The following is a 57671-nucleotide window of genomic DNA, read 5'->3' as shown; positions in this document are numbered from 1 at the left end:
GGCAATCAATAAGAAAAATGCGTGCCTGGTCATCGATCAGCAGATTGCGCCATTTCAGATCGTTATGGGTGAAACGGTGATCATGCATCGTACGGGTGTAACCGGCCAATTGCCGACTGACACCATCGACCCACGCATGGTCCTTGAGCTTGGGATCCTTGCGTTCGGCGAGCGCCGAGAGGTCTTCGGTTTTCGGCAGTTCGCGGGTGATCATCGCGCCACGGTCGTATGCCGCGCCACGCCGCTCCAGCCCCCAGGCCACGACTTCAGCAGTGGGAATGCCCCACTTGGCGAAGCGCTTGAGGTTCTGCCATTCCATCTTCACGCGCGGCTTGCCGAGGTAACGGCGCAAGCCTTTACCGGCGCCGACATAGCGTTTGACGTAATAGTTGACGCCGTTGCGCTGCACGCGAATAACCTCGGACAGCGGATCGCGGGTCAGGCGTTCGCCTTGCAGCGCGAATACTGCTTCGAGGCTGCCGAAATCTTCGGCGAGCTCGCTGTATTGCGGCTCCAGAGTCCAACCCGCCATCAGAGCGCATCCCCGTAGCGCTGTTTCCGCGCATAGAGTTTGTTGGCCTTGCCTTCCAGCCAACTCAGCAGCGGCGCTTCTTCAGCCAGAATCTGGCGCAGCGGTTGCTGGAAATAGCCTTTGAGAAAACGCAGCTTGTCGCGGCGAGTCAGGCCGATGTCCAGCGCAGAGAAATACAGCGCGGCCAGATCCTTGTTGCGCCAGCGCTGCGTGATTTTCGCGCGGGTCTGCGCACGGTGCAGGTCGATCACCGAGAGTTTGAAGTCTTTGGGTGTCACCGGTTTGTCGGTGTGCAGCAGGAAGTGACAGATGTAGCAGTCGCGGTGATTGACCCCGGCGCGGTGCATCATGCCGGTCATGCGTGCGACTTCGGCGATCAGCGCACGCTTGAGCGTTGGCTCCGGCGGCTGCTTGACCCAATCGATGCTGAAGTCTTCGAGGCTGACGGTCGGCGCCAGTTCTTCGGTGACGATAAACGAGTGCTGATCCGCCGGGTTACTGCCCTTCTCGCCGTAAGCCACGGCGGTCATGGTCGGCACGCCGACTTCCTGCAAACGCTGGATAGCCTTCCACTCCTGACCCGCGCCGAGCACCGGCAGCTTGGCGGTCAGCAGATTTTTGAAGATTTCGCCCCAGCCGATGCCACGGTGGATCTTGACGAAAAAGCCGTTGCCGTCGACTTCCGTGCGCAGTGTCCGGCGGGCTTCCAGCTCGCGGTATACCTCGCCCTGCAAGCCTTCGACTTCGGCGAACGGGTCGCGCCCGGCCCAAAGGCTCTTGAACGGTTCAGCCAGCATCAACTTCATTAAGCGTGCTCCGCCAGAATCACATCGGCCGCGTGCTGCGGCATGCTGTAGAGGTCGGCCGTCTCGGCGAAGGCCAGACCATTGCGGCTCCAGGCCGCCCGTGCAGCGTCGTCATGCAACATTTCAGTCAGGTATTGCGTCAACTGCGCCTGATCGAACGGCTCGTCCAGCACGCGCCCGGCGTCGGCCTCGGCAATGTAATGGGCGTAACCGCAGACTGCGCTGACCAGCACCGGCAAACCGGCGACCAGCGCTTCGAGCAACACAGTACCGGTGTTTTCGTTGTAGGCCGGGTGGATCAACAGATCGGCGCCGAGCAGGAAACGCGGGATATCACTGCGGCCCTTGAGGAACGTTACGTTATCGCCCAGACCCAAAGTGGCACTCTGCATCTGGAATAATTTGGGGTCATCCTGGCCGATTACAAACAGCCGGGTGCGTTTCTTCAGCTCGGCGGGCAATGAGGCCAGCGCTTTCAGGCTGCGATCGACGCCTTTGGTCTTGAAGCCGGAGCCGATCTGCACCAGCAGCAGTTCGTCGTCCTTGAGATTGAATTCAGCACGGAAACCGGCACGAATCTCATCGGCATCTGCCGGACGGCGGCGATCCTGCGCAATACCCGGTGGCAGCAGATGGAAACGCTCCAGCGGCGTGTCGTAATGCTTGATGAACAGCGGCTGCTGCACTTCGGAAATCATCAGCACTTCGGTCTTCGCGTCTTTGGCGAACACCGCGCGCTCGTACTCGGCGAAGTGGCGATAACGGCCCCAACGGCGGTACAGCGAATGGCGCAGGTTCTGCGCCTTGTCTTCGAAGCAGCCGTCGGCGGCGTAATAGACGTCCAGCCCGGGCATCTTGTTGAAGCCGATCAGGCGATCAACCGGGCGCTTGGCCAGGTCCGCCTCCATCCACGCGCTGAGCTTTTCGTTGCGACGGTGATTGAAGAACGCCTTGACCGGCGCCACCAGCACTTCGAAACCGGGCGGCACGTCGCCTTCCCAGATCAGCGTGTAGACGCGGATCTGATGCCCGCGTTTCTGGCATTCGAGGGCAATGCGCATGAAGTCGCGCTGCAAGCCACCGAACGGGAAATATTTGTACAGGACAAATGCCAATTGCATCAGCGCAGCTCCTCAGCCATTAACAACGTGCTCAGTCGGCTGGCGACACGCTCTGGGTTCAAACGCGTGAAGCACAGCGGCTGTTCACGCTTGAGGTCAAACTGACGGGCATCCTGCGCGGTCGGTTGATAAGTACATTTCTTTTGCAGGCACGGCGCGCACGGGAAGTCGCTGGCCAGGTGAATCTGCAATTTGCCGTAAGCGCCGGTCAGGCCCGGATTGGTCGGGCCGAACAGCGAGATGGTCGGCACGTCCAGCGCCGCGGCCAAGTGACCGAGACCGGTGTCCACCGCCACACAGGCTTGCGCCCCGGCGAGGACTTTGCCGACACCGGCCAGATTCAGCTTTGGCAACACTTCGGCGTGTTTGAAACCGGCGGCGATGCGTTCGGCACGGGCCTTTTCCTGCGGGTTGCCCCACGGCAATTTGACGCCGACGCCGAGGTAGCCGACGCGTTCGGTCAGTTCACGCCAGTAACTTTCCGGCCAGTGCTTGGTGTCCCACGTGGTGCCATGCAGGAACACTACGAATGCGTTTTTGCGCGGCAACTCGACCAGACGTTCGACGTTCAGGCCGTAGTCGCCGAGACCTTTTGGCAGGTCATAACCGAGGGCGATGGCGAACAGTTGGCGCACGCGTTCGACGGCGTGTTGGCCACGGGCCACAGCCAGTTTGCGATCATAGAAACGCGCAGCCATCGGCTCACGGGCCGAACCTTTGTCGAGCCCGGCCACCGGCGCTTTGACGTAACGGGTCAGCCAGGCGCTTTTCAGCAGGCCTTGGGCGTCGATGACCAAATCGTATTTATTCGCGCGCACGCTTTGCTTGAAGCGTTTCCACTCGCCGCTGGTGATGGTTTTCCAGAGGTTTTTGCGCCAGCGGCGGATCGCCACCGGAATCACTTTGCCCACGGCCGGGTGCCAGGTCGGAATCTCGGCAAAGCCTTCTTCCACCACCCAGTCGAATTTGATCCCGGGAATGGCCCGGGCGGCGTCGGTCAGCGCCGGCAACGCGTGAATCACGTCGCCCAGCGATGAAGTCTTGATCAACAGTACCCGCAACTTAATGAACCTCGACCACAGAGCCCTGCAATTTCTGCAAGGCATCGTTGACCGCGTCCGGCATCAGCTGGCGCAGGCAGTTGTAATGGCCGAAGCGGCAGGTACGGTCGAAGCACGGGCTGCAATCGAGGCCCAGACGGACCACTTCGACGTGTTCGGCCAACGGCGGGGTGAAACCGGGCGAAGTAGAACCGTAGACTGCCACCAATGGGCGGTTCAGCGCGGCGGCGACGTGCATCAGGCCGGAATCGTTGGAGACCACCGAGTCGGCGCAAGACATCAGGTCGATGGCTTCCGCCAGCGAGGTGCCGCCGCTGAGGTTGACCGATTCTTCACGCAGGCCCGGGATCAACCGCGCGCGGATGTCTTCGCCGACCGCGTGATCGTTTTTCGAGCCGAACAGCCACACCTGCCAGCCTTCGCGGATACGCGCTTCGGCGACCTTGGCGTAATGCTCGGACGGCCAGCGCTTGGATTCGCCGAACTCGGCGCCGGGGCACAGGGCCAACACCGGGCGATCGAGGCTCAGGCCGAACTTGGCCAGCGCGGCTTCGCGGGTGACCGGGTCGATTTGCAGGCTTGGGCGCGGATACGGTTTCGGCAGCTCGGCGTTCGCTTCATAGGCCAAAGCCATGAAACGCTCGATCATCAGCGGATAGCGTTCTTTGTCGAGTGTGCGCACGTCGTTGAGCAGGCCGTAGCGGAATTCGCCGCGCCAGCCGGTGCGCTTCGGGATGCCGGCGAAGAACGGCACCAGCGCTGATTTCAGCGAGTTGGGCAGCAGGATCGCCTGGTCGTACTGACCGCGCAGGGATTTGCCGATGCGCCGACGCGTCGCCAATTCCAGCGCGCCGTGGCCGAGCGGAAAGCTCAAGGCCTTGCGCACTTCGGGCATGCGCTCAAGGATCGGCCGGCTCCACTCGGGGGCCAGCACGTCGATTTCGCATTGCGGGTGGCGCTGCTTGAGACACTGAAACAGTGTCTGCGCCATCACCATGTCACCGACCCAACTGGGCCCAACGATCAGAATATTCATGTGGTTTCCAAAAACGAACCGGGGAGGCATTTACGCCTCCCCGCCTCGAGAATCACTGAGGGAGCGGCACGGCTGGCGATGGGTCATTACCTTCAACATGACTGTCGACTGTTACTCCGCTATCGCGAGCAGGCTCGCTCCCACATTGTTTTTTCGTCCTGCTTCAGATCTACAGACACTGTAGATCCACTGTGGGAGCGAGCTTGCTCGCGAAGGGGCCGTCACATCCGACATCGGTGTCGTCTGACACTCCGTCTTCGCGAGCAAGCTCGCTCCCACAGGGTATAGGGGTGCTGCACAAACCGCTTTCAGCTTAGCCCCAACTCTTTCCATATCCGCAAAACCTGCCGGCGTTCGTCGGCAAACTGATCGCCCGTTATCACCCCGGCGTCCTTCTGCAAGGCCTGCCGGTGGGCGGCGGAGCGGTAGGCTTTGTAGGCCTCGCGCAACAGGCTGGCGTCTTCGGCAGGCATCAGCCCTTCGCGTTCCAGCTCTTCCGTGATGCGGATGTTATCGGTCCAGCGCAGCAATGGCGGGTGGCTGTGCGACCACGCCAGGGCCGCGTATTGCACCATAAATTCAATATCGACGATACCTCCGGCGTCCTGCTTGAGGTCGAACGGCGCCGTGGCGTCGAAGGCATTCGGCGCGGTACCGGCCGCGGTGCTCTTGCTGCCAAGGTTGTCGCGCATCTTCGCGCGCATCTCGCTGACTTCTTGTTGCAGTTTGGCAAGATCCCGGGTTTTACCCAACACCTGCGCGCGCACCTTTTCGAACGCCTGACCGACATCCTGACTGCCGACCAAGACCCGCGCACGCACCAACGCCTGATGTTCCCACGTCCAGGCTTCATTTTCTTGATAGCGGGCAAATGCGCCCAGCGAGCTGACCAACAGCCCCGAGGCACCGGATGGCCGCAGGCGCATATCCACTTCATACAACTGGCCAGAGTTGGTCTGTGCCGTCAGCAAGTGAATGATCCGCTGCCCCAGCCGGGTAAAGAACTGCGCGCCATCAATCGGCTTCGCGCCGTCGGTTTCCGCCTGCGGATCACCGTCGTGGATGAACACCAGATCCAGATCGGAACCATGCCCCAGCTCCAGACCGCCGACTTTGCCATAACCGACAATGATGAAGCCGGGATCGCACAGACTGCCATCGGTGCGCAAAGGCGTGCCGTATTTGGCCACGGTCTGGCGCCAGGCCAGCGCCAGCACTTGCTCGAGAATCGCCTCGGCCAGCCACGTCAGATAATCGCTGACCTTCATCAATGGCAGGCTGCCGGCGATTTCCGAAGCGGCGACGCGCAAGCGGTGCGCCAGTTTGAAGTGGCGCAGGGCTTCCATCTGTTGTTCGAGATCGTCTTCGGGGATCCGCGTCAGCCGCTCGCGCAATTCGGCGGCCAGTTCCGGTGCCAGTGGCGGCTTGAACAGTCGCCCTTCGTTGAGCAACTCGTCGAGCAGCAGCGGGAAGCGCGTGATCTGCTCGGCAATCCACGGGCTCGCCGCGCAAAGCGTCAGCAGGCGGCGCAGCGCGCCTGGGTTTTCCGTCAGCAGCACTAAATATGCCGAACGCCGGGCGACCGCTTCAACCAGCGGCAACACGCGCTCAAGCACCAGATCCGGATTGTCGTGCTCCACCGCCTGGGCGAGCAGACGCGGGATAAACGCATCGAGGCGCTCGCGGCCCAAACGCTGCATCGCGCGCAATTGCGGGCTGCCGCGCAAACCGGCCAGCGCTTTCAGGGCCTTGCTCGCATCACGGAAGCCGCCCTCTTCCAACTGTCGGCACGCGGCCTCTTCGTCCTGGGCTTCTTCCCACAACGGCAGCCATTCACCGCCGACCACGACTTCACAATCGGCGCCTTCTTCTTCGTCGGGATCGGCGATCACCTGAGCGAAGTGCCAAGCGACGCGGCCGCGCCAAAACATCAGTTTTTCGTGGAAGGTGTCCCAGTCAGCGAAACCGAGCATGAAGGCGATGCGTGCCTGATCCTGGGCGCCGTCTGGCAGCATCTGGGTCTGGCGGTCGGCAATCGCCTGGATCGCGTGTTCGGTGTAACGCAGAAATTCGTAGCCCTCACGCAGCTCGCCGATCACCGCCGGCGGCAGATAGCCCTGCCCTTCCAGCGTGCTCAACACCTTTAATAGAGGGCGCTGCTGCAAGCTCAAGTCGCGACCGCCGTGGATCAACTGGAAGGCCTGAGCAATGAACTCGACCTCACGAATCCCGCCGGAGCCCAGCTTGATGTTGTCGGCCATGCCCTTGCGCCGTACTTCCTGCTGGATCAGCTGCTTCATGGTGCGCAGCGCTTCGATCGCCGAAAAGTCGAGGTAACGCCGGTAAACGAACGGCCGCAGCATGTCGAGCAACTGCGCGCCGGCGAGCTGATCGCCGGCCACCACGCGCGCCTTGATCATCGCGTAGCGTTCCCAGTCGCGGCCCTGATCCTGGTAATACTGCTCCAGCGCATTGAAGCTCAGCACCAGCGCGCCGGAAGAACCGTACGGACGCAGGCGCATGTCGACGCGGAACACGAAGCCGTCCACGGTCATTGGGTCCAGCGCCTTGATCAAGCGCTGGCCGAGACGGATGAAGAATTCCTGATTATCCAGCGCCCGTTTCACGCCGACGGTTTCGCCACCCTCGGGGTAGGCGAAAATCAGGTCGATGTCCGAAGACAGGTTCAACTCGACGGCGCCGAGCTTGCCCATGCCGAGAATGACCATTTGCTGCGGCTCACCACTGCGGCGACCGGTCGGCGTACCGAATTGTGTGCAATGGCGGCTGTACAGCCATTGATAAGCCTGATCGATGCTGGCGTCGGCCATGTCCGAGAGGTCACGGCAGGTCTGCACCAGGTCGGCCTGACGGGTCAGGTCGCGCCAGATGATGCGCACTTGATGGCGGGCGCGCTGGCGGCGCAGGGCGCGCCCGAGTTCGTCTTCGGTTTGCGCTGCATTTACAGCAGCGGCAATCTGCGCGCAGAGTTCGCCCGGCGCAAAGGCCCGGTCGAGTTCGCCAGACTGCACCAGCGCGAGCAACATCAAAGGGTCACGAACGCTCTGTTCAATGACGAACTCGCTGGCAGCGGTGACGCGAGCGAACTGCGCCCAGCGCTCTGCCGTCCACCCAGAGAAGCCGTGATCGTCTTCCAGCGCGGCGACGGCCGCACGGAACGACTGCTCGGATCGAGTGACCAATGGCAAGAGAATGGCAGGCAGTTCGGCAAGCACGGGCAGGGTCATGGTCTATCCTTGATCGGCGTGTAAATGGCCGCTTGTAGTGAATGGTGAAAACCCGCTACGCGAAGGACTGTCGAACAAAAGTTAGAAATAGCTGAAATTTCTTCTTCTTTAGCATCCAGCATCAAAGTTTCACCTTTTACGGATGGCAATCGACCAACCTTAACGATTATTCTCACAACGCAGTCGGAGGCCACAAGCCTTTCATCTGTAGTTTTACTACTCGTCTATACATCCGAAAGGCTGAAATGCTCAAAGATTTGTAGTAAAACTACACGCCGCCGGAACAACCTGTCGGCAATCCAAGAATTTTAAATCGTCTGCCCACAAGGCCAGTCGCAAACTCAGGCAACCGATTCTGGAAGCCTTTCCGCCCTGGAGCAAGCCATGCAAGACCTCGATCCCGTCGAAACCCAGGAATGGCTGGACGCCCTGGAATCGGTTCTCGACAAAGAAGGCGAAGACCGTGCTCACTATCTGATGACCCGTATGGGTGAACTGGCAACCCGCAGCGGTTCGCAGCTCCCTTACGCCATCACCACGCCTTACCGCAACACCATCCCGGTAACCCACGAAGCACGCATGCCTGGCGACCTGTTCATGGAACGCCGCATTCGCTCGCTGGTACGCTGGAACGCGATGGCCATGGTAATGCGTACGAACCTGAAAGATTCTGACCTGGGTGGTCACATCTCCAGCTTCGCTTCCAGTGCGACCCTGTATGACATCGGCTTCAACTACTTCTTCCAGGCCCCGACCGACGAACACGGCGGCGACCTGATCTACTTCCAGGGCCACACCTCGCCAGGCGTTTACGCCCGTGCGTTCATGGAAGGTCGCATCACCGAAGACCAGATGAACAACTTCCGCCAGGAAGTCGACGGTCAGGGCCTGTCGTCCTACCCGCACCCTTGGCTGATGCCTGACTTCTGGCAGTTCCCGACCGTATCGATGGGTCTGGGTCCGATCCAGGCGATCTACCAGGCACGCTTCATGAAGTACCTGGAACACCGCGGTTTCATCCAGCCGGGCAAACAGAAAGTCTGGTGCTTCCTGGGCGACGGCGAGTGCGACGAGCCGGAATCCCTGGGCGCAATCTCCCTGGCCGGCCGCGAGAAGCTGGACAACCTGATCTTCGTCATCAACTGCAACCTGCAGCGCCTCGACGGCCCGGTTCGCGGCAACGGCAAGATCATCCAGGAACTCGAAGGCGTGTTCCGCGGTGCTCAGTGGAACGTGACCAAAGTCATCTGGGGCCGTTTCTGGGACCCACTGCTGGCCAAAGACGTCGACGGCATCCTGCAACGTCGCATGGACGAAGTCATCGACGGCGAGTACCAGAACTACAAAGCCAAAGACGGCGCGTTTGTCCGTGAGCACTTCTTCAACACGCCAGAACTCAAGGCGATGGTTGCTGATCTGTCCGACGACGAGATCTGGAAACTCAACCGTGGCGGCCACGACCCGTACAAGGTCTATGCGGCGTACCACGAAGCGGTCAACCACAAAGAACAACCTACCGTCATCCTCGCCAAGACCATCAAAGGTTATGGCACCGGTGCCGGCGAAGCGAAAAACACTGCGCACAACACCAAGAAAGTCGATGTCGACAGCCTGAAGTTGTTCCGCGATCGTTTCGACATCCCGGTCAAGGACGAAGAGCTGGAGAACCTGCCGTTCTTCAAGCCAGAGCCAAACAGCGCCGAAGCCCGCTACCTCAGCGAGCGTCGCACTGCACTGGGCGGTTTCGTACCTCAGCGCCGCGCACAAAGCTTCAGCGTGCCGACTCCGGACCTGGACACCCTCAAGGCCATCCTTGACGGCTCCGGCGACCGTGAAATTTCCACCACCATGGCGTTCGTGCGGATCCTCGCGCAACTGGTCAAGGACAAGGAAATCGGCCCGCGCATCGTTCCGATCATCCCGGACGAAGCCCGTACCTTCGGTATGGAAGGCATGTTCCGTCAGCTCGGCATCTACTCGTCCGTCGGCCAGCTCTACGAGCCAGTCGATAAAGACCAGGTGATGTTCTACAAGGAAGACCAGAAAGGTCAGATCCTCGAAGAAGGCATCAACGAAGCAGGCGCCATGAGCTCGTTCATCGCTGCCGGTACTTCGTACTCCAGCCACAACCAGCCGATGCTGCCGTTCTATATCTTCTACTCGATGTTCGGCTTCCAGCGTATTGGCGACCTGGCCTGGGCTGCCGGCGACAGCCGTACCCGTGGCTTCCTGATCGGCGGCACCGCCGGCCGGACCACCCTGAACGGTGAAGGTCTGCAACACGAAGACGGTCACAGCCACCTGCTGGCCGCGACCATCCCGAACTGCCGCACCTACGATCCAACCTACGGCTACGAGCTGGCGGTGATCATTCAGGACGGCATGAAGAAGATGACCGAAGAGCAACAGGACATCTTCTACTACATCACCGTGATGAACGAGTCGTACCAGCAGCCAGCCATGCCGGCCGGTGCCGAAGAAGGCATCAAGAAAGGCATGTACCTGCTCGAAGAAGACACCCGCGATGCGGCGCACCACGTACAGCTGATGGGCTCCGGCACCATCCTGCGTGAAGTCCGTGAAGCGGCGAAGATTCTGCGTGAAGAGTTCAACGTCGGCGCTGACGTGTGGAGCGTTACCAGCTTCAACGAACTGCGTCGCGACGGCCTCGCTGTCGAGCGCAGCAACCGTCTCAAGCCGGGCCAGAAGCCTAAGCTGAGCTACGTCGAAGAGTGCCTGAACGGCCGTAAAGGTCCGGTCATCGCCTCTACCGACTACATGAAACTGTTCGCCGAGCAGATCCGTCAGTGGGTACCGTCCAAGGAATTCAAAGTCCTCGGCACCGACGGTTTCGGCCGCAGCGACAGCCGCAAGAAACTGCGTCATTTCTTCGAAGTCGACCGTCATTTCGTGGTGTTGGCAGCCCTGGAAGCACTGGCTGACCGTGGTGATATCGAACCTAAAGTCGTGGCTGAGGCCATCGTCAAGTTCGGCATCGACCCGGAAAAACGCAACCCACTGGACTGCTGAGGAGACATTTTGTGAGCGAACTCATTCGCGTACCTGACATCGGCAGCGGTGAAGGTGAAGTAATTGAACTGTTTGTGAAGGTCGGCGACCGTATCGAAGCCGACCAGAGCATCCTGACCCTGGAATCGGACAAGGCCAGCATGGAAGTGCCGGCCCCGAAAGCCGGCGTCATCAAGAGCCTGAAAGTGAAGCTGGGCGACCGCCTGAAAGAAGGCGACGAACTGCTTGAGCTGGAAGTCGAGGGCGCCGCTGAAGCGGCCCCTGCTCCTGCCGCTGCGCCGGCTGCAGAAGCTGAAGCCAAACCGGCTGCCGCTCCTGCTGCTGCCGCGCCAGCCGCTGCTCCTGCTGCCGCTTCGGTGCAGCAAGTGCACGTGCCGGACATCGGTTCTTCGGGCAAGGCGCAGATCATCGAGATCCAGGTCAAAGTCGGCGACACGGTCGAAGCTGATCAATCTTTGATCACCCTCGAATCCGACAAGGCGAGCATGGAAATCCCGTCGCCTGCCGCTGGCGTGGTCAAGGCCATCAGCGTCAAGCTCAACGACGAAGTCGGCACTGGCGACCTGATTCTGGATCTGGAAGTGGCGGGTGCTGCGGCCCCTGCTGCGGCCGCTCCGGCTCAGGCTGCTGCGCCGGCCGCTGCCGCTGCGCCTGCTCAGGCAGCCGCGCCAGCAGCTCCGGTTGCCGACAGCGTTCAGGACATCCACGTTCCGGACATCGGTTCGGCTGGCAAAGCCAAGATCATCGAAGTGTTGGTCAAGGCTGGCGACAGCGTTGAAGCCGACCAGTCGCTGATCACTTTGGAGTCCGACAAGGCAAGCATGGAAATCCCATCGCCTGCCGCTGGCGTGGTGGAAAGCATTTCCATCAAGCTGGATGACGAAGTCGGTACCGGCGACCTGATTCTGAAGCTGAAAGTCAAAGGCGCGGCGCCTGCTGCTGCCCCGGCTCCAGCTGCCGCTGCTGCACCAAGTGCTCCTGCCGCTGCTGCTCCGGCTGCCGCTGCGCCTGCACCTGCCGCCGCTCCAGCCGCCGCACCGGCTGCTACGCCAGCGAAACCGGGCGCCAAAGTTCACGCCGGCCCGGCCGTGCGTCAACTGGCCCGCGAGTTCGGCGTCGAGCTGAACGCTGTCGGCGCCAGCGGCCCGCACGGTCGTATCCTCAAAGAGGACGTGCAGGTTTACGTCAAAGCGATGATGCAGAAGGCCAAGGAAGCACCGGCCGCTGCTGCTGGCGCAACCGGTGGCGCGGGCATCCCGCCGATTCCGGTCGTCGACTTCAGCCGTTTCGGCGAAATCGAAGAAGTGCCGATGACTCGTCTGATGCAGATCGGCGCGTCGAGCCTGCACCGCAGCTGGCTGAACATCCCACACGTGACTCAGTTCGATTCGGCTGATATCACCGAGCTGGAAGCGTTCCGCGTGGCACAGAAAGCCGTTGCAGAGAAGGCTGGCGTCAAGCTGACCATCCTGCCGCTGCTGCTCAAGTCGTGCGCGCACATGCTCAAGGAGCTGCCGGACTTCAACAGTTCGCTGGCGCCAAGCGGCAAAGCGATCATCCGCAAGAAATACGTGAACATCGGCTTCGCCGTCGACACTCCTGATGGCCTGCTGGTACCGGTCATCAAGAACGTCGACCAGAAGAGCCTGTTGCAACTGGCAGCCGAAGCCGCTGCGCTGGCCGCCAAAGCCCGCGACAAGAAGCTCACCGCTGACGACATGCAAGGCGCCTGCTTCACCATTTCCAGCCTCGGCCACATTGGCGGCACCGGCTTCACGCCGATCGTCAACGCGCCGGAAGTGGCGATCCTCGGTGTTTCCAAGGCAACCATCCAGCCAGTCTGGGACGGCAAAGCCTTCCAGCCGAAACTGATGCTGCCGCTGTCGCTGTCCTACGATCACCGTGTGATCAACGGCGCCGCTGCCGCACGCTTCACCCAGCGTCTGGGCAGCCTGCTGGCGGACATCCGCACGATCCTGCTGTAACTCGATCGGCCCACCGGCAACGGCGGGCCGATTGCTGCACCCTTTCGAGCGCCACACGCTCGTACCTCAACCCCGCCAGTTTGGCGGGGCTTTTTTTTGCCTGAAGAAACACCTCTTTGGCCTTTTTTCCCACACGCTGTGTTGATATCGGCCACAACCCTAGTCGACATGGCGACGATCTTTTCCATTCAATAGACAACTAACCTAGGCGCAGCGAATTTAACTAAACAAACTTTGCCAATCCTCATACTTTCTAAAACTCATTCGAATGGATTCGACATGTTAAAACCCACTATCGGCCCGATTATCGGCCACGTCACAACTAACCACGCGCGCATCTTTATTCGCGGCAACCTGCAAACCCCTACATCAGTATTTGCCGGAATACGTTATCGCGTTGCTGATACACAACTATGGACAAACAGTCTCTTCGCGCGCCTTAGTGAGTTGAACGATATGACGCAGGTGTTCGCCCTCAACAACTTGAGTGCCGACACCGAATATGAATATCAGACCGGCTGGTTCAGCCCGATGAATCCGGTGCACACCCCGGACAGCGTCGCCGAACTGCCGCTGCAATGGCCACGGGAGATCTATCGCCTGCGCACCCGTTCAAGCAAAGCCATGCAGCCCCGCGCCTACATCCTCGGTTCCTGCCGCTACCTGCGCCTGACCGCCGGCGTCGCCTCACTGCCACACTTGGGTGACCGCATCTTTGCTTCGATCAATCAAGTGATCGAAGGCATACAACCGCCGATCAGCGCGATAATGATGACCGGCGACCAAATTTACGTCGACGATTTGAATCTGATCGCACCGGATCGCGAATACAACGATATTCTCAGTAAATACCGCGCCGCATTTTCCCAACCAAATATTCAACGGCTGATGTCTGGCACATCGACTTATATGATTCTCGACGATCATGAAATCGAAGATAACTGGCCGGCCAATGCCAGCAAGTCCGATGATGACTTATACCGCAACGCCATGGCGGCTTATGAGTTGTATCAGGCCAGTCACAGCCCGGTACATCCACTGACCACTAACGGCGAAATAGATCGAACCTTACTTGAGCATTACTGGTATCAATTCAGCGACGGCGATATCGAATGGTTTGTCACCGACAGCCGCACCCGGCGCAACTTGTCCGCCGAAGATCGACGCATCCTCGACGAAGCGCAGGAACAGGCCTTGCTCAAATGGCTGGCCCACAGCACGGCGCGGGTCAAGTTCGTGGTCACCAGCGTGATGTTCTATCCGGACCGCAAACTTCACGGCGATGACGCCTGGAAAGCCTTCCCGCAGCAGCGCCTGCGCCTGCTGGAAACCATCCGCACCCGGCAGATCAACAACGTTGTGTTCATCTCAGGGGATGTCCATGGCTCGCTGACCGCGCGCCTGAGCCACAGCGAAGATCCGGACTTCGAAGTCCACACCGTGGTCTCCTCGCCGCTGTGCAACAGCAAACTGCTGCCGTATGCCAAGGCGTCGACTTTCATTCTGGATCAGCCACTGGTGCGCACGGCGGCGGGCGATTATCGACATGAGCTGACCAGTGCGGTGGTGAGTGAAGACAATTTCGCGCACATGGTGGTCGAGGCTGAACGAATTTTGATCAATTACCATGACCGCGACGGCAAACGTCTGCAATCAATCGTCATCCCGTTACGCTGAATCGCTCTTCAACAGTGCGCCGTTACAGGGCAAGGACCGCTCTGGAACGGCGTTCCTTGCATTCAATAGCATTACTTTCAAGCGCTCGCTGGAGAAATGTGCAGCGCAGCCGACATATTCTTATAGCACTTGGCCTTCATCTCTCTTGTCAGTCGGTGCCGCAATGATGCAACCTTGCCGCAGGCAACAGTTAAGAGGGCGAGAGCCCGGCGCGTTCAGCATATTTCCAAGCGAGTTCCCTTCATGAAGAGCCAACCCGATGCCGCCAGCCGTATGGCGGCCGAGGTAGTGACGCAGTTGCCTGTGCCCTCGCGGCTCGGCATGCTGCGTTTCGAGCGCTTGAATGAAGCCAGCTGGGCGATGCTGTTCCTCGATCCGAATTGCGAACGCCAGTTCGGTCAACCTGCCGTTGAACTGTGCGCGCTGGTCGGTTCGCCCTACGCCAGCCTGATGGAACCTGAAGCGCGTTATCAACTGCACGACGCGATTCAGCAACAACTCGGCGCCAGCCCGCATTATCTGGTGCGCTACACCCTGCACACCGCTGCCGGGGCGCTGAGCATCCTCGAACTGGGCGAAGCCTATAAACAACACAATCGTCATCTGCTGCGCGGCTACCTGCTGGCGGTCGATGATGTGTTCGACGAGGCGCCAGCGCTGCCGTCGGTCGATCTCGAAACACAGAATTCGCGCCTGCAAATCGCCCTTGAACTCAATCAACGCGCGCAGCAGGAACAACTGCAGCATCTGGAACGCGTGCGCGCCCAACAGGACTTGATTCTGTTGCTCGCGCGCCAGCGCTACAGCACGCACAACTCGCTGCAGGAAGCCGCTGAACTGATCACTCGTTGCGCCTGCGATATCTATGAAATCGACTGCGCGAGCCTGTGGAACCTCGAAGACCAGCAACTGGTGCCGATCTCGGCGTACCACCGCGCGACGCAGGAATACATCCTGCCGGACGTGATCGACGTCAGCAGTTTCCCCGACTACATGGAGGCGTTGCACAGCAGCCGCGCCATCGATGCACACAACGCGATGCGCGACCCGCGCACTCGCGAGATGGCCGAAGCCCTGCGCCCGCGCGACGTCAACGCCATGCTCGACGCCAGTATCCGTGTCGATGGCCAGGTGGTCGGCGTGTTGTGCCTGGAGCAGACCGGCGTCACCCGCGCCTGGCAATCCGATGAAATCGCCTTTGCCGGCGAGCTCGCCGACCAGTTCGCGCAAGTCATCAATAACCACAACCGCCGCACCGCCACCAGCGCCCTGCATTTGTTCCAGCGTGCAGTCGAGCAAAGCGCCAACGCCTTCTTGCTGGTCAACTGCGACGGCGTGGTCGAGTACGTCAACCCGAGTTTCACCGCGATCACCCAGTACACCACCGAGGAAGTCCACGGCCAGCGCCTGTCCGAGCTGCCGGCGCTGGAAAACCTCAGCGAACTGCTGTTCGATGCGCCCTCGGCGCTGGCCAAAAGCAACAGTTGGCAGGGTGAATTCAAGAGCCGGCGCAAGAACCTCGAACCCTACTGGGGCCAGTTGTCGATCTCCAAGGTTTACGGTGATAACCGCGAGCTGACGCATTACATCGGCATCTACGAAGACATCACCCAAACCAAACTGGCGCAACAGCGCATCGAGCGCCTGGCCTACACCGACAACCTGACCAACCTCGGCAATCGCCCGGCGTTTATCCGCAATCTCGACGAACGTTTCGCCCGCGATAGCGACACCCCGATCAGCCTGTTGCTGGTCGACATCGACAACTTCAAGCGGATCAACGACAGCCTCGGCCATCAGACCGGCGACAAACTGCTGATCAGTCTGGCCCGACGCCTGCGCAACAGCCTGAGCCCGAGCGGCAGCCTCGCGCGTTTCGCCAGTAACGAATTTGCCGTGCTGCTCGACGACACCGATCTTGCGACCGGTCAGCAGATCGCCAACCAATTGTTGGCGACGCTGGATAAACCGATGTTCGTCGATAACCAGTTGATCAGCGTCACCGGCTCGGTCGGCCTGGCTTGCGCGCCGCTGCACGGCCGCGACCCGCAAACCCTGATGCGCAACGCCGGTCTGGCGCTGCACAAGGCCAAGGCCAACGGCAAACATCAGGTGCAAGTCTTTACCGAGGCGCTGAACGCCGAGGCCAGCTACAAACTGTTCGTCGAGAACAATCTGCGCCGCGCTCTGACCCAGAACGAACTGGACGTGTTCTATCAGCCCAAGCTGTGCCTGCGCAGCGGTCGCCTGCTGGGCATGGAAGCGCTGCTGCGCTGGAATCACCCGGAACGCGGGATGATCCGCCCGGATCAGTTCATCAGCGTCGCCGAAGAAACCGGCCTGATCATTCCGATCGGCAAATGGATCGCCCGTCAGGCCTGCCGCATGAGCAAAGCCCTGACCGCCGCCGGCATGGGCAATCTGCAAGTGGCGATCAACCTGTCGCCGAAACAGTTCTCCGACCCGGACCTGGTCGCCTCCATCGCCAACATCCTCAAGGAAGAAGCGCTGCCGGCCAATCTGCTCGAACTGGAACTGACCGAAGGCCTGCTGCTGGAAGCCACCGAAGACACACACTTGCAGCTCGACCAGCTCAAGCGCCTCGGGCTGACGCTGGCCATGGACGACTTCGGTACCGGTTATTCGTCGCTGAGCTATTTGAAGAAATTCCCGATCGACATCATCAAGATCGATCGCAGCTTCATCCATGAAATCCCCGACAATCAGGACGACATGGAAATCACCTCGGCGGTGATCGCCATGGCGCATAACCTGAAGCTCAAGGTCGTGGCCGAAGGCATCGAGACCGCCGAGCAACTAGCGTTCCTGCGTCGCCATCGCTGCGACGTCGGCCAGGGTTACCTGTTCGACCGGCCGATCCCGGGCGGCGAGCTGATCCAGGCGCTGAAACGCTACCCGCGCGGCCCACTCTGCCTGTAAATCCCATCTGTCGAAGATCCCCTGTGGGAGCGAGCCTGCTCGCGAAGGCGATAAAACCGTCGACATCATCGTCGCCTGACACACCGCTTTCGCGAGCAGGCTCGCTCGCACATCTGGATAGTGCGAAGTCGGGCATCATTGGGCACACTGGCGGTCTGACTTTTACATCCCATCCTGACTGAGAGGAACGATCATGGTTCTGCGCTCGGAAATTCTGGTGAACAAAAACGTGCTCCCGACAAAAGAACAAGCTCTGCCCGGCCGCGAAACCGCGATGACCCTGCCTGAAAAGCACTTCGTCTTCGAAGAAACCCCGCTGCTTGGCCCGTTTTTCCAGGACGTCGACTTTGCGATTTTCGGTCTGGGTTGCTTTTGGGGCGCCGAGCGCCGCTTCTGGCAGCGTGAAGGCGTGGTCAGCACGGTGGTCGGTTATGCCGGCGGCTTCACGCCGAACCCGACCTACGAAGAAGTCTGCTCGGGCCTGACTGGCCACGCCGAAGTGGTATTGGTGGTGTATGACAAGGATAAAGTCAGCTACGAAGAGTTGCTGGCCATGTTCTGGGAACTGCACAACCCGACGCAGGGCATGCGTCAGGGCAACGACATCGGCACGCAGTACCGCTCGGTGATCTACGCCACCTCGCCTGAGCATCTGGACGCGGCGCTGAAGAGCAAGGCGACCTATCAGGCCGAGCTGTCGAAGGCCGGTCTTGGCGAAATCAGCACCGAGATCGAACAGGCGCCGACCGTGTACTTCGCCGAGGCGTATCACCAGCAGTATCTGGCGAAGAATCCTGAGGGTTACTGCGGGATTGGCGGCACTGGCGTGTGCATGCCAGCGAGTTTGGCGGATAACTAACCCCGCCGCCGATCGTTCCCACTGCGTGGGAACGATCAGTCAGTGATCAGCTCTCGGCAATCAACCAATCCATCTGCCAGCCACCCTGAGTCTGCCCAAGCTTTTTGGACAACCATGGCAGCAGCTCACGCAATTCTTCCTCCAGCCCCCACGGCGGATTGGCAATCGCCATGCCCGAACCGTTCAGGCTGTTCGGCGTATCCAGCGGATGCACCAGCAGCTCCACGCGCAACAACTTCGGCGCACCGGTGCCGGCCAGATCCTGATAGAAACGCCGCAACGCACGCTGGTCCTTGACCGGGTACCAGATTGCCGCCACGGTTTGGCGCATCCGTCCAATCGCCTCTTTCAACGACGCCGCGCAACGTTGCATCTCATCGAGCTGTTCGAACGGCGGGTCAATCAACATCACCGCACGTTTTTCCTGCACCGGCAACATGGCCCGGGCGACGTGCCAGCCTTCGCCCAGATGCACCTTGACCCGACGATCACCGGCCATGTTGTCCTTGAGCAGCACGCCGTCTTCCGGATGCTTCTCGTTGAGCATCACCCGATCCTGCGGCCGCGTCAGGCGTCGCGCCAGCTCCGGCGAACCCGGGTAATAGCGCAACTGGCCATCCGGGTTCATCTCGTGCAGCACCTTCATGTAGTCGGCGGTCAGCGCCGGCAGATCCGGCTGCTCCCACAAGCGCGCGATGCCTTCCAGGTACTCGCCGGTACGGTTGGCCTGATCGCCCTGCAAGTCATACAGACCGATGCCGGCGTGCGTGTCGAGATAGGCAAACGGCTGCTCCTTGCGCGACATCAGGGCGATGAGGCGGGTCAAGGTCAGGTGTTTGAACACATCGGCGTGATTGCCGGCATGGAAGGCGTGACGATAATTCATGGCTGCTCCTGCGAAGGGCGCAAAGTTTACCTTTTACCGGGCGGCAAGTCAGGGGTCGGTGACGGTGGACATGCCAAGTCTTTGCCGAATTTGGAGCCCCGGTTTCAGACAAGCGGTAACCAAACCTGTCAACTCTGACAGTAGCCAACCCAACCGAGCAGGTGCCTGATGGGCCTACTTGCACAACCCCTTCTCGGCTTGTGGATTTTATTGTCATCCAACAAAGGACACGAAAATGAGTAAGCCCATCACCACGACAACAAGCGTAGGGACGATTATTTCATCCGACGTAATCGATAACATGTTTGGTAAGTCTACCTACACCAAGGTTAGAACGGATGACGGCTCCGAGCTGTTTAGCACCTCACAAACAGAGAATAAGTTCAGTGTGGGGGACAGAGTCAGTTTCACCATTACAGATGGACCGCTAGGCAAAATACCAAGCGGATTTAAAAAAACTCCATAAAAAAACACACCAACTGGTCATTGCAATAATGCAGTCCGATATCAAGTCCGATAAAGGACTTGCTATTGGTGCTTACTCCGCGATCGGCAAAGGGCAACATGTAATATTGCAGAATGAAGACACCCTGCAAGTCACCCATGACCCGTACGCGGAAACCGAGAAATACATGGCCGACGCCTACCTGAAGACCTCGTCACTCAGCAAACAGTCGGGCAAGAAAATCGTATTTTATTCATGCCTCGAAATTTACAACTCTCCTGCCTTCGACGCCTTTATCCAGTCACAAGACCAGTATCTGGAGAACTAGGTTTTCGTCTGCCGACTGGTAATCCTTCCTTTGAGCGAGCAAGGAAGGATCTGATATAGCGCCAGCGTTAAGACATGGCGCGCAAGCGCTTGCCGATGACATCCAGCACATCACAACCGTCACGCAATGGAATGACGCAGAGCTGGGCGAAGTCGCTGAGGATGATCGAGTCGCACTCGATCGAACCGCGCATGCACAGGTTTTCCAGCACCTGGACGACGGTGCGGATTCGGTAGTTGGCGGCGTCCATCAGGACGTCGGAAGGAGCGTGGGTGTCGACGAACAGCGTAGGCATGTCGTTGCAGTTGCTGGTCAATGCCATGTAGCGGTTGTCGGGATGGGGGATGTGTTTTACGTAGGGTGGATCGGGATGCAAAGTCGTCATTTCATTATCTCCATGATTGATAAACGTGAGCCGCCAACGCACCGTCCTACAGGTTTGGGTGGCAGCTGTGCGCAAGAGTAGGAACCGAGCAATCATGGACCTCGGTCACGCCGAAGCGTGTCCCGCGCACAGCCGCCGCGAACGATTTTACGGACTTGAATCAAGTGCCGCAAAAAGCCAACGAACTGTAACGCCATGAAAGCGAGGGTTCCTACACCCTGTCACCACTCTCGCAGTGACAACGAAAAGACTATCCCTGCAACCCATCGCCCACCAGTTCATGAAAACCGCCGCAACTCGAAGGAATCGTCCGAGACCTTCGCCCCGAAAACTCACTCTGACTCTGCCAGCAAATACGCCAACAACGCCGATAACGACGATTCTTCCGACATGGAAACCTGAAAAAACTGCCTGACCTTGCAGCGCAACACCGGCTCGGGAAACGCTTCGAACAGCGCCGGATGCTCCTCGCTCAGCCACTGCATAACATTGCCGAGCCGCGTCTCTGCACTTCCTTGCGCCAGTGATTCGGGAACGCGCCACCAAGGAAACACCCGCCCCGACACCAGCGCCCTGCCCCCGACCGTAACCGCCTGACCATTGATCAAGCCGCGTCCGATCACTGGAAACAATTGCGCCGTTTCCATCTGCCCGGATTGCAAAATGGGCAGCAAAAACCGCCCATCCCAAAAGCGGAAAAACACCGCTTTGCCGTCGGGCATCAGTACTTGGGTCAAACTGCGCAGGTGCTCGACCAGCACTTCAAGGCCCGCCGAAGACACCGCCAGCCACCCCCAGTCACGAGACTCAGTGGTCGCCACCCAATGCAGAAACTCACTGTCGGCGGCGACTATTCCCACGAAGGGCATCACCGCATCCCACTCGGCGTAGATCGTGTCCGCCCAAATCGGCCTCGGCGCCACCGGCCAGGCGCCGAACGGCTCGACATCACTGACATGACTGAAGATCGCGAACAGTTGCTCCGAAGGTTTCAGCGGCTCGCGTGCCAGCCAATCTGCTGGTTGTAGAAACTCAGGCTGCACAGACACCATCCTTGCAACGCTCACACTCTTCGCAAAATGGCGCATCACCTTTAAAGCTCATGATTTGTGCAGCAGTGAGTATCGCCGCCGACGCTGCCTGGAGTTTCTCCGGTAATCCGGGAACACTCGGCGCAGCGCTCATCGCCGCCATCGGCGCGCCACCGACCTGAATGGGCACGCTGCTGAAAATCCCGCCGGGGCCGATGTTGATCCACTGCCCGCCCGCCTGAATCGTCGCACTGGCGCCACCGTCGATCACCACTTGCTGACCGGCGCTGACGTGGATGTGCTGGCTGGCGCTGGTCGCCTGACTGGTAACCTTGATATGCCGGCTGCCAATCACGGTCAGGTGATCGTCCTGCTTCACTTCCGCCTGGCGTTGACCATGGGTGATGCGCTGTTCGTCCGCCTTCAACTCATGCTTCGCGATACCGTTGACGACAATGCTGCGTTGGTTATCGACCTGCACCTGCTGGTCGTTCAACACGTGCTGCGTCCAGTTGCGCTGGGCGCGCAGGTAGATTTCCTCGGCGCCCTTTTTATCCTCGATGCGCAGCTCGTTATAGCCGCCACCGCCTGGACTGCTCTGGCTGCGGAAAATGCTGCGGGTCTTGTCCGCCGGCAGATCCAGCGGGATCGGCGTCGCGGCGTTGGGCAGACAGCCCACGACCAAGGGTTTGTCGGCGTCGGCATCGATGAAACCGACCAGCACTTCCATACCGACTCGGGGAATCAGCACGCTGCCATAACGATCGTGAGCCCAGCCGCTGGCGACTCGCAGCCAACAACTGGCATGCTCGTTCAGCTCACCGTCGCGATCCCAGGCCAGTTGCACCTTGACCCGGCCGTACTCATCACAATGTATTTCACTGTCTTGCGGCCCGGTGACCACGGCAGGTTGATAGCCCGGCACGCGTGGTTTTTCTGGCCCGAGCGAAGGGCGGAAGAACACGTCCCACGGCGTCGCGAGAAAGGTATTACGGTAACCCTGGAAGTCTTCGCCATCGCTGGTCACCGATTCCTCCAGCACTTGCGGCTGTCGGCCATGGTGCTCGATGGCCGTGACCAGCCACAGGTCATTCCAGTCCCGGCGCGGATGCTCGCTCAGTTGCAGGAAATGTCCGCAAACCAATGCCGATTCGTCGCTGATGCCGTCGGCCTGACGGTAATCGGCGACATGCCGCTCAAGTGCGCGTTGGGCGACATGCTTACCGGTGTCACGATCGCTGAACTGCCCGGGAAAATGGTAATCCTCCAGCACCGGACGCTGCTCGCCGTCGATTCGACTTTGCAGTTGCAAACGCGGCTTTTCAAAGTTGTAGTCGCGGCGGGTGACTACGCTGGTGCGAGTTGCCACGCGAACATTAAAGCGCTGGATCGCCGGCGCTCCGCCCGCCATGCCGCTACCGGGCAGATACAACGTCGACTCGGCCAGGCGCGGAAACACCGTCTGATCATCACCGAACACTAGGACATGGCCTTCAGGACTGTGCTGAAAGTGGTAATGAATGCCGACCTCGGCACACAGCCGCTGAATGAACGCCAGATCGCTCTCGGCGTACTGCACGCAGTACTCACGCAGCGGGTATTCGCTGCCGAGGCGAAAATCGAAGGCATCGCGCAGGATCGCGTGATCCTTGAGGATCTGCGCAACAATTTGCGGCACGCTCAGATGCTGAAAAATCCGCTGGTTGATTCGATGCCCGAGGTACGTCAGACGCGGTACCAGGCTTAAGTTGTAGCGTGTCAGACGTTTCCCGGAATCACCCTGCCCGACCTGATAAATCTGACCGTGAACGCCGGAACCCTTGTCATCAAAACTCAGAAACGCCTGACAGTGCAGCAGACTTTCGAGGTCCAGATCGGGCCGTTCACTGACCAGTTCCAGCTCGAAACGAAAGGGTTGGCTGATGGCTTCCTTGCCCGTGAACTCAAGGACCTTGAGCTCATGCTGGGCGCCTTCGAGGGTCAACGTGAAACGCGGTTGATTGGCAGGCGCGAACATCCGATGTCTCTCTGCGGGAATGAGGGCGGGCGATTCTGCATGAGGGGCAAGGGGTGATGGGTGGGTGACGGGAAAATCAGATTTGCCCTACTTTCATTGACGAAAAACCCTGCAAAAAGCGGCGCCTTCAACTACAGACAAGCCTCCAAAACCACCACCGAACCCTGTGGGAGCGAGCCTGCTCGCGAAAGCGGCATGTCATTCGACACATTCATTGAATGATCAATCGCATTCGCGAGCAGGCTCGCTCTCACAATGGATTTCCACAGGATTCGAGAAATCACAGCCACAAAAAAACGGCCCGTCTCCTGTAGGAAACGGGCCGTTTCTTTGTGAGCAGAAGCTCAGTGCATTACTTGTTCAGGTGGAAATCTTTTTCCGCCGCTTCGAAGCGCTGCACCATGCCAGCAGTCGGATTGCCGAGCATGCTGACGATGTAGATGGCGATGCTGGCGAAGATGAAGCCCGGGATGATTTCGTACAGACCCATCACTTCCCAGTGCTTCCAGGCCACAACAGTAATCGCGCCGACCAGGATACCGGCCAGTGCGCCGTTGCGAGTCATGCCTTTCCAGACCACCGAAATCAGCACAACCGGACCGAACGCAGCACCGAAACCAGCCCAGGCGTAAGACACCAGACCCAGTACGCGGTTTTCCGGGTTGGCGGCCATCGCGATAGCGATCAGCGCAACCAGCAGCACCATGGCGCGGCCGACCCAGACCAGCTCCAGTTGCGAAGCGGATTTACGCAGGAAGGTTTTGTAGAAGTCTTCGGTCAGGGCGCTCGAGCACACCAGCAACTGGCAGCTCAGGGTGCTCATGACAGCGGCGAGAATGGCCGACAGCAACACACCGGCAATCCATGGGTTGAAGAGGATCTTGGCCAGCTCGATGAACACACGCTCGTGGTTCTCGGTCACGGGACCCGCCAATTCCGGGTGCGCCGAGAAGTAAGCGATACCGAAGAAGCCCACGGCCACGGTGCCGCCCAGGCACAGGATCATCCAGGTCATGGAAATGCGGCGCGCCTTGGCGATCGATTTCACCGAATCCGCCGCCATGAAACGCGCGAGGATGTGCGGCTGACCGAAATAGCCCAGACCCCAGCCCATCAGCGAGATGATGCCGATGAAGGTGGTGCCTTTGAGCATGTCGAAGTTGCTTGGATCTTGTGCTTCGATGGCCAGGAACGTGGTGTCGACGCCGCCGGTCGCCAGCAGCACGATGATCGGCGTGAGGATCAGCGCGAAAATCATCAGCGTGGCTTGTACGGTGTCAGTCCAGCTTACCGCGAGGAAACCGCCGACGAAGGTGTAGGCAATTGTCGCCGCAGCACCGGCCCACAGCGCGGTCTCGTAGGACATGCCGAAGGTGCTTTCGAACAGACGGGCGCCAGCGACGATGCCGGATGCGCAGTAAATGGTGAAGAACACCAGAATCACGATCGCCGAAATAATGCGCAGCAAGCCGCTTTTATCTTCGAAACGGCTGGAGAAGTAGTCCGGCAGGGTCAGCGCATCACCGTTGTGCTCGGTCTGCACGCGCAGACGGCCGGCGACGAACAGCCAGTTCAGGTAGGCACCGACGATCAGGCCGATGGCGATCCAGCTTTCGGACAGACCGGACATGTAGATGGCGCCCGGCAGACCCATCAACAGCCAGCCGCTCATGTCCGAGGCACCGGCAGACAGCGCGGTGACGACGCTGCCGAGGCTGCGACCACCGAGAATATAGTCAGAAAGGTTGTTGGTGGAGCGATAGGCCATGAAGCCGATCAGCACCATTGCTGCGATGTAGATCACGAACGTGATCAGTGTTGGATTGCTTACGCTCATTAAGTTACGCCCTGGCTTTGTTTTTATGTAGCAGCGGTGATGAACCACGCGCAAACGGTGACGTTTGGCAGACGATTCGGGATCCCGCGCATTTAGGACTGATGTTTCCCCAGGAAAGCCACCAGCCGATGCACCGGGTTATCCCGGTTGCACCTAGGGCGCGAATGCTATGCAACAAACTAAAAAAGGTGCAACCAGTTTCGTGAGAATTAGTTGCACCTAGTCGGATATTCCGGGAAACAGGCGGTTTTTGCTCCCTTTTAGCGCAGTCAGCACGCGTTGCTAGAAGCAAAAGCACCAAGCCAGTGCTGTACTTCAGTACCAGAAAATAATTCCTGACGAAGCGTTTATTTTTCCGACAAAAAAAGGGTTGCACCCGGTTGCACCTCTTTCGGTGCGCGGCTAATCTTGCCGCCAGCTGATGCCACGCAACTGTGGCAACCATGAGGATAAAAATATGGCTACCACCACCCTTGGGGTCAAACTCGATGACCCGACCCGCGAGCGCCTGAAGGCTGCCGCGACCTCGATTGATCGCACACCGCACTGGCTGATCAAGCAGGCAATTTTCAATTACCTGGAAAAACTCGAGGGTGGTGCAACCCTGACCGAGCTGAACGGTTTGACCGCCAAGGACGCCGATGAGGCGGGCGAAGTGCATACCGATCACGCCCACCAATGCTTCCTCGAATTCGCTGAAAGCATCCTGCCGCAGTCCGTACTGCGCGCTTCGATCACCGCCGCTTACCGTCGCCCTGAGCCGGAAGTGGTGCCGATGCTGATCGAACAGGCTCGCCTGCCGGTCGCCATGGCTGAAGCCACCAACAAGCTCGCCGCTTCCATCGCGGAAAAACTGCGTAACCAGAAAAGTGCCGGCGGTCGTGCAGGCATTGTTCAGGGCCTGCTGCAGGAATTTTCCTTGTCGTCCCAGGAAGGCGTGGCGCTGATGTGCCTGGCCGAAGCGCTGCTGCGTATCCCGGACAAGGGCACGCGCGACGCACTGATCCGCGACAAGATCAGCACCGGCAACTGGCATCCGCACTTGGGCAACAGCCCGTCGCTGTTCGTCAACGCCGCGACTTGGGGCCTGTTGCTGACCGGCAAACTGGTCTCGACCCACAACGAAGCCGGCCTGACCTCGTCGCTGAGCCGCATCATTGGCAAGAGCGGCGAGCCGATGATCCGCAAGGGCGTCGACATGGCCATGCGCCTGATGGGCGAGCAGTTCGTCACCGGCGAAACCATCGCCGAAGCCCTGGCCAACGCGAGCAAGTTCGAAGCCAAGGGCTTCCGTTATTCCTACGACATGCTCGGTGAAGCGGCCCTCACCGAACACGACGCGCAGAAGTACCTGGCGTCGTACGAACAAGCCATCCACTCGATCGGCAAAGCCTCCCACGGTCGTGGGATTTATGAAGGCCCGGGCATTTCCATCAAGCTCTCGGCACTGCACCCGCGTTACAGCCGTGCGCAGTACGAACGTGTGATGGACGAGCTGTACCCGCGCCTGCTGTCGCTGACCCTGCTGGCCAAGCAATACGACATCGGCCTGAACATCGACGCCGAAGAAGCCGACCGTCTCGAACTGTCGCTGGATCTGCTTGAGCGCCTGTGCTTCGAGCCGCAACTGACTGGCTGGAACGGCATCGGTTTCGTCATCCAGGCTTACCAGAAGCGTTGCCCGTACGTGATCGACTACGTGATCGATCTGGCTCGCCGCAGCCGTCATCGCCTGATGATCCGTCTGGTGAAAGGCGCGTACTGGGACAGCGAAATCAAGCGCGCCCAGGTCGAAGGCCTGGAAGGCTATCCGGTCTACACCCGCAAGGTGTACACCGACGTTTCCTACATCGCTTGTGCACGCAAACTGCTGTCGGTGCCGGAAGTCATCTACCCGCAGTTCGCCACGCACAACGCCCACACTCTGTCGGCGATTTACCACATCGCCGGTCAGAATTATTACCCGGGGCAGTACGAATTCCAGTGCCTGCACGGCATGGGCGAACCGCTCTACGAGCAGGTTGTCGGCAAGGTTTCCGAAGGCAAGCTGAACCGTCCGTGCCGCGTGTACGCACCGGTCGGCACGCACGAAACCCTGCTGGCGTACCTCGTACGTCGCTTGCTGGAAAACGGCGCGAACACCTCGTTCGTCAACCGTATCGCCGATCAGTCGATTTCGATTCAGGAATTGGTGGCCGATCCGGTGGCGCAGATCGAGCAGATGGCGACCGTGGAAGGTGGTTTCGGCCTGCCGCATCCGCGTATTCCGCTGCCGCGTGACCTGTACGGTTCTGAGCGCGCCAACTCCAGCGGCATCGACATGGCCAACGAACATCGTCTGGCCTCGTTGTCCTGCGCATTGCTCGCCACTGCACACAACGACTGGAAAGCGGCGCCGATGCTCGGTTGCGCCTCCAGCACCGAAGCTCCGGCACCGGTGCTGAACCCGGCGGATCACCGCGATGTGGTCGGTCACGTGCAGGAAGCCACCGTCGAAGACGTCGACAACGCCATTCAATGCGCGCTGAACGCTGCACCGATCTGGCAGGCCACCCCGCCGGCCGAACGCGCGGCGATTCTGGAACGTGCCGCCGACTTGATGGAAGGCGAGATCCAGCCGCTGATGGGCCTGTTGGCGCGTGAAGCCGGCAAGACTTTCGCCAACGCCATCGCCGAAGTTCGCGAAGCCGTCGACTTCCTGCGTTATTACGCGGTGCAGGCACGCAACGATTTCAGTAACGACGCCCACCGCCCATTGGGTCCAGTGGTGTGCATCAGCCCGTGGAACTTCCCGCTGGCGATCTTCAGCGGTCAAGTCGCTGCCGCATTGGCTGCCGGTAACCCGGTATTGGCCAAACCTGCAGAGCAAACTCCGCTGGTGGCCGCGCAAGCCGTGCGCTTGCTGCTCGAAGCCGGGATCCCGGAAGGCGTGCTGCAACTGCTGCCGGGTCGCGGTGAAACCGTCGGTGCCGGTCTGGTCGGTGATGAACGCGTCAAAGGCGTGATGTTCACCGGTTCCACCGAAGTCGCGCGCCTGCTGCAACGCAACATCGCTGGCCGTCTCGACAGCCAGGGCCGTCCGATTCCGCTGATCGCCGAAACCGGTGGCCAGAACGCGATGATCGTCGACTCCTCGGCACTGACCGAACAAGTTGTGATCGACGTGGTGTCCTCGGCCTTCGACAGCGCCGGTCAGCGTTGCTCGGCGCTGCGGGTACTGTGCTTGCAGGAAGATTCCGCCGATCGCGTCATCGAAATGCTCAAAGGTGCCATGGCCGAAAGCCGTCTCGGCAACCCGGAGCGCCTGTCCGTGGACATCGGCCCGGTGATCGACGCCGAAGCCAAGGCGGGCATCGACAAGCACATCCAGGGCATGCGCGATAAAGGTCGCAATGTCTACCAGGTGGCCATCGCCGACACCGAAGAAGTCAAACGCGGCACCTTCGTCATGCCGACCCTGATCGAACTGGAAAGCTTCGACGAGCTGCAACGCGAGATCTTCGGCCCGGTGCTGCACGTGGTGCGCTACAAGCGCAAAGAGATCGACCAACTGATCGGCCAGATCAACGCTTCCGGTTATGGCCTGACGTTGGGCGTACACACGCGTATCGACGAGACCATCGCCAAGGTGATCGACAACGTCAATGCCGGTAACGTCTACGTTAACCGCAACATTGTCGGTGCCGTGGTCGGCGTGCAGCCATTCGGCGGCGAAGGCCTGTCGGGTACTGGCCCGAAAGCTGGTGGCCCGCTGTACCTGTACCGTTTGCTGGCGACACGTCCTACCGATGCCATCGAACAATCCTTCGCTCGCGGTGATGCCGTTATCGCCCCGGACGTTCGTTTGCGCGATGCCATGAGCAAACCGCTGAACGCGCTGAAGGCTTGGGCTGAAAGCAACAAGTACGCCGACCTGAGCACGCTGTGCGTGCAGTACGCTGCGCAATCGCAGAGCGGCATCACCCGCGTACTGGCCGGCCCGACCGGTGAGAAAAACAGCTACGCCATCCTGCCGCGTGAACATGTGCTGTGCCTGGCCGAGGTAGAAGGTGATCTGTTGACCCAACTGGCAGCCGTGCTGGCGGTAGGCGGTTCGGCAGTTTGGCCAGAGTCCGACATCAGCAAGGCATTGTTCGCACGCCTGTCGAAGGAGATTCAGGCGCGGATCAAGCTGGTTGCCGACTGGAATAAAGACGACGTGGTGTTTGATGCGGTTCTGCATCACGGCCATTCCGACCAGTTGCGCGGCGTTTGCCAGCAGATTGCCAAGCGTGCGGGCGCGATCGTTGGGGTTCAGGGCTTGTCCCAAGGCGAGACCAACATTGCGCTGGAGCGTCTGGTGATCGAGCGGGCGTTGAGTGTTAACACTGCGGCGGCGGGTGGTAATGCCAGCTTGATGACGATCGGCTAAACCCGATAAACCGGGCACCTGCATAGGTGCCCGGCATAGCCACAATCCCTGTGGGAGCGAGCTTGCTCGCGAAAGCGGTTGGCCAGTCAACTCATCTGTTGAATGTGCCGACCTCTTCGCGAGCAAGCTCGCTCCCACAGTGGTTTGTGGTGTTTGCAAAGTTGTTGCGCGGCTCCAACATCACGCTGATCAATCATCCTGTTCAGCCTTTATCGGCACGCCTAGACTCGGCCCAACCCCAATTTCAGGTAGGCCGCCATGTCCGAGACGCTACTCAGTTCCCGCAATCTGGCTTTCGAGCTGTATGAAGTCCTCGATGCCGAGGGCCTGACCCGGCGTGAGCGCTTTGCCGAGCACAACCGTGAGACCTTCGACGCCGCCATCGGCACCGCGCGCAACATCGCCGAAAAGTATTTCGCCCCGCACAACCGCAAGGGCGACGAGAACGAGCCGCGCTACGAGGACGGCAAGGCGATTCTGATTCCGGAAGTGAAACCGGCGGTGGATGCCTTCCTTGAGGCCGGATTCCTTAACGCTGCGAGAAGTTTCGACGCCGGCGGCATGCAGCTTCCTACACTCTTGTCGCAAGCCTGCTTCGCGCATTTCCAGTCGGCCAACGCGGCTTCGACGTCGTACCCGTTCCTGACCATGGGCGCGGCGAACCTGATTGAAAGCTTTGGCACCGATGAGCAGAAGCAACGCTTCCTGCAACCGATGATCGACGGGCGCTTCTTCGGCACCATGGCCCTGACCGAGCCGCATGCTGGCTCGTCGCTGTCGGATATTCGTACACGCGCCGAGCCTGCGTCCGACGGTACTTATCGCCTCAAGGGCAACAAGATCTTCATTTCCGGCGGCGATCACCCGCTCTCGGAAAACATCGTGCACATGGTCCTGGCCAAGCTGCCGGACGCGCCTGCGGGCGTTAAAGGTATCTCGCTGTTTATCGTGCCGAAGTTTCTGGTCAACGATGACGGCAGCCTCGGCCAACGCAATGATGTGCTGCTGGCCGGGTTGTTCCACAAGATGGGCTGGCGCGGCACCACGTCCACGGCGCTGAACTTCGGCGATAACGGTGAGTGTGTCGGCTATCTGGTGGGCGAGCCGCATCGCGGTTTGAGCTACATGTTCCAGATGATGAACGAAGCGCGGATCGGCGTCGGCATGGGCGCGGTGATGCTCGGTTATGCCGGGTATCTGTATTCGCTGGAGTACGCCCGCGAACGTCCGCAGGGTCGCGTGCCGGACAGCAAGGATCCGAGCACCGCGCCGGTGGCGATCATTCAGCATGCCGATGTACGACGCATGCTGTTGACGCAAAAGTCCTACGTCGAAGGTGCATTCGACCTTGGCCTGTACGCGGCGCGTTTGTTCGATGACACCACGACGCTGGAAACCGAAGCCGAGCGTAAACAGGCCCATGAGTTACTGGATCTGCTGACGCCGATCGTCAAATCCTGGCCGTCGGAGTTCTGCCTCAAGGCCAACGAACTGGCGATCCAGATTCTGGGTGGCCACGGTTATACCCGCGAGTATCCGGTGGAGCAGTATTACCGCGATAACCGTTTGAACCCGATTCACGAAGGCACCCACGGCATTCAGTCGCTGGACTTGCTCGGGCGTAAATTGGCGCAGAACGCTGGCGCTGGGCTCAAGCAGTTGATTCGCCTGATCGCCAACACCGCTGAACGCTCGACGGCGCATGAATCACTGACCGGATTGCGTGAGCCACTGGAAAAACTGGTGGCACGTCTGCAAGCGGTGACCATTGGATTACTGACCGATCTGGCGCAAGGGAAGGTCAATAGCAGCCTGGCGAACTCGGCGTTGTACCTGAAGGTGTTCGGGCACACGGTGATTGGCTGGCGCTGGCTGGAGCAGGCGATTCGCGCTGAAGAAGGTTTGCTCAAAGGCAATGCGGCGGATGCCGACTTCTATAAAGGCAAGTTGCAGGCGGCGCGGTACTTTCTGACGTGGGAAGTGCCAGGTTGTCACCATGAGCTGGCGTTGCTGGAGGCGCGGGATGATACGTGTCTGGCGATGCAGGATGCGTGGTTCTGATCTGGAATTTGCATTGCTGCTGACATCGCATTCGCGAGCAAGCTCGCTCCCACAGGTATTGCGGCAGTTTCACATATTGTGTGAACACCCCAGAACCCTGTGGGAGCGGGTTTGCCCGCGAAGGGGCCAGAACTGACAGCACATCAGCTCAGCTTGAACCCACCCATCTGCCGCGCCAGATCATCCGCCAGTTTCTGCAACATCTGACAATCCTCACGACAGGCCCGAACCTCACCCGCCGTCGCCCGTGCCAGATCGGAGATCCCCTGCACATTACGGTTGATCTCTTCCGTCACCGCCGACTGCTCTTCGGTCGCCGTCGCCACCTGATGGTTCATGTCGCTGATGCGTTCGACCTGCCCGGTAATCGCGGTCAGCGATGCCCCGGTGCGCTGGCTCGATTCAACCCCGGTGCCCGTCGCCGCCTGCCCGGTGCGCATCGACGACACGGCGTTTTCCGCGCCTTGCTTGAGGCTGCCGATCATCTGCTGGATTTCATCGGTGGATGCCTGCGTCCTGCGCGCCAAGGTGCGTACTTCATCGGCGACAACCGCAAAGCCGCGCCCCATATCGCCAGCTCGTGCCGCCTCAATCGCCGCATTCAGTGCCAGCAGGTTGGTCTGCTCGGACACGCCGCGAATCACCGCCAACACCGAATCAATCGACGCCACTTGATGCGCCAGTTCCCCCACCGCGCCCGCCGCCAAGCCAATCTCATCAGACATGCTTTCAATGTGCCGAATCGAGCCGCCGACCACTTCGCGCGCCTGCATCGCTTCATCCCTCGCGGTTTGCGAGGCCAGCGCCGCGTTACCGGCGTTCTGCGCAATCTCCTGCACGGTCAGGCCCATCTCATGCACGGCGGTCGCGACCATGTCAGTCATTTCCTGCTGACGCCCGGAACGCTCGGCGGTGTTCTCCACCACTTTCGCCACTTGCCCCACGGCCGTGCGCAGGCGCTCACTGGTGGTCAGCACTTCGCCGATCATTGCGCGCTGACTGTCGAGGAAACGGTTGAAGCCTCGGGCGAGGTCGCCCAGCTCATCGGCGCGACTGGAATCTAACCGGTGGGTCAAATCTCCACCACCGCTACCGATTGCTACCAGTGCCGCTGTTACTTGGCGAATCGGTCGCACCAGACCTTGCGCCAGCCACACCACCAAGGCGAGGCAGACTAGCGCCACCGCCAGACCAATGCCGCCACTCATCCACATCGCTTTGCGCGCTTCGGCGTAGATCTGCGATTGCGGCACTTCGGCCACTAAGGTCCAGCCCAGATCACGCAGAGGCAGGCTGAAGGCGAGGAAGTCTTCGCCATCTCGTTGGAAATTACTGCTGACGGCAGCTTTTTGACCGAGGACCGCCTGCGCCGCATTGGCGCCGATCTGCTCGGTCAAGGTGCGTTTGCCGCTGAATTGCGCCTCGGGATGCACCTGGATCAAACCGTCGGAACGCACGAGATAGACCTTGCCGCGCTCACCAAAGCTGAAATTGTGAATCAGCTCCGACAGCTCTTTCATGCTCAGCCCGAGCCCCGCCACGCCGACCACTTTGCCAGCTTGTTCGACCTTTAAATCGATAAACAGCGCCAGTTCTCCGGTGGCGCCATCATTGTCGATATTGAGGGTGCGCGGCTGATTGCTGTCGAGGAAGGAATAGAACCAGGCATCCGCCGGTTTGGTACGACTGAGGGTGCGATCCAGACCTTTTTCGGTGATGTAGTGATTGGATTCGGTGCCGATGATCAAAGCGGTAAATGCCTTGTGTTCGGCGCGGATCCCTTCCAGATACTGCGCGAAGGCCGCCGTTTTGCTGCTGTCTTCACCAGTGGCCAGCCAATCGCGGACCATGGAATTGCTGGCGATGTCTTTGGCCGCCGTCAGCGGCTGGACGAGGATGCGCTCGATATCGTTGCGCGTCGCTTCGATGCTCGACGGCAGTGCTTGTTCGACCAGATAGCTCTGGGCGAGGCGGTTGACCACCAGGGTATAAATGCCAACCACGATCAGGATACTGACCAGCAGGGCGGTGCCCATGCTGAGAATCAGCTGCCATTGAATACTGCGTCGCCACAACTGCATGGAGCACCCCCAAAGAATAAGTGGCCGAAACAATGCAACAGCCGTGCCGATTGTATACAACCTGATCGACAATCTATTCTTTGGTTGTGCGCAACCCCATCAGCCCTGATTGATGGTCTTGGCGATGGTGTCGACCGTGGCGCTGACTTGCTCTTGGTAACGGTCGAGTTCTTCTTTGTGCTGTTTCTTCATTTCGATCTGCTGCGAGCACAGATTCATCGCCGCCAGCACTAGCAAGCGGTCACCGATCAGTGTCGGGTATTTGCGCTTGGTGTCATCCAGCGCAGCCTTGAGCATCATGGCCGCGTCCAGCAGGGTCTGTTCTTCCCCGGCCGGTGCCTTGATCGAATAGTCCTCCCCGAGAATGGAGACGACTTTTACCCCTGCTGTGTGGTGGTTCATGCGCTGACCGGACCTGCGTTGACGCGATCAACCAGGGCTTGAATGCGGGCGGCGGTGGCGCCGTGCTTTTCTTCCTGCTCCATCAGGTTCAGTTGCAGGCTTTCGTTTTCATCCTTGGCCTGGGCCAGTTCCGTGGACAGGGTCTGGTTGGTTTGCGCGAGGGTCTGGTTCTGTTGCACCAGGTCGCTGACGAGCTGTTCCAATTGGCTGAGGGATGCTTCCAACATTTTGATCTTCCAAGCGTTTTTCAAAGGGCGCGTACGATAAAGAAAAGTCACCACGTATGCCAGGGTTTAACCGGCGCAAAGCCTTGATTTTCCTGGCGGCGGACCGTTCTCGCGAGTTTTAAAGACTGTGATCTGCCGATCTGGTTCCTGCACTTCGTCGCCCCAGGCCTTATGCGACAAATACGCACAGTGCCTCAAGACTTTAGTCGTATGACCGATAAGTCATCCATACAGCAGTCTCAGCCCGCATGGATGCGGCCCTCTCTTGGTATCCGCCCATGTCCCTCCGCAATATGAATATCGCCCCACGGGCGTTTACCGGCTTCGCTTTGATCGGCGGCCTGATGCTGATTCTCGGTGTGTTCGCCCTGAACCAGATGAGCAAAATCCGTGGCGCCGCCGAAGACATCTCGTCCAGCAGCGTGCCGAGCATCAAGAACCTCGACGAATTCACCCAGTTGACCCTGCGCCTGCGCGTGCTGTCGTACCGCTTGCTGGTCAACCGCGAGCCGGACGTGCAGCAGAAAACCGTTGAACTGCTGGACATGCGTAACCAGCAGATCCGCAAAGCCCAGAGCGATTACGAGCCGTTGATCGGCAGCCCCGAGGAACGTGCGGCGTATGACCAGTACGTGCAGTTGCTCGGCCAGTACCGCCAGATCGAAGACCGCATGAAGAGCCTGTCGCGCAACAATCAAGTGGATGAGCTGCGCACCTTGCTCAACACCGAGTTGCTGAACAATTCCGAAGCTATGAACAGCGTGCTCAACCGTCTGATGCAGATCAACGGCGAGCAGATCAGCGAGACCAACCAGCAAGCAGCCGAGCAGTATTCTTCGGCGTTCGACTTGGTCGTGACCCTGCTGGTGATCGCCACTGGCCTGACGCTGCTGTTCGCCTGGTTGCTGACCACCAGCATCACCCGCCCGATCGCCAAGGCGCTGGATGCGGCAGAAACCATCGCCGAGGGCAACCTGACCCAGCCGATCCACGTCGACGGCAGCGACGAAGCCGGTCGCCTGCTGGCAGCGATGGCGAAAATGCAATCGAAACTGCGCGACACCTTGCAGCGCATTTCCGGTTCCGCCACTCAGTTGGCTTCGGCGGCTGAAGAACTGAACAGCGTCACCGACGAAAGCGCGCGCGGCCTGACTCAGCAGAACAATGAAATCGAACAGGCGGCCACTGCGGTCAACGAGATGACCAGCGCCGTGGAAGAAGTCGCGCGCAACGCCGTGAGCACTTCGGAAGCTTCGAAGAACGCCACCACCTCGGCAGGTGACGGTCGTGATCTGGTGCAGGAAACCGTCAGTGCCATCGAACGCATGAGCGCTGATGTGCAGAGCACTGCTTCGCTGATCGGTGATCTGGCGAATGAATCCCGTGACATCGGCAAGGTGCTGGATGTGATTCGTGGTCTGGCCGATCAAACCAACTTGCTGGCCCTGAACGCGGCCATTGAAGCGGCGCGTGCCGGCGAAGCCGGTCGTGGTTTTGCCGTGGTGGCGGACGAAGTGCGTGCCCTGGCGCACCGTACTCAGCAGTCGACCAGCGAAATCGAGCGGATGATCGGCAGCATTCAGAGCGGCACCGAACACGCCGTGGATTCGATGCGTAACAGCACCGAACGCGCCGAGTCGACGCTGAACATCGCCCGTGGTGCCGGCATGTCGCTGGACACCATCAACACCGCCATCGTCGAGATCAACGAGCGCAACCTGGTGATCGCCAGCGCGGCTGAAGAGCAGGCACAAGTGGCGCGGGAAGTGGATCGTAATCTGGTCAACATCCGCGATCTGTCGGTGCAGTCGGCGACCGGGGCGAATCAGACCAGTGCGGCGAGTAATGAGCTGTCGCGTCTGGCGCTGGACCTGAACAACATGGTTGGGCGGTTCAGCCTTTAATTGAGTAGATCAAGATCAAAAGCTCCCTCACCCCAGCCCTCTCCCAGAGGGAGAGGGGGGAAAGGGAGCAGATCGGGGGCTTTTCAAACCTGAGTTCGGCTCGATAGCTCAGGTCGGTGCAACTTGAACAAACACCTCGATCAGTCCCCTCTCCCTCCGGGAGAGGGCTAGGGTGAGGGCAGCAATCGCCAGCCGAACCCAAACATCGAGTCCCCCAGCGTAAAAACCTTTTTGACAGCATCACATTTCAACAGGTTAGAATCGCTGGCACGCAGACTGCATGGTCAGTTTGTGCCCGTCTTTACGCTTCTGGAGTACTGCCTTTGAATGCGACGACCATCAACAGCCTGTTCTTGATCGGCGCGTTGCTGGTAGGCGCAAGCATTCTCGTCAGCTCCCTCTCCTCCCGTCTCGGCATCCCGATTCTGGTCATTATTCTCGCGGTTGGCATGGCCGCCGGGGTCGATGGCGGCGGCATTATTTTCGATAACTACCCGACGGCCTATCTGGTCGGCAACCTCGCACTCGCGGTGATCCTCCTCGACGGCGGCTTGCGTACGCGGGTGTCGAGTTTCCGCGTGGCCTTGTGGCCGGCGCTGTCGCTGGCCACGGTCGGAGTGTTGATCACCACCGGGCTGACCGGCATGGCCGCCGCATGGCTGTTCGACCTCAATCTGATTCAAGGTCTGTTGATCGGCGCCATCGTTGGCTCAACGGACGCTGCGGCAGTGTTCTCGCTGCTCGGCGGCAAAGGCCTGAACGAACGGGTCACCGCCAGCCTGGAAATCGAATCCGGCAGCAACGACCCGATGGCGGTGTTTCTCACCGTGACCCTGATCGACATGCTTGCCAGCGGCCAGACCGGCCTGCACTGGAGCCTGTTGACCCATCTGATCCGCGAGTTCGGCATCGGCGGCGTGATCGGCCTCGGCGGCGGCTGGCTGATGCTGCAACTGGTCAACCGTATCAACCTCGCTGCGGGGCTGTATCCGATTCTGGTGATCGCCGGCGGTCTGGTGGTATTCGCCTTGACCAACGCCCTGCATGGCAGCGGCTTCCTCGCGGTTTATCTGTGCGGTCTGGTGATCGGCAACCGCCCGGTGCGCAGTCGCCACGGCATTCTGCACATGCTCGACGGCATGGCCTGGCTGGCGCAGATCGGCATGTTCCTGGTGCTGGGTTTGCTGGTAACGCCACATGATTTGCTGCCGATCGCCCTGCCCGCTCTCGGTCTGGCACTGTGGATGATTCTGTTTGCGCGGCCGCTGTCGGTGATCGTCGGCCTGCTGCCGTTCAAGGCGTTTCATGGCCGCGAGAAAGCGTTTATTTCCTGGGTCGGTCTGCGCGGCGCGGTACCGATCATTCTCGCGGTGTTCCCGCTGATGGCCGGGCTGCCGAATGCGCAGCTGTACTTCAACCTGGCGTTCTTCATCGTACTGGTGTCGCTGCTGGTGCAGGGCACGAGCCTGCCGTGGGTCGCCAAACTGCTGAAGGTGACCGTACCGCCAGAGCCTGCGCCGATTTCCCGGGCGGCGCTGGAAGTTCACGTCACCAGCGAGTGGGAGCTGTTCGTTTATAAGCTCGGCGCGGAGAAATGGTGCATCGGTTCGCCCCTGCGTGAACTGAAAATGCCCGAAGGCACCCGTATCGCGGCACTGTTTCGTGGCCAGCAACTGCTCCATCCGTCGGGTAGTACGGTGCTGGAAGTCGATGATTTGCTGTGCGTTATCGGCCATGAACACAACCTCGGCGCCCTCGGAAAACTGTTCAGCCAGGCGCCGCAACGCGGTCTCGATCTGCGCTTCTTCGGTGATTTCGTACTCGAAGGAGACGCCCAGCTTAAAGCGGTTGCGGCACTCTATGGCTTGCCGGCCGAGGGCATCGATCCGGACATGACCCTGGGCGCCTTCATCGCCCACAAAGTGGGCGGTGCGCCCATCGTCGGCGACCAGGTGGAATGGAACAACACCCACTGGACGGTTGCGGTCATGGACGGGAACAAGATCGGCAAAGTCGGCGTCAGATTCCCCGAAGGAAGTCGCCCGGGCCCCGGGCTCTTCCTCTAAACTGCGTCCACTCTCACTTGCTTGACCGGTCTCTATGCCTACCCTGCGCTCCTTTTTCGCCGCGGCCCTGCTGGGCCTGAGTCTCACTGTCGGCCCGATTTACGCCGCCGAACCGCCGTCCAGCGATGCCGTGCAGGCCAGCCTGGACAAACTCGCCGACAGCAAACTGCCGGATGCCGATAAAAAGAGCCTGCAAACGGTCCTGCAGAACACGCTCAATCAACTGAACAATCAGCGTGATTACGAGCAGAAGCTGATCGACCTCAAGCAGCAATTGGCGACCGCGCCCAAGCAGACCATTGAAAACACCCGCGAATTGACGCGCCTCAAGGCCAACGCCGTGGTGCCGGTGGCGCAGCGTTTCCCCAAGGAGTCGATCCAGCAACTCGAGCAAATCCTCACGGATCGATCGACCCAGCAAAGTGATCTGCAAAAAGCCCTGGCCGACGCCAACAGCCTGATCATCACCGCGCAGACGCGGCCCGAACGTGCTCAGGCGGAAATTTCCGCCAGCCAGACGCGCATTCAGCAGATCAACAACATCCTCAAATCCGGCAAGGATGCGGGTAAAACCGTCACCGCCGAGCAGCGCGACCAGTTGAATGCCGAACTGGCGGCACTGAATGCGCTGATCCCGTTGCGCCGCCAGGAACTGGCCGGCAACAGCCAGTTGCAGGATCTGGGCAATGCTCAGCATGACTTGCTCTCGGAGAAATCCGACCGCCTCGACCGCGAGATCCAGGAACTGCAAACCCTGATCAACCAGAAGCGTCTGGCACAGTCACAGGAAACCGTGACCCAGCAGTCGATCGAAGCGCAGAAGGCCGGTAGCAGCAGTCTGTTGGCCATCGAAAGCACGGCCAACCTCAAACTCTCCGACTATCTGCTGAAAAGCACTGACCGCCTCAACGAAGTCACCCAGCAGAATCTGCAGACCAAACAACAACTCGACAGCCTGACCCAAAGCGATTCAGCGTTGGACGAGCAGATCAGCGTGCTCAAGGGCAGCCTGTTGTTGTCGAAGATTCTCTACAAGCAGAAACAAGCCCTGCCACGGCTCAAGGTCGACCGCGATCTGGCGGACCAGATCGCCGACATTCGCCTATGGCAATTCGACGTCAGCCAGCAGCGTGAGCAACTGAGTAATCCGGCCGCCTATGTCGACAACCTGCTGACCACTCAGCCGCCGGAGCAGGTCACCCCTCAATTGCGCAAAAACCTGCTCGATCTGGCCAACACCCGCGCCGATTTGCTGGAGCGGTTGAACCGCGAACTGAGCGCCATGCTCAACGAGTCGATCACCCTGCAACTCAACCAGAAGCAACTGCTGAGCACCGCGCAAAGTCTGCGTGCGACGCTCGATGAGCAGATGTTCTGGATTCCGAGCAACAAGCCGCTGGACCTGGAATGGATGCGCGCGGTGCCGGAGCGTCTGAAGCGTCAGGTCGACACCCTGCCATGGGCCTCCAGCCTCAGCGAGCTGACCGACGGCCTGACCCAGCGGCCGCTGCTGTTCCTGCCGCTGGCACTGCTGATCGGTGCCTTGCTGTGGCGACGCAAACAACTGTATTCACGCCTGAACAAGGTCCATCAGGACATCGGTCACTTCAAACGCGACAGTCAGTGGCACACGCCGCAGGCGATTCTGATCAATATTCTGTTGGCGATGCCGGTGGCGCTGGGCCTGGCCTTGTGTGGTCTGGCGTTGCAGATCGATGCGCGCGGGCAGAACACCAACATGGGCGCTGCACTGCTGCAGATGGGTCAGGCGTGGCTGGTGTTCTATACCGCTTACCGGATTCTGGCGCCGGGTGGCGTGGCAGAACTGCACTTCCGTTGGGAAAAACCGCAGGTCGAATTCCTCCAGGGCTGGATTCGTCGACTGGGTCTGGTGGTCATGGCGCTAGTGACCATTGTTGCCGTCGCCGAATTGCAACCGGCGGCCCTGGCCGATGATGTGCTCGGCATGCCGGTGGTGCTGACCTGCTACGCCCTGATGGCATGGCTGCTCAGCCGTTTGCTGATCAGCAGCCCGGCTCACGAAAACACCTCGCTGTTCCGCAAGGCCGTTGGCGTGATGTTCACCTTGCTGCCGATCGCCCTGTTTGTGGCGGTGTGCTTCGGCTATTACTACACCGCGCTGAAGCTCAGCGACCGACTGATCAACACTCTTTATCTGCTGATGTTCTGGCTGGTGATCGAAGCGACGTTCGTCCGCGGCTTGAGCGTTGCCGCGCGACGTCTGGCCTACCAGCGCGCCCTGGCCAAACGTCAGGCGGCGAAAGAGGCTGGCGACGGTGAAGCGGTGATCGAAGAGCCGACACTGGACATCGAAAAGGTCAACGAACAGTCCCTGCGCCTGATCCGTCTGGCTCTGCTCGGCGGCTTTATCGCCGCACTGTACTGGGTCTGGTCGGACCTGATTTCAGTGTTCTCGTACCTCGACAACATCACCCTCTACGAATACACCAGCGGCACTGGCGCCAACATGAGCATGGTGCCGATCAGCATCGGCGACATGCTCGGCGCGCTGATCATCATCGGCATTACCTTCGCCCTCGCGCGCAACCTGCCCGGCCTGCTCGAAGTGTTTGTGTTGTCCAAGCTCAATCTGGCGCAGGGCAGTGCCTACGCGACCACCACGCTGCTGTCGTATGTGATTGCCGGCGTCGGTTTCGTCTCGACCCTGTCGACCCTCGGTGTGAGTTGGGACAAGTTGCAATGGCTGGTGGCGGCGCTGTCGGTCGGCCTCGGTTTCGGCATGCAGGAGATCTTTGCGAACTTCATCTCCGGCATCATGATCCTCTTCGAACGCCCGGTGCGCATCGGTGACACCATCACCATCGGCAACCTCTCGGGCACGGTAAGCAAGATCCGCATCCGCGCCACGACCATCACCGACTTCGACCGCAAGGACATCATTGTCCCGAACAAGACGTTCATCACCGGGCAACTGATCAACTGGTCGCTGACCGACACCATCACCCGCGTCACGCTGAAACTCGGCGTCGATTACGGCTCGGACCTGGATCTGGTCAAGGAACTGCTGCTCAAGGCGGCCCGCGAGAACCCGCGTGTACTCAAGGAACCCGAGCCGCACGTGTACTTCCTCAACTTCGGCGAAAGCACCCTCGACCACGAGTTGCGCATGCACGTGCGCGACCTTGGCGACCGTAACCCGGTGCTCGATGAGGTCAACCGCTTCATCAACCGTGAGTTCAAGAAGCAGCACATCAACATCTCGTTCCGCCAGATGGAGGTTTACCTGAAGAACCTGCACGGCCAGGAATACAAGATGGTGCCGATCGAGCCGGAAACGAAAACCATCGTGCCGGTCGCCGACGATCAGAAACCGCTGCAAGAGCCGCCGCCGGCCAAACTCGACTAACCGGTCTATTCCCAGCAGAATGCTCGGACATTCTGCTGGAGCCGGCCCTTGAAAGCCCTCGACGAACTGACCTTCGACAATCGCTTCGCCCGCCTGGGCGATGCGTTCTCCGCCCACGTGCTGCCCGAGCCGATCGACAACCCTCGTCTGGTCGTGGCGAGCCCGGCGGCGCTGGCCTTGCTGGACCTCGACCCGGCCACCGCTGAAACCCAGGAATTTGCCGAACTGTTTGGCGGCCACAAGCTGTGGGCCGATGCCGAACCGCGAGCAATGGTCTATTCCGGGCATCAGTTCGGCGGTTACACCCCGCAACTGGGCGATGGCCGTGGCTTGTTGTTGGGCGAGGTGTACAACGCGGCCGGCGAGCATTGGGACCTGCATTTGAAGGGCGCCGGGCAGACGCCGTTTTCGCGCATGGGCGATGGTCGTGCGGTACTCCGTTCGTCGATCCGCGAGTTCCTGGCGTCCGAAGCGCTGTACGCATTGAACATACCTTCGTCGCGGGCAGCCTGCGTGATCGGCTCAGACACCCCGGTCTGGCGCGAAAAGCAGGAACGCGCGGCGATGGTCCTGCGCCTGGCGCCGAGCCACATCCGCTTCGGTCATTTCGAATATTTCTACTACACCAAGCGCCCCGAGCAGCAAAAGCAGCTTGGCGAGCACGTGCTGGCGATGCACTTTCCTGAATGTCTGGAGCAGCCGGAACCGTATCTGGCGATGTTCCGCGAGATCGTCGAGCGCAACGCCGCACTGATCGCCAAGTGGCAAGCCTACGGCTTCTGCCACGGCGTGATGAACACCGACAACATGTCGATCCTCGGCATCACCTTCGACTTCGGCCCATTCGCCTTTCTCGATGATTTCGACGCCCACTTCATCTGCAACCATTCGGATGATCAGGGGCGCTACTCGTTCAGCAATCAGGTACCGGTCGGCCAGTGGAACCTCAGCGCGCTGGCCCAGGCTTTGACGCCATTCATCAGCGTCGAAGCCCTGCGCGAAACTCTCGGCTTGTATTTGCCACTGTTCCAGGCGCACTACCTCGACCTGATGCGCCGGCGTTTCGGCTTCACCACCGCAGAAGACGACGACCAGAAATTGCTGGAAGACCTGCTGCAGTTGATGCAGAACAGCGGCGTCGACTACACGCTGTTCTTCCGTCGACTCGGCGAGGACTTACCTCAGCAGGCTGTCACTCAGTTGCGCGACGACTTCGTCGACATCAAAGGCTTCGACGCCTGGGGCGAACGCTACGTCGCCCGGGTTGCGCGCGATGGCGACAGCGATCAGGCACAGCGCCGAGCGCGGATGCATGCGGTCAATCCGCTGTACATCCTGCGCAACTATCTGGCGCAAAAAGCCATCGATGCGGCTGAGCAAGGGGATTACTCAGAGGTGCGCCGACTGCATGCGGTACTGAGCAAACCGTTTGAGGAACAGCCGGGGATGGAGGCTTATGCGGAGCGGCCGCCGGAGTGGGGCAAGCATCTGGAGATCAGTTGTTCTTCCTGAGGCGGCCTAGTTAAACACGTCTACAGGCAGCTTGAAGTACTCAGCCAACCATCGAACCTGTCGCAGGTTTAGTTGCCGCTTGCCGCTCAGGATCTCAGAGACGACTGACTGAGTGCCCACTCCAGGCAAGTCGCTCTGGGTCAAACCATGCTCACGCATCAGATATCCCAATACTTCAAAACCCGGAGGTTTTGGGACCGGGTGATGCGTTTGATCCCATTCTTCAATCCAGTCACCAATGATATCCACCAAGCTCATCAACGGATGAGACTCGTCATCGCCGGTAATTTCCAGCAGTTCGTCGACTGCCAATACCAAGGCATCGTAGTCGTCTTCGTTTTCTGGCCGATGCAGCGAGCGAGGAAAGAGCCCCGGATTTTGGTCCGCGCCGGAATCAATCCAAACATTCTCAAATCCAACAGAGCCCCCGGCGAGAGAACAAACCGTGTGGGCATTTAAGGATTTTAGATATTCAGAGCCCTTCAGAAGCTCCGAGAGTGGAAGGCGTTTAACTTTCTTGGCGTTCATAGGAATGGCATTTCGCTCAGGTCTGCACAAGATGACCGATTAGATGAAATACAGATAGTCAGCCTCCGCGCAGACGTGCGTAGGCCCTTTCCTCAACTGAGGAAGGTAATGACCTACAGATCAATTCCTTGATAATCGCGACTTTGCCTCCAGATCAGTCTCATAGACTTCCTGCCTGAGAGCCCATCATGACCGACCCACTCCTCATCCCCTGCCCCTCCTGCAACGGCCTCAACCGCATCCCGTCCGAGCGTCTCACCGATCAGCCCAAATGCGGTCGCTGCAAATCCGCGGTGTTGCTGAACAAACCTTTCGAACTCAAGCAAGGCGACTACGCCAGCCAGATCAAAGGCGATCTGCCGCTGTTGGTGGATGTCTGGGCGCAGTGGTGTGGGCCGTGCAAGTCGTTTGCGCCGGTGTTCGAGCAGGCGGCGGCGCAGTTGGCGGGCAAGTGCCGCTTGGCCAAGCTTGATAGCGAGACAAATCAGCAGTTGTCGGCGCAGTTGGGGATTCGCTCGATTCCGAGTCTGATTCTGTTCAAGAACGGCCGGGAAGTGGCACGGCAAAGTGGTGCGTTGCCGCTGCCGCAGCTGATGGCGTGGCTGCGTAGTCAAGGCATCTGACCCAACACAAATCCAATTGTGGGAGCGAGCCTGCTCGCGAAGGCGTCCGGTCAGTCAACAGAGATGTTGAATGTACCGGCCTCTTCGCGAGCAGGCTCGCTCCCACTGGGGGTCAGGTGCAGTCCGGGAGATCAGTGATCTTCGAGCAGATTGTGCAGTTCGACGAACTGCTGGGTCAGTTTGTGGCGCGGGTCGAGGTGGATCAGCGGCATGCTGGCCTGGTGTGATTCGCGCATGCGCACCGAACTGGTGAGGTACACCGGCAGCACCGGCAAACCTTCGGCGATCAATTCATCGAGAATCTGCTGCGGCAGGCTCGCCCGCGCCTGAAACTGATTGACCACAATGCCTTCGACTTCCAGGCCTTCGTTGTGGTCGTCCTTGAGTTCTTCGATTTCCGCGATCAGGCCGTAAAGCGCCTGACGCGAGAAGCTGTCGCAATCGAAGGGAATCAATACCCGATCAGCGGCAATCAGCGCCGACACCGCATAGAAATTCAGCGCCGGTGGCGTATCGAGGTAAATCCGGTCGTAATCTTCGGACAGCTCATCCAGCAACTTTCGCAGCTTGTTGATCTTGTGCTTGGCCTCAAGCTTGGGCTGCAGGTCGGCCAGTTCAGCGGTCGCCGTGATGATGTGCAGGTTGTCGAACGGAGTTTCGTAGATGTCCGCCTGATTCTTCTTGGAGAACGGCCCCGACGACAGCGTCTGTTTGAAGAAGTCGGCAATGCCCATCGGGATGTCGTTGCCGGTGAGCCCGGTCAGATACTGAGTGGAATTGGCCTGGGCATCGAGATCCACCAACAACGTGCGATAGCCCTCGCTGGCACTGACCGCCGCCAGATTGCAGGCAATGCTGGATTTGCCTACGCCACCTTTCTGATTGAACACCACGCGCCGCATGACCAAACCTCCGTGTATCAAAGAATGACCGAGTGTAGATGCGCTCAGCCTCGCTTCGCTACCTTCATGGACATGGACTACAGAGTCAGGTGCAAATATCCGCGGGCAGCCGCCGCAAAAACTGCCACTGATCGCCGAGATAGCCGACAGACAGGCCGCTGATAATCTGGATAATGGCCAAGTGACATTTTTCCAGCGAACCAATCGGTACATTTCATTGCGCAAAATGTAACCAGCATTTGCTACACACTCCTCGCACCGGGATAATGCGCGCCACCCGGCGCCATGCGCCACGTCAGGCCTGCCGCGGCTTGGGCGACTCAATGCGTCAACACATGCCCGCAGGGGCGGGATGAATGTCCGTGATCAACTTCAACATCGCCCAATGGCGCGCGTGGGCCCCCGGGCTCGACAGCGTGGACGCCTGGCAGGCCTGGAGCCGACAACCGGTCGTGCTCCAGAGCAGTGATGCCGCGCCCGATGTGTCGTTTTTGCCGGCCATGCAGCGCCGCCGCCTCAGTCGCCTGGCGCGCATGGCGTTCAGCGTTGGCTGGCCACTCGCCGACGGACGGGAGAATCTGCCCTTGGTCTTCGTCTCGCGCCACGGCGAAACCCCGCGCACCTACGAGATCCTCAGCGATCTGGCCAACGAGCAACCGCTGTCGCCGACGCAGTTCAGCCTGTCGGTGCACAACGCAATCATTGGTCTGTGGTCGATCATGCGCGGCGAAACCAGTGAAATGACCGCCATTGCCGCCGCTGGCGACGGTCTCGAAAACGGCATGCTCGAAGCCGCGGCGCTGCTCAATGAAGGTGCCCCGGCAGTGTTGCTGGTGATCACCGAAGAACAGCCGCCCGCAGCGTACTCGGCATGGATCGACGACGTGCCGTTTCCTTATGCGCTCGGCCTGTTGCTCACCCCAGGTACCGACTGGCGGCTGACCCTGAACAGCACCACACAAACACGGTCAAAAGCGCACTGGCCCCACGCGCTGAATCTGTTGCGCACCCTGCTCGGCCAGCAACCCCTTTGCCAACATGCCTGGAAAAATCGTGTATGGACCTGGCAACGCAACCCGTGACCGAGAAAAACCGCGACGCCTATTACTGGCGCCTGCTGGCCACCGCAGCAAGCTTCGCTCTGTTCGGGCTCGGCGGGCTGTGCCTGCGCGTGCTGGTGTTCCCGCTGCTGGGCTGCCTGCCCGGTGACGCCCTCGCACATCGCCAGCGCGCGCGGCAGACCGTCAGTCGGCTGTTCTGGTTTTTCGTGCGATTCATGGCCCGCACCGGCGTGTTGACCTATGACATCCAGGGCGCTGAACGCCTGGGCCGACCGGGGCAGATGATCATCGCCAACCACCCGTCGCTGATCGACGTGGTGTTTCTGATCGGCCTGGTGCGCCAGGCCAATTGCGTGGTGAAGAAAAGCCTGTGGGAAAACCCCTTCACGCGCGGCCCGCTGCGCAGCACCGAGTACATCAGCAACGACGGCAGCATGGACATGCTCGATGCCGCCGCTCAATCCCTGCAAAACGGTCAGACGCTGATCATTTTCCCCGAAGGCACGCGCACCCAACCGGGACAGGCACCGGCCTTTCATCGGGGGGCGGCAGCGATTGCCCTGCGCGGTGCGAAAATCCTCACGCCGGTGATGATCAAGGTCAGCCCGACCACATTGACCAAAGCCGAACCGTGGTACCGGATTCCCAGCCGCCGTGTGCACTTCAGTTTTCGCGTCGGCGCCGATATAGACCCACAGACCTTTGCCGCGCAGGGGCCAGCCCCACAAGCCTCGCGCAAGCTCAACGATTATTTGCATTCTTACTTTATCAAGGAGCTCGCCGAAGATGAGCGATCTGAACACTCATAGCCTGCTGCATGACATCAAACTGCTGATCATCGACGCCCTCGGCCTCGAAGACATCAGCGCCGACGACATCGGCGACGAGCAGACGCTGTTCGGCGAAGGCCTCGGCCTGGATTCCGTCGACGCGCTGGAACTGGGTCTGGCGATCCAGAAAAAATACGGCATCAAGATCGATGCCGATGCCAAAGACACCCGTAACCATTTCACCAACGTGGCGAGCCTTGCGGCGTTCGTCACGGCAAAACAGGCAGCTTGAGACCGGACCATGCAAACTCGTGACGACATTTTCAACACCCTGCGCGATGCCCTGGTCGAGCTGTTCGAACTGGATCCGGCCCGCGTGAGCCTGGAATCCAACCTGTATCAGGATCTGGAAATCGACAGCATCGACGCCGTCGACCTGATCGATCACATCAAACGTCAGACCGGCAAGAAAATCGCCGCCGAAGAGTTCAAATCGGTGCGCACCGTCGGTGACGTGGTCGAGGCGGTTTACCGTCTGGTTCAACCGGCCGCATGAGCCGATTGATCGGCCTCGGCCTGCTGCTGGCCGGCCTGCTGTACCCCTTTGCGGTGTATTTCGGCATGGAGCATTTTGCTCCGTGGCAGTTCGGGCTGCTGCTGGGCGGTTTGTGGCTGGCGCGGGCGCTGACCGGCGAGCGCAAGCCCGGCAGCCTGTGGATGGCCTGTGTGGCGATCATTTTCTGCGGGTTGTTGGCGCTGTTCGACAGTCCGTTGCTGCTGCGCTGGTACCCGGTGTTGATCAGCGGTTTCATGCTGGTGCTGTTCAGCCTGAGCCTGAAATACGGCCCGCCGATGGTCGAGCGCCTGGCGCGCCTGCGTGAGCCGCAGTTGCCGGACATTGCGGTTCGCTATACGCGAAAGGTCACTGTGGCCTGGAGTGTGTTTTTCTTCTGCAACGGTTTGTGCGCCGCCCTCCTGACCCTGTGGGCGCCGCTGAATTGGTGGATGTTGTACACCGGCCTGATCTCCTATGGATTGATCGGCCTGATGTTTGCCATTGAATGGCTGATACGACAACGGGTAAGAGGCCGTACATGAATTGGATAAAACTTGAGCAGCTGTTGCTCAAGGTTGAGCCGGCACGGGCGATCTGCGCTGCGCCGGCACTCGATCACGCGCAACTGTGCGAGCAGGCATTGAGCGTTGCCGCCGGCCTGCAAGCTCAGGGCGTGAAGCGTGTGGCTGTGCACCTGGAAGATGCCGCCGAACTGGCCATTGCACTGTTGGGTGCATGGCGCGCGGGGGTCAGCGTTCTGTTGCCCTCGGATCTGCAAGCGCAAACCCGCCAGCGCTGGTCGGCTGAAGTCGACCTGTGGCTGACGGATCAAACCGATGACGCTCAGTTGAGCGACTTTCGGTTGCCGCCATTACTCGCGGCCGAACTGGATCTCGATCAGTGCCGCCTGAGCCTGTGCACCTCCGGCTCCAGCGGCGAGCCCAAGCGTATCGACAAGACCCTGCGCCAACTGGCCAACGAGGTCGAAGCGCTGGAGCAACTGTGGGGCGCGGACCTCGCGCAAGCCTGCATCATCGGCAGCGTCGCCACCCAACACATCTACGGTTTGCTGTTTCGCGTGCTGTGGCCGTTGTGCGCCGGACGCTCGTTTGTGAGCAAGCAACTGGCTTTCCCTGAAGATTTGCAGCGCGCCAGCCGTGAGCATCCAGCTTTCGCCTGGGTTGCCAGCCCGGCGCTGCTCAAACGCATGGGCGACAACCTCGACTGGCCGGCGCTGAGCGCGGTGCGGCGGGTGTTTTCCTCCGGGGGTGCACTGCCGTTTGAGGCCGCACAAAGCCTGCAGCAACGCCTGCAACAGTGGCCGACGGAAATCCTTGGCAGCTCGGAAACCGGCGGCATCGCCTGGCGTCAGGGCGACCCACTATGGCAACCGTTCGCCGGTGTCGAACTGAATCAGGACAGCGACGGCGCACTGTTGATCGCTTCACCTTATTTACCGGCCGGGCACGTTGAGCACACCGCCGACGCCGCGCGCATCGCCGCCGATGGCCGCTTCGAACTGCTCGGACGGCTGGACCGCATCGTCAAGCTCGAAGAAAAACGCATCTCTCTGCCCATGCTTGAACAAGCCTTGGTCGCCCACGACTGGGTTGCCGAAGCGCGCTTGGGCGTGGTGCAGGAAAACCGTGCCTCGCTCGGTGCTTTGCTGGTGCTCAGTGAATCGGGGTTGTTTGCCTTGCGTGAGCACGGCCGCCGCCGCTTGACTGAAACCCTGCGCCAGCATTTGCGCGACCATTGCGAGGCCTTGGCCCTGCCTCGACGTTGGCGACTGCTGCGGCAATTGCCGTTGAATAGCCAAGGCAAGCTGCCCCAGGCCGATGTCGAAGCGCTGCTGATTGCCCCACGACCGAAGGCCCCCGAAGTGCTGTCGCAGGTCGAGACAGAGGGTGAGTGGAGCTTGCAACTGAGCGTGCCGCCGGATCTGGCGTACTTCAGCGGGCACTTCCCCAAAGCGCCGGTATTGCCCGGCGTGGTGCAGGTGGAATGGGCGTTGAACCTCGGTCGCCAATTGCTCAACCTGACCGGCCCGTTTGCCGGTATGGAAGTGCTGAAATTCCAGCAACTGGTGCGCCCCGGCGATGAAATCCAGCTGCACCTGCGTTTCGATCCGGAGCGCAGCAAGCTGTATTTCGCCTATCGCAATGACACGGCGACCTGCTCAAGTGGGCGGATTCTTTTGGGTGCAGAGCATGATTGACCTTGGTGAGTGCTACGCACTCAATCGCGAGCAGGCTCGCTCCCACAGGAATCGCGACCTCATGTGGGAGCGAGCCTGCTCGCGAAGCAGTCACTGCGGTATTCCAGCGGAGAAACGGCATGCATAACCCTTGCGCCGTGATTCCCGTTTATAACCACGAAACCGCGATCGGCACCGTGGTCGACGCCCTGCTCGCGCAAAATCTGCCGTGCATTCTGGTGGACGATGCGAGTGAGCCATCCTGCGCGAAAGTGCTCGACGCGCTGGCCGAACGGGATGACGTGCATCTGGTGCGCCTCACCGCCAATCAGGGCAAGGGCGGCGCGGTGATGACCGGTCTGCGTGAAGCTTCGCTATTGGGCTTCACCCATGCGTTGCAGGTCGACGCTGATGGTCAGCACGATTTGCACGATGTCGGCCGTTTTGTCGAAGAATCCCGCCTTAACCCTGAAGCACTGATCTGCGGGTATCCGCTGTTCGACGAGAGCGTGCCAAAGGGCCGTTTGTACGCGCGCTACCTGACCCACGTGATGGTCTGGATCAACACGCTGTCGTTGCAGATCCGCGATTCGATGTGCGGTTTTCGCGTCTATCCGCTGACCCCGACGCTGGCGGTCATCGATTCGGCAAAAGTCGGCAAACGCATGGACTTCGATTCGGACATTCTCGTGCGTCTGGCGTGGCGCAATCAACCGATGCGCTGGCTGCAGACCAGCGTGCATTACCCGCTGGACGGCGTTTCGCACTTCCGCCTGTTCCATGACAACGCGCTGATTTCGAGCATGCACACGCGGCTGTTCTTCGGCATGTTGCTGCGCTTTCCGCTGATCCTCTGGCGACGGTGGCGGGCATGAGCAGCGAAGCCGACAAAAAACACTGGGCTGACCGCGAAGAGCGCGGCAGTTTCCTGCTGATGAAATTCACCGCATTCGCCGCCAAGGTCTTGGGGCGACGCCTGCTCAGCCCGTTGCTGTACGGCATCGTGCTGTACTTTTTCCTGTTCGGTCGCACCGCGCGACGCAGCGCCTGGCAATACCAGCAACGCCTGGCCGCGTGGAGCCAGCGCGAGGATGTGCGTCCTACGCATTGGCGGGTGTTCGGTCAGTTCATGGCCTTCGCCGACTCAATGCTCGACAAACTCGACGTGTGGAACGGCAAGCTGCGCATCGAGCAGATCGAAATCATCGACCCGGCGCTGCTGCGCAATCAATTGCGCGGCAGTCGTGGGCAACTGCTGGTCGGCGCGCACTTGGGCAACCTCGAAGTCTGCCGGGCATTGGCGGAGATCGGCGAAAAGGTCACGATGAACGTGCTGGTGCACACCAAGCACGCTGAACAATTCAACCGCCTGCTCGGCGAAGCTGGAGCGACCAACCTGCGCCTGATTCAGGTCAGTGAACTTGACCCGGTGATCATGCTGCAACTGCACGAACGGCTGGAGCGCGGCGAGTGGCTGGCGATTGCCGGCGACCGCGTACCGCTGCACGGCGGCCGCAGTGTCACCGTGGACTTTCTCGGTCACCCCGCGCCATTCCCGCAAGGCCCGTGGCTGCTGGCCGGTTTGCTGAAATGCCCGGTCAATCTGCTGATGTGCCTGAAACAGCCGGACGGCCACTATCGCCTGACCCTCGAACCTTTCGCCGACGCCGTGGTGTGGACACGCCGCGAGCGCGAGCAGGTCATTCATCAGTGGGCCACCCGCTATGCGCAGCGCCTGAGTCACTATTGCCTCGAAGCGCCGCAACAATGGTTCAACTTTTACCCTTTCTGGAAGACCGATGACGACGCCAACCCATGAGCCGGTAACCTTCGGCGAACGCCCTTTGCGCATCGAAGACGTGCTGGCCCTGGCCAACCGTCAGGCCCCCGTGCAGTTGCAGAGCGACGCCGACTATCGCGAGCGCATCGCCAAAGGCGCGCGGTTCCTCGATTCGCTGCTGGACAAGGAAGGCGTGATCTACGGCGTGACCACCGGTTACGGCGATTCCTGCGTGGTCGCGGTGCCGCTGCATCACGTCGAAGCGTTGCCGCGTCACCTCTACACGTTCCACGGTTGCGGGTTGGGCAAACTGCTCGACGCACAGGCGACCCGCGCCGTGTTGGCGGCACGTTTGCAGTCGTTGTGCCACGGTGTGTCCGGGGTGCGCGTGGAATTGCTCGAGCGTCTGCACGCGTTCCTTGAACACGACATTCTGCCGCTGATTCCTGAAGAAGGTTCGGTCGGCGCCAGTGGCGATCTGACGCCGCTGTCGTACGTTGCCGCAACCCTGTCCGGCGAACGTGAAGTGATGTTCCGAGGTGAACGCCGCCAGGCCGCCGATGTGCATCGCGAACTCGGCTGGACGCCGCTGGTGCTGCGCCCGAAAGAAGCGCTGGCACTGATGAACGGCACTGCGGTGATGACCGGCCTCGCCTGCCTCGCTTTCGCCCGCGCCGACTATCTGCTGCAACTGGCTACGCGCATCACCGCGCTCAATGTGGTTGCGCTGCAAGGCAATCCGGAGCACTTCGACGAGCGTCTGTTCGCCGCCAAACCGCATCCGGGGCAAATGCAGGTCGCCGCGTGGCTGCGCAAGGATCTGGCAATCGACGCGCCGACTGCGCCGCTGCACCGTTTGCAGGATCGCTATTCGCTGCGCTGCGCCCCGCACGTGCTCGGCGTGTTGGCTGACAGCCTGAACTGGCTGCGCTCGTTCATTGAAATCGAACTGAACAGCGCCAACGACAACCCGATCATCGACGCCGAAGCCGAGCGCGTATTGCACGGCGGGCACTTCTACGGCGGCCATATCGCGTTCGCCATGGACAGCCTGAAAAACCTCGTGGCCAACGTCGCCGACCTGCTCGATCGGCAGCTCGCCTTGCTGGTCGACGAGCGCTACAACCACGGTTTGCCGAGCAACCTGTCCGGCGCCCCGGCGGATCGCGCAATGATCAACCATGGCTTTAAAGCCGTGCAGATCGGCACCAGCGCCTGGACCGCCGAAGCGCTGAAAAATACCATGCCGGCCAGCGTGTTCTCGCGCTCCACCGAATGCCACAACCAGGACAAAGTGAGCATGGGCACCATCGCTGCTCGCGATGCGATCCGTGTGCTGGAGCTGACCGAACAGGTCGCCGCCGCCACCCTGCTCGCCGCCAACCAGGGCGTGTGGCTGCGTGCCCAGGCCGAAGACGCACGACCGCTGCCGCCGTCGCTGGCAGCGATGCACGAGGAACTGGCCAAAGACTTCCCGCCGGTCATTGAAGACCGCGCGCTGGAAGGCGAATTGCGCCTGTGCCTGCAACGCATCGCCGCGCAACACTGGAGGCTGCATGCGTAGCGCCGGAGTGCTTCACGCCGATACGGAAATCCTCGTACCGTTTTTCGACGTCGACACTATGCACGTGGTCTGGCACGGCCATTACGTCAAATACCTCGAAGTCGCCCGTTGCGCGTTGCTCGACAAGATCGGCCACAACTACACGCACATGGTCGAGTCGGGTTACGCCTGGCCAATCATCGACCTGCAACTGCGTTACGTGCGCGGTGCCGTGTTTGGCCAGCGCCTGAATGTGCGCGCCAATCTGGTCGAGTGGGAAAACCGTCTGAAGATCAATTACCTGATCACCGACCTGCAAACCGGTGAGCGCCTGACCCGCGCCAGCTCGGTGCAGGTCGCCGTTGACGTCAGCAGCCGCGAGATGCAACTGGCTTCGCCGAAGGTCTTCACCGATGCGGTGGAAAGGATGCTGCGATGAATGTGTTTATTAAAACCTTGAGCGTATTGGCACTGCTGACGCTGTCAGCGCTGGCCAACGCCTTCGACCTGCAACAGCTCAGCGCACAACTGGCGAAACCGGAGGTGATCCACGGTCAGTTCGTTCAGGAAAAACACCTGCGCGCCCTGCCGCAGCCACTGCTCAGCAAGGGCAGTTTCGTCCTGGCGAAAAACCACGGCCTGCTCTGGTTGCTGAAAACGCCGTTGCAGCAGGATTACCGCATCACCGCCAAGGGCATCGCCCGGCGTGACGACAACGGCTGGCAACTGCTGCCGAACAAGAGCGCCGGTGCCGAGCAGAACCGCTTGTTTCTCGCCGTGTTACAAGGTGACAGCAGTGGCCTGCAACGCGATTTCGAACTGGCCCTGAGCGGCGACGCACAGCAATGGAAACTGACGCTGACGCCGCGCTCGCTGCTGCTCAAGCAAGTGTTCAAGCAGATCAACATCGACGGCGGCACGCTGGTGCAGACCATCGAACTGCTGGAAACCCAAGGCGACAGCACCGTACTGCGCATGCAGGACAGCAACGCCAATCAACCGTTGAGCGACGCGGAGCAACATGACTTTGCCGAGTGAACGCAGGCTGCCCTGGCTATTCCTGATCCTCCTGCTGGCAGTCGTCGCGCTGGCCGGTTGGCAGTGGCGCGACGGTGCACCGCTGTCGGCGAATTTGATGGAGCTGGTGCCGGGCACCAATCCTGACGCGCTTGAACTGCGCGCCGAACAGCGCATGCAGGAGCCGCTCAATCGCGAAATGCTGGTGTTGGTCGGCCACGCCGAGCGCCAGCAAGCGGTGGCCATGGCGCAGACGCTGGGCGAACAATGGCAGGCCAGCGGCCTTTTCGAAAAAGTGCAGTGGAACCTGCAAGCGGACCTGCCGGCCCTGCGCACGCAACTGCTGCAAGGGCGACTGGCGATGTTGTCAGCGGATGATCGGCAACTGCTGGTCGAGCATCCCGACGCGTTCATTCAGCAACGCGTACAAGCCTTGTTCGACCCGTTCACGGGTTTCAGCCTGGTGCCAAGTCAGGACGACTGGCTGGGCCTGACCGGACGCATCCAGAACAGTCAGCCACAGCACGGTTCAGTGCAACTGGACATCGGTAGCGGCGCGTTGATCGCCGATGCCGACGGCAAAAGCTGGGTGTTGCTGCGGGCACGCACCACCGGCAATGCCTTCGATATGAACCTGCCGCTGAAAGTGGCGGACCTTCTTCAGCACAGTCGCGAACAAGCCGCCAAATCCGACGTGCAATTGCTGGCTGCCAGCGGTTTGCTCTACGCGGCCAATGGTCAACAACAAGCGACTCGCGAAATGACCTGGGTCGGTGGCGGTGCGACGGTGGGCATTCTGCTGTTGCTGCTGCTCGCGTTTCGCCGCTGGCGCGTGTTGCTGGCGTTCGTGCCGGTGCTGGTCGGCATGCTGTTCGGGGCGGTGGCGTGTGTGGCGCTGTTCGGCCACATGCATGTGATGACGCTGGTGCTCGGTTCCAGCCTGATCGGCGTGGCGGTGGATTACCCGCTGCACTATCTGTCGAAGAGCTGGAGCCTCAAGCCGTGGCGCAGTTGGCCGGCGTTGCGTTTGACGCTGTCCGGGCTGACCCTGAGCCTGATCACCAGCGCCATCGGCTATCTGGCGCTGGCGTGGACGCCGTTCCCGGCGCTGACGCAAATCGCCGTGTTCTCCGCCGCCGGCTTGCTCGGTGCCTATTTGTCGGCCGTGTGCCTGTTGCCGGCACTGCTGAATAACCTCGAACTGCGCCCGGCGCAATGGCCGCTGCATCTGGCTGAGCGCTTGGTCAATCTGCGCGAAAAACTCCTTGAACGGGTACGCACACCGGTATTGCTGGCGCTACTGATCGCCTTCTGTGTGGGCGGCCTGGTGCAACTGCAAAGCAAAAACGATCTTCGCCAATGGGTCGGTGCGCCACAGCGCGTGACCGACGAAGCGCAGACTATTGCGCGCATCACCGGTTATCAGCCGACCAGCCAGTTCTTTCTTGTGCGTGCCGACAATCAGCAACAACTGCTGGAGCGTCAGGCCGCGCTGAGCGAACGTCTGGAGCAACTGGTCAACCTCGACAAGTTGCAGGGCTATCTGGCCCTCGATCAACTGGTCAGCCCGCCGAGCCAGCAAGAACAAGTGCGCGCGGCGCTGAACAAACTGCCGCAATACTGGCAACCGCTGCTCGACCTCGGCGTGCCGCTCGCGGCCCTGCAAACCGAGTTGCAACAATTGCAGGCAGTGCCCGCCGAAGACATCGACGCCGCATTGGCCGGCCCGCTCGGCGAGCCTTATCGCATGCTGTGGCTCGGCCCGAGCGAAGATGGCGTGGCGGCGATGACCAGCCTGCAAGGCTTTAACAACCCGGCGCTGTTGCGCGTGCAAGCGCTGGATTTGCCGGGGGTGATGCTGGTTGATCGCCTCGGCGAATTGAATGAAGTTTTTGCCGCGACGCAAATCAGTGCTGCTGAACTGAAACTCGCCTCCTGCGCGCTGATCGTGCTGGTGCTGATGCTGCCGTTTGGTCTTGGCGGGGCGCTGCGCATCGTCGCTCTGCCGTTGCTCGCAGCGCTGTGCAGTCTGGCCAGCCTTGGCTGGCTCGGTCAGCCGCTGACCTTGTTCAGCCTGTTCGGCCTGCTGCTGGTGACAGCGATCAGCGTCGACTACGCGATTCTCATGCGCGAACAGGTCGGCGGCGCTGCGGTCAGCCTGCTCGGCACCTTGCTGGCGGCGCTGACGACATGGTTGTCGTTTGGTTTGCTGGCCGTTTCGAGCACACCGGCGGTGAGCAATTTCGGCCTCTCGGTAAGCCTCGGTTTGGCCTTCAGTTTCATGCTCGCACCGTGGGCCGGGCGTCACGCACACCGCGCGACAGTCGCGGAGCCGGCAGTATGATGGTCGTCGCCTTCTGGCTGATGGCGCTGGCGTTGTTTGCCGTGGCCACCCGTGTCGGCCGCCATTTCGGCCTGATCCCGATCGTCAGTCAGCTTCTGCTGGCGAGCTTCGGTCTGCCGCTGCTGATGTACTTCTGGGTCGAACCGGGTTGGCAACTCAGCGGCGCCGAACTGATCGCTCCGGACTGGCTGAAAAACCTTTATAGCCTGAGTTTTGCGCTGTTGCTCGGGCATATCCTCAGCGATGTGATCGACCTGCGTCTGGACCGCCAGAGCGTGAAAATCGCCGTGCCGAGTTTTCTCGTGCCGTTCGCTTGCGGCTTGGCGGCGGCTTACTGGCTGCTGCCGGCGCAGCCGTGGCTCAACTCGCTGGCCATCGGCCTGGTGTTCGCGATCACCGCGATCCCGGTGCTCTACCTGTATCTGCGCCACATCGATTACCCGCCCGCCGCCACCCGACGTCTGGTGCAAACCGCGATCCTGATCGATCTGAGCTGCTGGACGCTGTTCGGCCTGGCGCAGGGCAGCCTGCATTTGAGCAGTTTGCTGCTGCCGCTGGGTCTCGCCTGTGTGCCAGTGTTGCTGCATCTGTTGCGTGTGCGCCGACCGCTGACCTACAGCCTCGGTTTCTTCGCGCTGCTGGTGATGGCCGAGCATTACAAACTCAACGCGCTGATCTTCGGCATCGGTTATCTGCTGTGCATGGCCGCGATGAAAGTACCGTTAGTGCTGCCCTTGCCGGCACGTTGGATGAGCCGCTTGCAAACGTGGATTGCCATCCCGCTGATACTGACGTTCGGCATCGTCCAGATCGATGTGCACAGCGCCCTTGCCAGCCTGGGTCCGCTGCAATGGGCAGCGCTGCTGCTGTTGCCGATTGCCAGTAAACTGCTCGGCAACTGGCTCGGCCTCGGCTGGGCCGGCGCCTCGTTCGCAGGCGCCAGCCGCTGGCGCGAAAGCGTGCTGCTGAACATTCGCGGCCTGAGCGAAATCGTCTTTCTCAATCTGCTCTTGCAACAACAACTCATCACCCCGGCGCTGTATTTCGCACTGATGTTGATGGGCTTGATCGCGA

43 protein-coding genes and 1 pseudogene (2 of these 44 running past the window's edge) are annotated in these 57671 nt (G+C 60.3%); 27 read left to right on the top strand and 17 right to left on the bottom strand.

Annotated features, from left to right (window positions below; genetic code table 11):
- From A8O26_RS05700 to glnE, 6 genes are all read right to left on the bottom strand, one after another.
- Positions 1–532 carry the 5' portion of a lipopolysaccharide kinase InaA family protein gene (locus A8O26_RS05700; RefSeq protein WP_064117147.1) on the bottom strand. 203 nt of this gene lie to the left of the window's left edge, so only the first 532 of its 735 coding nucleotides appear in the window; its start codon is at positions 530–532; the stop codon falls past the left edge of the window.
- Positions 532–1338: a lipopolysaccharide core heptose(I) kinase RfaP gene (gene rfaP / locus A8O26_RS05695; protein WP_064117146.1), complete on the bottom strand. Its 807-nt coding sequence runs from the start codon at positions 1336–1338 to the stop codon at positions 532–534. Before rfaP ends, A8O26_RS05700 begins: the two co-directional genes overlap by 1 nt.
- On the bottom strand, positions 1338–2459 hold the full coding sequence (locus tag A8O26_RS05690; protein ID WP_064117145.1) for a glycosyltransferase family 4 protein: 1122 nt from the start codon (positions 2457–2459) through the stop codon (positions 1338–1340). The genes rfaP and A8O26_RS05690 overlap by 1 nt, the downstream gene beginning before the upstream one ends.
- Positions 2459–3520, bottom strand: coding sequence for a lipopolysaccharide heptosyltransferase I (waaC, locus tag A8O26_RS05685; RefSeq protein WP_064117144.1), 1062 nt, complete (start codon positions 3518–3520; stop codon positions 2459–2461). Before waaC ends, A8O26_RS05690 begins: the two co-directional genes overlap by 1 nt.
- Before the next feature lies 1 nt (position 3521).
- On the bottom strand, positions 3522–4556 hold the full coding sequence (gene waaF / locus A8O26_RS05680; protein WP_064117143.1) for a lipopolysaccharide heptosyltransferase II: 1035 nt from the start codon (positions 4554–4556) through the stop codon (positions 3522–3524).
- Positions 4557–4864: 308 nt separating this feature from the next.
- The gene (gene glnE, locus A8O26_RS05675) at positions 4865–7804 is read right to left on the bottom strand and encodes a bifunctional [glutamate--ammonia ligase]-adenylyl-L-tyrosine phosphorylase/[glutamate--ammonia-ligase] adenylyltransferase (RefSeq protein WP_064117142.1); all 2940 of its coding nucleotides are present in this window, start codon (positions 7802–7804) and stop codon (positions 4865–4867) included.
- 384 nt (positions 7805–8188) lie between these two features.
- Between glnE and aceE the strand changes: the two genes are divergently transcribed.
- The 5 genes from aceE (at position 8189) to msrA (ending at position 18295) form a co-directional block, all read left to right on the top strand.
- A complete protein-coding gene (aceE, locus tag A8O26_RS05670; RefSeq protein WP_007915682.1) occupies positions 8189–10834 on the top strand; it encodes a pyruvate dehydrogenase (acetyl-transferring), homodimeric type in 2646 nt (881 codons plus the stop codon).
- Between the two features lie 11 nt (positions 10835–10845).
- A complete protein-coding gene (gene aceF, locus A8O26_RS05665; RefSeq protein WP_064117141.1) occupies positions 10846–12819 on the top strand; it encodes a dihydrolipoyllysine-residue acetyltransferase in 1974 nt (657 codons plus the stop codon).
- Positions 12820–13098: 279 nt separating this feature from the next.
- Positions 13099–14496 (top strand): alkaline phosphatase D family protein, encoded by a 1398-nt coding sequence (locus A8O26_RS05660; protein ID WP_064117140.1) that lies wholly within the window; start codon positions 13099–13101, stop codon positions 14494–14496.
- A gap of 243 nt (positions 14497–14739) precedes the next feature.
- Complete coding sequence (locus tag A8O26_RS05655; protein WP_064117139.1) at positions 14740–17436, top strand: putative bifunctional diguanylate cyclase/phosphodiesterase; 2697 nt, start codon at positions 14740–14742, stop codon at positions 17434–17436.
- Between the two features lie 193 nt (positions 17437–17629).
- Entirely contained in the window at positions 17630–18295 is a 666-nt protein-coding gene (gene msrA / locus A8O26_RS05650; protein ID WP_064117138.1) for a peptide-methionine (S)-S-oxide reductase MsrA, read from the top strand.
- 46 nt (positions 18296–18341) lie between these two features.
- Here msrA and A8O26_RS05645 read toward each other — a convergent pair whose 3' ends face one another.
- Positions 18342–19181: a 23S rRNA (adenine(2030)-N(6))-methyltransferase RlmJ gene (locus A8O26_RS05645; RefSeq protein ID WP_064117137.1), complete on the bottom strand. Its 840-nt coding sequence runs from the start codon at positions 19179–19181 to the stop codon at positions 18342–18344.
- Between the two features lie 235 nt (positions 19182–19416).
- Here A8O26_RS05645 and A8O26_RS05640 point away from each other — a divergent pair, with 235 nt between their 5' ends.
- A complete protein-coding gene (locus A8O26_RS05640) occupies positions 19417–19647 on the top strand; it encodes a hypothetical protein (protein WP_064117136.1) in 231 nt (76 codons plus the stop codon).
- 28 nt (positions 19648–19675) lie between these two features.
- Complete coding sequence (locus A8O26_RS05635; RefSeq protein WP_253756698.1) at positions 19676–19954, top strand: hypothetical protein; 279 nt, start codon at positions 19676–19678, stop codon at positions 19952–19954.
- A gap of 67 nt (positions 19955–20021) precedes the next feature.
- Here the strand turns inward: A8O26_RS05635 and A8O26_RS05630 are convergent, their stop codons facing one another.
- The 4 genes from A8O26_RS05630 to putP form a co-directional block, all read right to left on the bottom strand.
- Positions 20022–20339, bottom strand: coding sequence for a hypothetical protein (locus A8O26_RS05630; RefSeq protein WP_064117135.1), 318 nt, complete (start codon positions 20337–20339; stop codon positions 20022–20024).
- Between the two features lie 332 nt (positions 20340–20671).
- Positions 20672–21382: a DUF4123 domain-containing protein gene (locus A8O26_RS05625; protein ID WP_064117134.1), complete on the bottom strand. Its 711-nt coding sequence runs from the start codon at positions 21380–21382 to the stop codon at positions 20672–20674.
- Positions 21372–23387, bottom strand: a complete 2016-nt coding sequence (locus A8O26_RS05620; RefSeq protein ID WP_064117133.1) for a type VI secretion system Vgr family protein — start codon at positions 23385–23387, stop codon at positions 21372–21374. The genes A8O26_RS05625 and A8O26_RS05620 overlap by 11 nt, the downstream gene beginning before the upstream one ends.
- 352 nt (positions 23388–23739) lie before the next feature.
- The gene (gene putP, locus A8O26_RS05615) at positions 23740–25224 is read right to left on the bottom strand and encodes a sodium/proline symporter PutP (protein ID WP_064117132.1); all 1485 of its coding nucleotides are present in this window, start codon (positions 25222–25224) and stop codon (positions 23740–23742) included.
- Positions 25225–25681: 457 nt separating this feature from the next.
- On the opposite strand from putP, the gene putA reads away from it, so the two are divergent.
- Complete coding sequence (putA, locus tag A8O26_RS05610) at positions 25682–29635, top strand: trifunctional transcriptional regulator/proline dehydrogenase/L-glutamate gamma-semialdehyde dehydrogenase (protein WP_064117131.1); 3954 nt, start codon at positions 25682–25684, stop codon at positions 29633–29635.
- 258 nt (positions 29636–29893) lie between these two features.
- The gene (locus A8O26_RS05605; protein ID WP_064117130.1) at positions 29894–31696 is read left to right on the top strand and encodes an acyl-CoA dehydrogenase; all 1803 of its coding nucleotides are present in this window, start codon (positions 29894–29896) and stop codon (positions 31694–31696) included.
- 143 nt (positions 31697–31839) lie between these two features.
- Here A8O26_RS05605 and A8O26_RS30570 read toward each other — a convergent pair whose 3' ends face one another.
- The 4 genes and pseudogenes from A8O26_RS30570 to A8O26_RS05590 all read right to left on the bottom strand — a co-directional run bounded on the left by A8O26_RS30570 (position 31840) and on the right by A8O26_RS05590 (position 34406).
- Positions 31840–32571 (bottom strand): methyl-accepting chemotaxis protein, encoded by a 732-nt coding sequence (locus A8O26_RS30570; RefSeq protein WP_437339877.1) that lies wholly within the window; start codon positions 32569–32571, stop codon positions 31840–31842.
- A gap of 135 nt (positions 32572–32706) precedes the next feature.
- Positions 32707–33732: pseudogene (locus A8O26_RS30565) on the bottom strand (HAMP domain-containing protein); the annotation flags it as partial.
- Positions 33733–33876: 144 nt separating this feature from the next.
- Complete coding sequence (locus A8O26_RS05595) at positions 33877–34179, bottom strand: cell division protein ZapA (RefSeq protein WP_064117128.1); 303 nt, start codon at positions 34177–34179, stop codon at positions 33877–33879.
- Positions 34176–34406: a hypothetical protein gene (locus A8O26_RS05590; RefSeq protein ID WP_007909525.1), complete on the bottom strand. Its 231-nt coding sequence runs from the start codon at positions 34404–34406 to the stop codon at positions 34176–34178. Before A8O26_RS05590 ends, A8O26_RS05595 begins: the two co-directional genes overlap by 4 nt.
- Before the next feature lie 278 nt (positions 34407–34684).
- On the opposite strand from A8O26_RS05590, the gene A8O26_RS05585 reads away from it, so the two are divergent.
- The 4 genes from A8O26_RS05585 to selO all read left to right on the top strand — a co-directional run bounded on the left by A8O26_RS05585 (position 34685) and on the right by selO (position 43276).
- Positions 34685–36310 carry a methyl-accepting chemotaxis protein gene (locus tag A8O26_RS05585; RefSeq protein ID WP_064117127.1) on the top strand — a complete coding sequence of 542 codons (1626 nt, stop codon included), beginning with the start codon at positions 34685–34687 and terminating at the stop codon, positions 36308–36310.
- Between the two features lie 323 nt (positions 36311–36633).
- Complete coding sequence (locus A8O26_RS05580; RefSeq protein ID WP_064117126.1) at positions 36634–38376, top strand: potassium/proton antiporter; 1743 nt, start codon at positions 36634–36636, stop codon at positions 38374–38376.
- A gap of 34 nt (positions 38377–38410) precedes the next feature.
- On the top strand, positions 38411–41764 hold the full coding sequence (gene mscK, locus A8O26_RS05575) for a mechanosensitive channel MscK (RefSeq protein WP_064117125.1): 3354 nt from the start codon (positions 38411–38413) through the stop codon (positions 41762–41764).
- Between the two features lie 48 nt (positions 41765–41812).
- Complete coding sequence (gene selO, locus A8O26_RS05570; RefSeq protein WP_064117124.1) at positions 41813–43276, top strand: protein adenylyltransferase SelO; 1464 nt, start codon at positions 41813–41815, stop codon at positions 43274–43276.
- 6 nt (positions 43277–43282) lie between these two features.
- On the opposite strand, the gene A8O26_RS05565 is transcribed toward selO, so the two are convergent.
- Complete coding sequence (locus A8O26_RS05565; RefSeq protein WP_064117309.1) at positions 43283–43675, bottom strand: helix-turn-helix domain-containing protein; 393 nt, start codon at positions 43673–43675, stop codon at positions 43283–43285.
- A 317-nt stretch (positions 43676–43992) separates the two neighbouring features.
- Between A8O26_RS05565 and trxC the strand changes: the two genes are divergently transcribed.
- The gene (gene trxC, locus A8O26_RS05560; protein ID WP_064117123.1) at positions 43993–44427 is read left to right on the top strand and encodes a thioredoxin TrxC; all 435 of its coding nucleotides are present in this window, start codon (positions 43993–43995) and stop codon (positions 44425–44427) included.
- A gap of 131 nt (positions 44428–44558) precedes the next feature.
- On the opposite strand, the gene A8O26_RS05555 is transcribed toward trxC, so the two are convergent.
- Complete coding sequence (locus A8O26_RS05555; protein ID WP_038360142.1) at positions 44559–45329, bottom strand: ParA family protein; 771 nt, start codon at positions 45327–45329, stop codon at positions 44559–44561.
- Between the two features lie 356 nt (positions 45330–45685).
- Here A8O26_RS05555 and A8O26_RS05550 point away from each other — a divergent pair, with 356 nt between their 5' ends.
- The 13 genes from A8O26_RS05550 to A8O26_RS05490 all read left to right on the top strand — a co-directional run.
- A complete protein-coding gene (locus A8O26_RS05550) occupies positions 45686–46411 on the top strand; it encodes a beta-ketoacyl synthase chain length factor (RefSeq protein ID WP_064117122.1) in 726 nt (241 codons plus the stop codon).
- A complete protein-coding gene (locus A8O26_RS05545) occupies positions 46387–47199 on the top strand; it encodes a lysophospholipid acyltransferase family protein (RefSeq protein WP_064117121.1) in 813 nt (270 codons plus the stop codon). The genes A8O26_RS05550 and A8O26_RS05545 overlap by 25 nt, the downstream gene beginning before the upstream one ends.
- Positions 47177–47452 carry a phosphopantetheine-binding protein gene (locus A8O26_RS05540; RefSeq protein ID WP_064117120.1) on the top strand — a complete coding sequence of 92 codons (276 nt, stop codon included), beginning with the start codon at positions 47177–47179 and terminating at the stop codon, positions 47450–47452. Before A8O26_RS05545 ends, A8O26_RS05540 begins: the two co-directional genes overlap by 23 nt.
- A 9-nt stretch (positions 47453–47461) precedes the next feature.
- A complete protein-coding gene (locus A8O26_RS05535) occupies positions 47462–47716 on the top strand; it encodes an acyl carrier protein (protein ID WP_007909503.1) in 255 nt (84 codons plus the stop codon).
- Positions 47713–48258 carry a hypothetical protein gene (locus A8O26_RS05530; RefSeq protein ID WP_064117119.1) on the top strand — a complete coding sequence of 182 codons (546 nt, stop codon included), beginning with the start codon at positions 47713–47715 and terminating at the stop codon, positions 48256–48258. Before A8O26_RS05535 ends, A8O26_RS05530 begins: the two co-directional genes overlap by 4 nt.
- Positions 48255–49934: an acyl-CoA synthetase family protein gene (locus tag A8O26_RS05525; RefSeq protein WP_064117118.1), complete on the top strand. Its 1680-nt coding sequence runs from the start codon at positions 48255–48257 to the stop codon at positions 49932–49934. Before A8O26_RS05530 ends, A8O26_RS05525 begins: the two co-directional genes overlap by 4 nt.
- A gap of 119 nt (positions 49935–50053) precedes the next feature.
- A complete protein-coding gene (locus tag A8O26_RS05520; RefSeq protein WP_064117117.1) occupies positions 50054–50788 on the top strand; it encodes a glycosyltransferase family 2 protein in 735 nt (244 codons plus the stop codon).
- A complete protein-coding gene (locus A8O26_RS05515) occupies positions 50785–51732 on the top strand; it encodes an LpxL/LpxP family acyltransferase (RefSeq protein ID WP_064117116.1) in 948 nt (315 codons plus the stop codon). Before A8O26_RS05520 ends, A8O26_RS05515 begins: the two co-directional genes overlap by 4 nt.
- The gene (locus A8O26_RS05510; protein WP_064117115.1) at positions 51713–53257 is read left to right on the top strand and encodes an HAL/PAL/TAL family ammonia-lyase; all 1545 of its coding nucleotides are present in this window, start codon (positions 51713–51715) and stop codon (positions 53255–53257) included. Before A8O26_RS05515 ends, A8O26_RS05510 begins: the two co-directional genes overlap by 20 nt.
- Positions 53250–53675, top strand: a complete 426-nt coding sequence (locus A8O26_RS05505) for an acyl-CoA thioesterase (RefSeq protein ID WP_064117114.1) — start codon at positions 53250–53252, stop codon at positions 53673–53675. The genes A8O26_RS05510 and A8O26_RS05505 overlap by 8 nt, the downstream gene beginning before the upstream one ends.
- A complete protein-coding gene (locus tag A8O26_RS05500) occupies positions 53672–54274 on the top strand; it encodes an outer membrane lipoprotein carrier protein LolA (RefSeq protein ID WP_064117113.1) in 603 nt (200 codons plus the stop codon). The genes A8O26_RS05505 and A8O26_RS05500 overlap by 4 nt, the downstream gene beginning before the upstream one ends.
- Positions 54258–56597: an MMPL family transporter gene (locus A8O26_RS05495; RefSeq protein WP_064117112.1), complete on the top strand. Its 2340-nt coding sequence runs from the start codon at positions 54258–54260 to the stop codon at positions 56595–56597. The genes A8O26_RS05500 and A8O26_RS05495 overlap by 17 nt, the downstream gene beginning before the upstream one ends.
- Positions 56594–57671: the 5' portion of a hypothetical protein gene (locus tag A8O26_RS05490; protein WP_064117111.1), read on the top strand. Its footprint extends 86 nt past the window's final position; 1078 of the gene's 1164 nt are visible here — the first part of the coding sequence; its start codon is at positions 56594–56596; its stop codon lies beyond the right edge, outside the window. The genes A8O26_RS05495 and A8O26_RS05490 overlap by 4 nt, the downstream gene beginning before the upstream one ends.

The organism is Pseudomonas fluorescens, from assembly GCF_001648775.1.
Lineage (GTDB): Bacteria > Pseudomonadota > Gammaproteobacteria > Pseudomonadales > Pseudomonadaceae > Aquipseudomonas > Aquipseudomonas fluorescens_M.
This window is presented reverse-complemented; position numbering and strand designations above follow the sequence as displayed.

Coding starts and splice junctions, on each gene's coding strand:
- rfaP (WP_064117146.1), bottom strand. CDS start 1,338: ATGAAGTTGATGCTGGCTGAACCGTTCAAGAGCCTTTGGGCCGGGCGC.
- A8O26_RS05690 (WP_064117145.1), bottom strand. CDS start 2,459: ATGCAATTGGCATTTGTCCTGTACAAATATTTCCCGTTCGGTGGCTTG.
- waaF (WP_064117143.1), bottom strand. CDS start 4,556: ATGAATATTCTGATCGTTGGGCCCAGTTGGGTCGGTGACATGGTGATG.
- glnE (WP_064117142.1), bottom strand. CDS start 7,804: ATGACCCTGCCCGTGCTTGCCGAACTGCCTGCCATTCTCTTGCCATTG.
- aceE (WP_007915682.1), top strand. CDS start 8,189: ATGCAAGACCTCGATCCCGTCGAAACCCAGGAATGGCTGGACGCCCTG.
- A8O26_RS05660 (WP_064117140.1), top strand. CDS start 13,099: ATGTTAAAACCCACTATCGGCCCGATTATCGGCCACGTCACAACTAAC.
- A8O26_RS05655 (WP_064117139.1), top strand. CDS start 14,740: ATGAAGAGCCAACCCGATGCCGCCAGCCGTATGGCGGCCGAGGTAGTG.
- msrA (WP_064117138.1), top strand. CDS start 17,630: ATGGTTCTGCGCTCGGAAATTCTGGTGAACAAAAACGTGCTCCCGACA.
- A8O26_RS05645 (WP_064117137.1), bottom strand. CDS start 19,181: ATGAATTATCGTCACGCCTTCCATGCCGGCAATCACGCCGATGTGTTC.
- A8O26_RS05640 (WP_064117136.1), top strand. CDS start 19,417: ATGAGTAAGCCCATCACCACGACAACAAGCGTAGGGACGATTATTTCA.
- A8O26_RS05635 (WP_253756698.1), top strand. CDS start 19,676: ATGCAGTCCGATATCAAGTCCGATAAAGGACTTGCTATTGGTGCTTAC.
- A8O26_RS05630 (WP_064117135.1), bottom strand. CDS start 20,339: ATGACGACTTTGCATCCCGATCCACCCTACGTAAAACACATCCCCCAT.
- A8O26_RS05620 (WP_064117133.1), bottom strand. CDS start 23,387: ATGTTCGCGCCTGCCAATCAACCGCGTTTCACGTTGACCCTCGAAGGC.
- putP (WP_064117132.1), bottom strand. CDS start 25,224: ATGAGCGTAAGCAATCCAACACTGATCACGTTCGTGATCTACATCGCA.
- putA (WP_064117131.1), top strand. CDS start 25,682: ATGGCTACCACCACCCTTGGGGTCAAACTCGATGACCCGACCCGCGAG.
- A8O26_RS05605 (WP_064117130.1), top strand. CDS start 29,894: ATGTCCGAGACGCTACTCAGTTCCCGCAATCTGGCTTTCGAGCTGTAT.
- A8O26_RS30570 (WP_437339877.1), bottom strand. CDS start 32,571: ATGGTCGCGACCGCCGTGCATGAGATGGGCCTGACCGTGCAGGAGATT.
- A8O26_RS05595 (WP_064117128.1), bottom strand. CDS start 34,179: ATGAACCACCACACAGCAGGGGTAAAAGTCGTCTCCATTCTCGGGGAG.
- A8O26_RS05590 (WP_007909525.1), bottom strand. CDS start 34,406: ATGTTGGAAGCATCCCTCAGCCAATTGGAACAGCTCGTCAGCGACCTG.
- A8O26_RS05585 (WP_064117127.1), top strand. CDS start 34,685: ATGTCCCTCCGCAATATGAATATCGCCCCACGGGCGTTTACCGGCTTC.
- mscK (WP_064117125.1), top strand. CDS start 38,411: ATGCCTACCCTGCGCTCCTTTTTCGCCGCGGCCCTGCTGGGCCTGAGT.
- trxC (WP_064117123.1), top strand. CDS start 43,993: ATGACCGACCCACTCCTCATCCCCTGCCCCTCCTGCAACGGCCTCAAC.
- A8O26_RS05555 (WP_038360142.1), bottom strand. CDS start 45,329: ATGCGGCGCGTGGTGTTCAATCAGAAAGGTGGCGTAGGCAAATCCAGC.
- A8O26_RS05550 (WP_064117122.1), top strand. CDS start 45,686: ATGTCCGTGATCAACTTCAACATCGCCCAATGGCGCGCGTGGGCCCCC.
- A8O26_RS05545 (WP_064117121.1), top strand. CDS start 46,387: ATGGACCTGGCAACGCAACCCGTGACCGAGAAAAACCGCGACGCCTAT.
- A8O26_RS05540 (WP_064117120.1), top strand. CDS start 47,177: ATGAGCGATCTGAACACTCATAGCCTGCTGCATGACATCAAACTGCTG.
- A8O26_RS05535 (WP_007909503.1), top strand. CDS start 47,462: ATGCAAACTCGTGACGACATTTTCAACACCCTGCGCGATGCCCTGGTC.
- A8O26_RS05530 (WP_064117119.1), top strand. CDS start 47,713: ATGAGCCGATTGATCGGCCTCGGCCTGCTGCTGGCCGGCCTGCTGTAC.
- A8O26_RS05525 (WP_064117118.1), top strand. CDS start 48,255: ATGAATTGGATAAAACTTGAGCAGCTGTTGCTCAAGGTTGAGCCGGCA.
- A8O26_RS05520 (WP_064117117.1), top strand. CDS start 50,054: ATGCATAACCCTTGCGCCGTGATTCCCGTTTATAACCACGAAACCGCG.
- A8O26_RS05515 (WP_064117116.1), top strand. CDS start 50,785: ATGAGCAGCGAAGCCGACAAAAAACACTGGGCTGACCGCGAAGAGCGC.
- A8O26_RS05510 (WP_064117115.1), top strand. CDS start 51,713: ATGACGACGCCAACCCATGAGCCGGTAACCTTCGGCGAACGCCCTTTG.
- A8O26_RS05505 (WP_064117114.1), top strand. CDS start 53,250: ATGCGTAGCGCCGGAGTGCTTCACGCCGATACGGAAATCCTCGTACCG.
- A8O26_RS05500 (WP_064117113.1), top strand. CDS start 53,672: ATGAATGTGTTTATTAAAACCTTGAGCGTATTGGCACTGCTGACGCTG.
- A8O26_RS05495 (WP_064117112.1), top strand. CDS start 54,258: ATGACTTTGCCGAGTGAACGCAGGCTGCCCTGGCTATTCCTGATCCTC.